Raw genomic sequence first — 55,286 nt, forward strand, 5'->3', positions numbered from 1 at the left:
GTGTTGTCGGAGTCCGCCATACCCGATTCCACGGTTTTCAGGTTGCGTTGCATCATCAGATAAGCCTGCTCTGTCTGCTGCTGGATGCTGTTGATCACATCCGTTATCTCGGCACTGGAGGTGGCGGTGCGATTGGCCAGGGTGCGCACCTCGTCGGCCACCACGGCAAAACCGCGCCCCATCTCGCCCGCCCGGGCGGCTTCGATGGCGGCATTGAGTGCCAGCAGGTTGGTCTGCTCCGAGATATTGCTGATGGTGGAGATGATCTGGCCAATCTGCCCTGCCTGCTCCTTGAGGGCGTTGATGGCGGTGGCACATTCACCCACCTCCATGACCACCCGCTGCATGCCGGCGGTGGCGGAGGAGACATACTGGCTGCTTTGCGTGGTGAGCTGGCGTACCTCGTTGGCGTTGTGTGCCGCCAGGTTGCAGTTGTCCGAGATGGTGGTGGCCACCTGCACCATCTGCTCGCTGTCGTGGTGCAGCGCCTGGGCATGCGCAGCGGTCTGGCGGCTGCTCTGGCTGATTGCCTGGACCCGGTTGACCGAGGTGTGCACGTGCTGGTTGATGTGCTGGTTGTTGTCCATGGTGGCGCTGATCATCTTCTGCAGCTTCTCGATGAAGCGATCCACGCTGCCGGCCAGGGAACCAATCTCATCGTCGCGTGAGAGGTTGATGCGGGCATTGAGATCTCCTTCCCCGGCGGCGATGTCCTGCATGCGCTTGTCGACCTGGAGTAGCGGGCGAACAATGGTGCGAACCAGCCAGAAGCCGCAGCAGGTGACGATCAGCAGGCTGAGCAGCAAGCCCCCCAGGATGAGTCCCCTGGTGTAGTCGATGATGGCGTTGAGCTGGTGAACCTGATCCTCGACGGTGGCGTCCCCCTGGGCCTCGACCTCGACCAGCGCCAGCCTGAGCTGGTCGGCACTGTGTTCGTAACGGGCCAGCTGGTTCTGATAAGCGCTCAGGGCTGTGGTCCATTCACGGATCAGGCGGGCATTGTCGGCTTGCAGGGCGCGATACTGGGTGGAGAGCATTTGGCCTGCAAACTCCCCGTCACCGGGCACATCGAACTGGCCGGTTGCCAGCATGCCGTCAACCGCGTCCTGATAGAAGCGGGTGGCTTGTGCCAGCTCGTCCTGGATGGCAGGAGTAGGGCCTTCGCTCTGCATCTTCTCCAGCGCATAGAGCTGGCGCAAGAATCCGATGTTGGCCTCCATGCCGCCATCGGCCGCCTGCCAGCGGGTCGCGAGGCCGCCGTTCCAGCTGATGGCCTGATCCGGTGAGCGGGTGAGGCTCTCGACGGCCTCGTCACCGATCACCTCCAGCCTGGTGGAGAGGCGTGACATGCGTTCCGAACTGGCACGCAGCGCCTCATCGGCGCTCGTGAAGGTGCGATAGAGGGTCAGCAGCTGTGCCTGCTCTTGCTGATAGGTCTGCTCATGCTGCTTCAGCGTGGTGATGGCTGCCGCATCGATGAGCCCGCCTTGCTCCACCCGGCGCAAAGCGTCGCTGGCCGCCTCTTTTGCCCGTTGCAGCTCCGGTGCGTCGAGGGGGATCCCCGAGAGCATTTTCTGGATATAGAGCGACTGGTTGCCGAGTTCGATGGAGCCCTCCATGGCACCATCTGCCGTCTGCCAGGCGGCACCCAGGACGTAGGAGAGCAGATCAGCCAGCCGCTGGCTGCCATACCAGCCGATCCCCCCCATGCCCAGGGTACAGCCGAGCAGAATGGTGAGTCCGAGGTTGGATGTGGTGACGATTTTCATGATTCAAGCCTTCCCTGGTGCCGAACAAGACCATTTCAGTGTTCAATCAATGACGAAGATGTGCCATCCCCGATGGAAAATAAAGTGACAGACTGTGTTCTGAACGAGGGAAATGGCCGGGTATGAAGAGCTGATCATCCCATGATCTGCATGGACCTATGCTGGATACTTATCCAGTTATTCTTTATGCTATGACCCAATTTGCGAGAGTCTGCGTGGCGAGGAAAAGAACATGATCGGTCGCTTGAGAGGCGTCATCATCGAGAAGCAACCCCCCGAGGTGTTGCTGGAAGTCGGAGGGGTGGGATATGAGGTTCATATGCCCATGAGCTGCTTCTATGATCTGCCCGAACTCGGGAAGGAGGCCGTCATTCACACCCACTTCGTGGTGCGTGAAGATGCCCAGCTGCTCTACGGCTTCAACCACAAGCAGGAGCGGGCGCTGTTTCGCGAGCTGATCAAGACCAACGGGGTCGGCCCCAAGCTGGCACTGGCCATTCTCTCCGGCATGACGGCCACCCAGTTTGTGATGAGCGTCGAGCGCGAGGAGATAAGCTCCCTGGTCAAGTTGCCCGGCGTGGGCAAGAAGACCGCCGAGCGCCTGGTGGTGGAGATGAAAGACCGCCTCAAGGGCTGGGTCAGCCACGATCTCTTCTCCCCGGCCGAAATCACCCTGCCCGCGAAAGAGAGCCCGCTGCGTGCCCCAGATGCGAGCGAGGAGGCGGCCAGTGCACTGGTGGCCCTCGGCTACAAGCCGCAGCAGGCCAGCCAGATCGTCAGCAAGGTGGCTGCCGACGGCATGTCGGTAGAGGAGATCATTCGTGAATCCCTGCGCAGCCTGGTGTGAGGTAGACAATGATTGAAGCGGATCGCCTCATCTCGGCCGGTGCCGCCCGTGAGGACGAGATCATCGATCGGGCCATCCGGCCCAGAAAGCTGGCTGATTACACCGGACAGGATCATGTCTGCGATCAGATGGAGATCTTCATCGAGGCCGCCCGCCAGCGCGGGGAGGCCCTCGATCATCTGCTGATCTTCGGGCCTCCCGGCCTTGGCAAGACCACGCTGGCCAACATCGTCGCCAACGAGATGGGGGTCAACATCAAGACCACCTCGGGCCCCGTGCTGGAGAAGGCCGGCGATCTGGCGGCACTGCTCACCAACCTCGAACCGAACGATGTGCTCTTCATCGACGAGATCCACCGTCTCAGCCCGGTGGTGGAGGAGGTGCTCTACCCGGCCATGGAGGATTATCAGCTCGACATCATGATAGGGGAGGGGCCGGCGGCCCGCTCCATCAAGCTCGATCTCCCTCCCTTCACCCTGATCGGTGCCACCACCCGGGCCGGCTCCCTCACCAGCCCCCTGCGGGATCGGTTTGGCATCGTGCAGCGCCTCGAGTTTTACAACGTCAAGGACCTGACCGACATCGTCTCTCGCAGCGCCCGCTGCCTCGGGCTCGACATGACGGAAGACGGCGCTCTCGAGGTAGCCCGTCGCTCCCGGGGGACACCGCGGATTGCTAACCGTTTGTTAAGGCGGGTACGAGATTTTGCCCAGGTGAAGTCTGACGGGCGAATTGACGGACCCATTGCGGCCCGAGCCATGGACATGCTGGACGTGGACAACGAAGGTTTCGACTTCATGGATCGCAAGCTATTGTTGGCCGTCATCGACAAGTTTATGGGGGGGCCAGTCGGGCTCGACAACCTGGCCGCCGCCATCGGTGAGGAGAAGGACACCATAGAAGACGTGCTGGAACCTTATCTGATCCAGCAAGGCTATCTGCAACGTACACCCAGAGGGCGGATCGCAACTCAGAGAGCCTACGCACACTTTGGCCTGGAACGACCGGCAGATCAGTAGACGTTGCGATATGAACCAAAAAGCCGCCCTTGAGGCGGCTTTTTGTTTTGCGGGCAAAAAAAAGCCCACGGCACAGGCGGTGGGCAAAGACAATTCAGGATGGATGTTCACAGACAGTGAGCGCGTCTGCAGACCGGTCGGGAAAAAACAGAGGAGCCGTCGCGAGGCTTCAGAGTCGGTTCATTTGATAGAGTTGAACGAAAGAAAGCTTGTAGTAACGGATGGTCTTGGCAACAAACTTTTTCATCATTAATCCCAACAAACAGGTTCGAAATGTTCATCGAATACGTACCGGGAACCCGGAATGACCGGCCTGTATTCAGAGGTATGCCCTCACTGCGAGGCGCATTGTAGGAGCTCTTTCCGGGTGGGGCAAACAAGAAAATCTATGGGCTTTTAATTAGATAAACTAATGACTTTGGTGGGGGTGTCAATCCGCATAAACATGTGTTTTTACTGGGTTTAAATTGATTTTTGGATGAGCCTGGCCATTTATTGAAATAATCGAGACGCGAAGGCTTTATTCCCGGGGTTGTGTATTTGTTTAACAGAATTGAAACTATTTTAGTGAGTCATAAAATTGATTTAAATCAATTATTTACGACTTGGTGTTTTTTGTGATGAAGCTCCCATAATTAATGGGAAAAGCCCTATAAGTTACCTTGAAAAAACATGTATTGAGGGTGGTTTTACATTGATTTCAATCAAATAAAGGTGATATAAAACAGCGATCATTATAGGCGGGAATAGAACCCTGGTTATTGTTTATTAGATGTTAAACATTAGCTTTTTTTGTTCCTGTATATTGCCTTGTTGTTAATGTGGTGGCAGTCGAATCCGGTCAGTCCGCGAGGGGTGACCGACCGTTCGGGGACTTCCAATGGAAGCTTTGTCCTTAAAACTTAAAATAGCCGTGCCAATAATCGGTGAGGAAACATCATGATTGCTGAGCATGTGGTAGACCTATCGCGGTTCCAATTTGCTGCGACGGCCCTTTATCACTTCCTGTTTGTACCCTTGACGCTGGGGATGGCCTTCATCCTGGCGATCATGGAGTCTGTCTATGTGATGACCAACAACACAGTGTACCGGGACATGACCAAGTTCTGGGGCAAGTTGTTCGGTATCAACTTTGCCCTCGGGGTTACCACCGGGCTCACCATGGAGTTTCAGTTCGGTACCAACTGGGCTTACTACTCCCACTATGTCGGCGACATCTTCGGGGCCCCGCTGGCCATCGAAGGCTTGATGGCCTTCTTCCTGGAGTCCACCTTCGTCGGTATGTTCTTCTTCGGTTGGGATCGTCTCAGCAAGCGCCAGCACCTGGCGGCTACCTGGCTGATGGCGCTCGGGACCAACCTCTCCGCACTCTGGATCCTGGTCGCCAACGGCTGGATGCAGAACCCGGTGGGTGCCGAGTTCAACTTCGAATCCATGCGCATGGAGATGGTGAGCTTCGCCGACCTGGTGTTCAACCCGGTTGCCCAGGTCAAGTTCGTCCACACCGTGGCGGCAGGCTATACCACGGGCGCCATGTTCGTGCTCGGGATCTCCTCCTATTACCTGCTGAAGAATCGTGATGTAGCGTTCGCTCGTCGCTCCTTCGCCATCGCGGCCGCGTTCGGCATGGCCTCCATCCTCTCCGTGCTGGTGCTGGGTGACGAGTCCGGCTACGAGACCGGGGAAGTGCAGAAGGTGAAACTGGCGGCCATCGAGGCCGAGTGGAACACGGAGCCGGCTCCGGCATCCTTCACCCTGTTCGGGATCCCGAACCAGGAGGAGATGCGCACCGACTACGCCATCAAGATACCCTATGCCCTCGGCATCATCGCCACCCGTTCCCTGGACGGTCAGGTGACTGGTCTCAAGGATCTCAAGAGCGAGCATGAGCTGCGCGTGCGCAACGGCATGACCGCCTACGACCTGCTGACCAAGCTGCAATCCGGTGACAAGTCCGACGATACCCGCGCCCGCTTCGACGAAGTGAAGCAGGATCTGGGCTACGGTCTGCTGCTCAAGCGTTACACCCCCAACGTGACCGACGCCACCGACGAGCAGATCAAGGCCGCCGTGGATGACTCCATCCCGCAGGTACTGCCGCTGTTCTTCGCCTTCCGCATCATGGTCGCCTGCGGCATCCTGATGCTGGTGCTGATCGGTCTGGCCTTCTATGACAGCACCCGCCACAAGATCGGCGAGCGCAAGTGGCTGCTCAAGGCGCTGTTGTACGGCATCCCGCTGCCCTGGATCGCCATCGAGGCTGGCTGGTTTGTCGCTGAATATGGTCGTCAACCCTGGACCATCGCCGAGATGCTGCCGACTTATGTCTCTGCATCCAACATTCCTGCGTCCGAGATCTGGTTCTCTCTGATCGGGATCTTCCTGTTCTACACCGTACTGCTGATCATCGAGATGTACCTGATGTTCAAGTATGCGCGCCTGGGCCCAAGCAGCCTGAAGACGGGCAAGTACCACTTCGAACAGAGCAAGGCATAAGGAGAGTGACCCATGTTTGATTACGAACTGTTGCGTCTGGTCTGGTGGGTGCTGGTCGGCGTGCTGCTGATCGGGTTTGCCATCACCGACGGTTTCGATATGGGGGTGGGCGCCCTGCTCCCCTTCGTCGGCAAGAAGGATGTGGAGCGTCGCGTGATGCTCAACACCATGGGGCCGCATTGGGAAGGCAACCAGGTCTGGCTGGTGACCGCCGGTGGTGCCCTGTTTGCCGCCTGGCCCATGGTCTATGCGGCGGCCTTCTCCGGCTTCTACATCGCCATGATCCTGACCCTGATGGCGCTGTTCTTCCGTCCGGTCGGCTTCAAGTACCGCTCCTTGCAGGAAGATGCCAAGTGGCGCTCCAACTGGGACTGGGCTCTGTTTGCCGGTAGCGCCATTCCCCCTGTCATCTTCGGGGTGGCGTTCGGCAACCTGCTGCAGGGTGTACCGTTCAGCTTCAACCAGTTCCTGATGATGACCTATCACGGCAACTTCTTCGGTCTGCTCAATCCGTTCGGCCTGCTGGCCGGTCTGGTGAGCCTCTTCATGATCATCACCCAGGGTGCAACCTGGCTGATGATGAAGACCGAAGGTGAAGTGCTGGCGCGCTCTCGCACCGCCGCCATGATCTTCTCCCTGCTGACCCTGGTGCTGTTCGCCCTGGCCGGTGTCTGGGTGAGCGGCATGGATGGTTATGTGATTGTGGGCTCCGTCGCCACCGACGCCGTCACCAACCCCCTTCACAAGGAAGTGGTGGTGCAGGCCGGTGCCTGGATGCAGAACTACAACCTCTATCCCTGGATGATTGCCGCACCCGTGCTGGGTCTGGTGATGTGTCTGCTGACCGCCGTGGCGGCCAAGCTGGACAAGGGGTGGGTGGCGTTCCTGTTCTCCTCCCTGGCCATCGCCGGCATCATCCTGACCGCAGGCTTCTCCATGTTCCCGTTCGTGATGCCCTCGAGCCTCGAGCCGTCCCAGAGCCTGACCATGTGGGATTCCACCGCCTCCTTCAACACCCTCAAGGTGATGACGGTAGTCGCAGTCGTCTTCGTGCCGACCGTGCTGGCTTACACCATCTGGACCTACATCAAGATGTTCGGCCGGGTGAGTAACAAGCACATCGAAGACAACCAACAATCGCTCTACTAAGAAGGTGCCCTGATATGTGGTATTTCACCTGGATCCTGGGGCTGCTGCTGGCCTGTGCGTTTGGGATTATCAATGCGCTCTGGCTGGAGCACACCGAGAACCTGGATCGTCAGATTGATGAAGACAAGTGACAGGCTCGCCCGGCTGGCCGCTCCTCTGGAGCGCCAGCCATGGCAAGGTCTGATGCTGCTGGCGGCGGCCCTGCTGGCTGTCGCCATCTTGCAGGCGCCCAACCTGGTCGCGGCCAACACCAGTGAGCACGGCCTCTGGCTTGCACCCTGGCTGATGTGGGCGGTCTGTTGCGGTGTCATGCATGGACTGGGGTTTCACCCGCGCAGCCTGGTGGGTCGCGTGCTGTTCTTCCCCTGGCTAGCACTGCCCAGCCTGCTTTGCGGGCTCTGGCTGACCAGCAGCTACTACCTGCCATAAATGATGAAGGAGGTCGGCATCAGCCCACCTCCTTCTTCTTTTTTGAGGGGCGTGCCGTCGCCCGGTCAGAGCGACAGAACCTCGCTTGTCACGCCGCTCGCAGCCACTGCTCTTGTCCGCTTTTCTTGCGATGCTGACAGCCCTGTGGTCTTCGGCCTGTCGGCGCCGCAGCACGCCATAAAAAACAGGGGGAGACGGGATTTCCCTGTCTCCCCCTGCTTCTTTCCTATTCAGCGCTGCGCTATGATAGCCCCCCATCTGACTGTCGAATGGATCACAGATTTTTATGGGGGAAGTCTCTGAGTTTCCGGTGCGTGTCTACTACGAAGACACGGATGCCGGAGGCATCGTCTACAACGCCAATTATCTCAAGTTTATGGAACGGGCCCGCACCGAATTCCTGCGCGCAGGCGGCATCGAACAGGATGTCCTGCTGCAGGCGGGGATCGCGTTTGTGGTGAGTCGCACCGAAATCGACTTCCGCGCGGCGGCCCGCTTCAATGAACTGCTGACCGTAATGACGCAAGTAACTGAAGTGAAACGCGCTTCCATGCGTTTTTCACAGCAGATCCTGGCGGCTGATGGACGGCTGATCACTCAGGCCATGGTACAGATCGCCTGTGTCAGTCATCCGCAAATGAAACCTGTTGCAATACCTGAAAAAATCAAGGGAGTGCTGTTAAGTGCACGCTGAAATTTCGTTTATTGGCCTGTTCTGGCAAGCCAGTCTGTTGGTGAAACTGGTCATGATGACCCTGATGGGCATGTCGGTCGTCTCCTGGGCGCTGATCATCCAGCGCTCCAAGGCCATCAAGGCGGCCAACCTCGCCTCGGAGCAGTTTGAAGACAGATTCTGGTCCGGGGTCGACCTCAATCGTCTCTACCAGGAGTCCTCCTCCCGTCGTGACGACATCGAAGGCATGGAAGACATCTTCTACTCCGGCTTCAAGGAGTATGCCCGCCTGCTCAAGGCCGGTGCCCGTGGTCAGGATGCGGTGATGGACGGTACCTATCGCGCCATGCGAGTCTCCCTGTCCCGAGCAGTGGACGATCTCGAGTCCAACCTGCCGGTCTTGGCGACCATCGGCTCCATCAGCCCCTATATCGGTCTGTTCGGTACCGTCTGGGGGATCATGAACGCCTTTATCGCTCTGGGTCAGGTTCAGCAGGCGACCCTGCAGATGGTGGCACCGGGTATCGCGGAGGCGCTGATCGCCACCGCCATGGGTCTGTTTGCCGCCATCCCGGCCGTTATCTTCTACAACCGCTTCACCAACAAGGTCGAACGGCTGGAAAATGCCTACGCCAACTTCATGGACGAGTTCACCACCATTCTGAACCGCCAAATCGCACAGCAGGGTGAGAAGTAATGCAAACCTATCAGCGGCTCAAACGCAAGAAGGTCGCCGAGATCAACGTGGTGCCCTATATCGACGTCATGCTGGTGCTGCTCATCATCTTCATGGCGGTCACGCCCGTGATCACGCAGGGGGTCAAGGTCGACCTGCCCCAGGCGGAGTCCGAGCAGTTGCCGGAAGACTCCAAGCCGCCTTTCATCGTCAGCGTCAATACCGAGGGTGAGTACGTCATCAAGGCCGGCGAGGCGGATGACGAACCCGTACCGAGCGGCACCCCAGAGGCGATGCAGCAGTACATCACCGAGAAGGCCATGGGCTATCTGGCCATCAACCAGAACGCGCCCGTGGTGGTCGCCGGCGACAAGTCCGTGCGCTACGAGGAGGTGATCCTGCTGATGGTGGCCCTCAAGAAAGCCGGTGTGCCTCAGGTTGGTCTGATGACGGATCCGGTGAACTGACGGAGATGGATGTGAAGCGTGGTATTTCCGGTTATCTCGTCGCGTCGCTGCTGCTGCATCTGATCATCGGCATCATCCTGCTGGTCGGTGTCGACTTCAGCAAACCCAAGCGCCCCGAGTCCAAGGGACAGATCGTCAATGCGGTCATGATGGACAGCGAAATGCTGGAGCAGCAGATGCAGCAGGTCCAGCAGCAGAAGCAGGCCCAGCCCAAGGCTGCACAGCAGCAGAAGGACAAGGAAGACGCTGAGCGCGTCAAACGCGAGCTGGCACAGGAGCAGGAGCGTCTGCGTATCGCTGAGACCAAGCGCAAGCAGGCCGAAGAGGCGACCCGCAAGGCCGAAGCCGACAAGCAGAAGAAAGAGGCAGAACAGAAGCAGGCGGAAGAGAAGGCCCAGAAAGCCGAGGAAGCCCGCAAGCTGGAAGAGCAGAAGACCAAGAAGGCCGAAGCCGAACGCAAGGCGGCGGAAGAGGCCAAGGCGCTGGCGCTCAAGAAGAAAAAAGAAGAGCTGGAGAAGAAGCAGGCTGAAGAGAAGGCCAAGGCGGAAGAGGCCAAGGCCAAGAAAGCGGAAGCCGAGAAGAAGGCCAAGGCCGAAGCCGAGAAAAAGGCGAAGGCGGAAGCCGAGAAGAAAGCCAAGGCCGAGGCCGAGAAGAAGGCGAAGGAAGAGGCTGACAAGAAGGCAAAAGCTGACGCAGAGAAGAAGGCGAAGGCCGAGGCCGAGGCCGACAGAAAGGCCAAGATTGAGGCGGAGCGCAAGCGCAAGGCGGCCGAAGAGGCCAAGTTGCAAAAAGAGATGGAAGCCATGATGGAGCAGCAGCTGGCCGCCGAGGCCAATGCGCGCAGTCAGGCAGCATCGGCAGCCGCCAAGGGCGAGGTCGACAAGTATGCCGCCCTCATCAAGGCCACGGTCGAGCGCTACATGATTTTGGATCCCACCATGCGGGGCAAAACATGTACTATCGGTGTCAAGTTGGCCAGTAGCGGCTTCGTCATCTCGGTGGACAACGGTCAGGGTGATCCGGCGGTCTGCCGCTCCGGCAAGGCGGCGGTGCTGAAGGCCAACCAGTTGCCGGTGCCGAAGGATCCGGCGGCATTCGAGATGTTGAAGGAGTTTAACCTCAAGTTAGAACCGAGCATCTAAGCGTGATAGAACGGGGTCAATGACCGTGGTTGGCAGCATCTGCTGATAAAGGGATTTCACCTCTCATTTTTTTGGAACAGAGTATTTAAGCCATGATAAGAAAAGTGTTTTTTGCTTTGGTTGGCTGCCTTCTGCTAGGCCAGAGCGCTCAGGCGGCCTTGGACATCGTCATCACCGGCGGTATCGACAGTGCGCGCCCCATCGCCATCGCCCCCTTCAAGTGGGAGGGCAATGGCCAGTTGCCGCAGGATATCGCGGAAGTGGTCTCCAACGACCTGATGCGCAGCGGCAAGTTCAAGCCGCTGGCCCGTGGCCAGATGCCGCAGACGCCGAGCACCAGCGGCGAGATCAACTTCGCGCCCTGGGCTTCCCAGGGGGTCGAAGCCGTGGTGGTCGGCTCCATCGCCGCCGTGGGTGATGGCACCTACAAGATCAACTTCGAGCTGGTCGACGTCCTGAAAGGCCAACTGGCCAAGACTCAGGGCGGTGAAGCGAACGGTTACATCCTGGACAGCCGCATGGCGACCATCCCGGGTGCCCAGATGCGCCAGTTTGCCCACCGCATCTCCGACATCGTCTACGAGCGTCTGACCGGTGAGCGTGGTGCCTTCCTGACTCGTCTGGCCTATGTCTCCGTGCAGCAGGGCACCCAGTTCCCGTATCAGCTGCGGATCTCCGACTACGACGGCTACAACGAGAAGACTCTGCTGCGCTCCCGTGAACCCCTGATGTCCCCGGCCTGGTCGCCGGATGGCAGCAAGCTGGCTTACGTGAGCTTCGAGAACCAGAAGTCCGAGATCTATGTGCAGGACATCTACACCCAGCAGCGCAGTCTGATCACCAGCTTCCGTGGCATCAACGGTGCGCCGGAGTGGTCTCCAGATGGTCGTCGTTTGGCTATTGTTCTGTCCAAAGATGGGCAGCCTGACATCTATGTCGTTGATGTTGCTAGCAAGCAACTCACTCGAGTCACAAATAACCGCACCATCGACACCGAACCCTCCTGGATGCCGGACGGTCAAACTTTGCTGTTCACCTCTGAACGTGGTGGCAAACCCCAGATTTATAGCGTAAATTTGGCGACTGGCATGACTCGCCGGATGACCTGGGAAGGGGATTCCAACCAGGGGGCATCCATCACACCGGACGGCAAGTCCATGGTGATGGTGACCCGGGTTCAGGGACAATATCGCATCGCTCGCCAGGATATGGAAAATGGAGCCATGCTGGTACTGACCCAGAGTGCTCTGGATGAATCGCCAAGTGTGGCTCCCAATGGCAGCATGATCATTTATGCCACCATCTATCAGGGTCGTAAGAGTCTTGCATTGGTGTCGACCGACGGTCGCTTCAAGGCAGTGCTTCCGACCAGTAGCGGTGAAATTCGTGCACCAGCTTGGTCGCCCTTCTTGAATTGATAAAAATCGATTGTTTTTTGTTTTGTTATAAAGGTTTAAGGAAATAGCATGCAACTCAATAAACTGCTCAAGGGTCTGGCCATCGCACTGCCACTGTTCACCCTGGCTGCCTGTAGCTCCTCTTCCGACTCCGACGCCGCTGGCGCCGAGTCCGGCATGACTGACGGCATGGGCGGTGTACAAACCGGCGGCGCCAACGGCATGTTGTCCCCGGAAGAGCAGATGCGTCAGAAGTTCGAAGCGCTGCAACGCGACAACGTGATCTACTTCCCGTACGATGGTTACGACATTCAGGGTCAGTACGCCGACCTGCTGGATGCCCACGCCAGCTACCTGCGTGAACGTCCGAGCGTCAAGGTACTGATCGAAGGCCACGCCGACGAGCGCGGTACGCCGGAATACAACATCGCGCTGGGTGAGCGTCGTGCCAAGGCTGTTGCCAAGTATCTGCAAACCCTGGGTGTGCAGGCCGAGCAGCTCTCCATCGTCAGCTATGGCGAAGAGAAGCCGCTGGATCTGTCCCACACCGAGGAAGCCTTTGCCAAGAACCGCCGTGCGGTCCTGGTTTACTAAGGTTTGAGTCGAACGACGTTCGTTTATATGCAAGCGGCCATTTCGATGGCCGTTTTATTTGCACTAAACGTCAAGGTTTGATCCGAATGAAATCTGTATCAGCGAGCGACTATGCGCTGGCCGTTTTATTTGCACTAAACGCTAAGGTTTGATCCGAATGAAATCTGTGTACAAGCAAGCTGGTGTTGCGCTGGCCGTGTTGGTTGCTTTGAATGCGCAAGCAGCGGCACCCGTGAGCGATCTGAGCGGGGATTCTGGCAGCAGCGGCGTAGTGCTGAGCGGCAACAATGGTGCCATCGTACCGACCGGCAGCCTGGAAGACCGGGTTGCTCTGCTGGAGCGTACCCTCAACGCCCGTCTGCGTCTGCAGGCCGAACTGCAGCAACAGGTCGACTCCCTGCAAGGGGAGGTCTCCGAGCTGCGTGGTCAGCTGGAACAGCAGACCTACCAGATGGAGCAGTCCCAGGAGCGCCAGCGCCAACTCTACCAAGAGCTCGACAAGGTGGCCAACAGCCAGCCTGCCGCCGCGCCCGCAACACCTGCTGCAGGTGCTGCAACGCCTCCTGCCGCGGCTGCCAACTACTCCACCAACCAGGATGAGAACCAGGCCTACGACGCGGCCGTGAACATGGTGCTCAAGGAGAAGAACTACGACAAGGCCATTCCTGCCTTCGAAGGGTTCATCAAGCAGTTCCCGAACTCCAGCTATGTTCCCAATGCCCACTACTGGCTTGGCCAGCTGATGTTCAACAAGGGCGACAGGGCGGGGGCCGCGAGCCAGTTCTCCACGGTGGCGAACAAATACAGCAAGTCACCCAAGCGGGCCGATGCCCTGCTGAAACTCGGCATGCTCGCCCAGCTTGACGGCAAAAAAGCAGAGGCCAAGGCCTTCTATGAGCAGGTGATCAAGGGTTACCCCAACACCTCGCCGGCCCAGCTGGCCAAACAGAGTCTGGCCAAGCTGTGACATTGCTGCATGTCACTGTTTTCGTAACACTCTTGTAAATACCGCCGTGCTTTGTATGCGCAGTGAACAATCAGATTTAATTTAAGATTTTTCTATTGCGCCAGGATGATAAATCCGTAATATAGGCCGCCGTCAGAGCCGGAGCAGTAATGCAGTCGGCGCTGGTCGTGGTGAGGGTCGTTAGCTCAGTCGGTAGAGCAGTTGACTTTTAATCAATTGGTCGCTGGTTCGAATCCAGCACGACCCACCATTTCTTCACAGCAGGTGAAGACAATATTCCCAGGTCGTTTAGCTCAGCTGGGAGAGCACCTCCCTTACAAGGAGGGGGTCACTGGTTCGAGCCCAGTAACGACCACCATGTTGTAACACTGGCCGCCACATGCGGTTGGTAAAAAGTTCAGGATGTGGGTCGTTAGCTCAGTCGGTAGAGCAGTTGACTCTTAATCAATTGGTCGTAGGTTCGAACCCTACACGACCCACCACTCTGAACATAGAATCCCAGGTCGTTTAGCTCAGCTGGGAGAGCACCTCCCTTACAAGGAGGGGGTCACTGGTTCGAGCCCAGTAACGACCACCATGTTGTAACACTGGCCGCCACATGCGGTTGGTGAAAGGTTCAGGATGTGGGTCGTTAGCTCAGTCGGTAGAGCAGTTGACTCTTAATCAATTGGTCGTAGGTTCGAACCCTACACGACCCACCACTCTGAACACAGAATCCCAGGTCGTTTAGCTCAGCTGGGAGAGCACCTCCCTTACAAGGAGGGGGTCACTGGTTCGAGCCCAGTAACGACCACCATGCTTTAAAAATGATTTAGATGGGTCGTTAGCTCAGTCGGTAGAGCAGTTGACTTTTAATCAATTGGTCGCTGGTTCGAATCCAGCACGACCCACCATCATTTCAGTCATATCCCAGGTCGTTTAGCTCAGCTGGGAGAGCACCTCCCTTACAAGGAGGGGGTCACTGGTTCGAGCCCAGTAACGACCACCATGCTTTAAAAAATGATTTCGATGGGTCGTTAGCTCAGTCGGTAGAGCAGTTGACTTTTAATCAATTGGTCGCTGGTTCGAATCCAGCACGACCCACCATCATTTCAGTCATATCCCAGGTCGTTTAGCTCAGCTGGGAGAGCACCTCCCTTACAAGGAGGGGGTCACTGGTTCGAGCCCAGTAACGACCACCATGCTTTAAAAAATGATTTCGATGGGTCGTTAGCTCAGTCGGTAGAGCAGTTGACTTTTAATCAATTGGTCGCTGGTTCGAATCCAGCACGACCCACCATCATTTCAGTCATATCCCAGGTCGTTTAGCTCAGCTGGGAGAGCACCTCCCTTACAAGGAGGGGGTCACTGGTTCGAGCCCAGTAACGACCACCATGCTTTAAAAATGATTTCGATGGGTCGTTAGCTCAGTCGGTAGAGCAGTTGACTTTTAATCAATTGGTCGCTGGTTCGAATCCAGCACGACCCACCATCATTTAAGTCTTGTCCCAGGTCGTTTAGCTCAGCTGGGAGAGCACCTCCCTTACAAGGAGGGGGTCACTGGTTCGAGCCCAGTAACGACCACCATATTGAAAAGCCCGCAGCGATGCGGGCTTTTTCGTTTCCGTCTCTCATCAGGTTCGCAGTCGATCCAGCTCGCTTGCCAGGGTGGTGGCCGCCTGTTCCAGTGCCTCGCTCAGGCGCTGGCTGGCATTGGCCTCTTGTCCCAGGGTGGTGGCGGCGTCGCCGATGCGCATCAGGTTCTGGTTGATGGTGTCGCTCACGGCACTCTGCTGCTCGGCGGCGGTCGCCACCTGGCTGATGTGATCATGGATCTGCTGGATCTGGGTGACCACCTGATTGAGTGCCTCGAAGGCCTGCTCCGTGCCTTCAACCGTGCTCACCGAGCGGGCGATCCCCGTGCTCATCAACTGCTGGCTGCTGGTGACCTCGGTTTGCAGGCTGCCGATGAGCTGGCCTATCTCGTCGGTGGATGAGCGGGTCTTGTTGGCCAGCGCCCTCACCTCGTCCGCCACGACGGCAAAACCCCTGCCCATGTCGCCGGCCCGCGCCGCCTCGATGGCTGCGTTGAGGGCCAGCAGGTTGGTCTGTTCGGCAATGGCCCGGATCACATCGAGAATATGGCTGATATTGGTGCTGCGCTGGGCGACCTGGGCGACCGCCTTGTCGGCCTGATGCATGTCCTCGACCAGGGTATGGATCTCGTTGCGGGCCCTGCTCAAGGTCTGCTGGGCCGTGCTGACATGGTGGGTCGCCGCTTCAGACTCCTGCGCCGCCTGTTCCGCATAGCCCGCCACACTGACTGCCGTGGTGCTCATCTCGTGCATGGCGCTGACCACGCTCTCCAGCTCCAGGCTCTGCTCATCCAGGCTGCTGCGCATGGCATCGGCCGTCTGCTTCATGCCCCTGGCCTGCTGATGCACCTGTTGCCCAATCTGCTTGCTGCCCTGCACCATGGCCCTCAGCTTGCCGAGGAAGGCATTGAGATGCCTGCCCAGCTCGATGAGCTCCTGGTGGGTGTCGATACGCATCTGCTGGGTCAGGTCGCCTTCATTGCTGGCGAGGTGGGAGACGTGGCGGCTGATGAGGGAGAGGGGCGCCGTGATGGTCTGGATGAACCAGACAAGCAAGCCCAGGGCCACCAGGGTGATGACAACGATGGCAACCAGCTGCTGCTGCTGGGTAGCCTGCAACAGGCTGCCGAGCTGCTGGCTGATGGTGTTGGCCTGGCTGAGGGCGAGGGCCTTGGGCACCTTGATCATCAGCCACCACTGGTTGTCGGCGGCATCGATCCGTATGGGCTGCTGCAGGATGAAATCGCTGTCGGTATCGGCGGGGTGTCCATTCGGGGCAACCAGTCCGGCCTCTGTCAGGGGGCGCCCCAGTTTGTCCGAATGGCGGTTGCTGCCGACGATGAAGCCCGTCTTGCTGGCCAGGGTGACCTCGGCCATGTTGTCATAGAGGCTCTTGCCAAGGTGCTCGGCCAGTTGCTGGAAGATGGGCAGGTTCATGTCGACCCCGGTGATCCCGGCAAACTTGCCATCCTTGAGGACGGGCACCGTCAGGCTGGTCATCAGCATCTTCTGGCCAGGGCTTATCTCGTAGAGGTAGGGTTCCATCAGGCAGGGGCGACGTGTCTCGCGACCGCAGAGATACCACTCGCTGTTGCGAATGCCGAATTCATTGCGCGAGGTGTCGAACTTGGCGTCACTGGTGGCGGCATCTATGGTCTGCTGCGCGATGTTTCCGTTCTATTCCCGGGTGAAGTAGACCTCGAGACTGCCCTTGCCGGCAACCGAATGGCTGGCGCCCGTCTGCCAGTCGGCGTCCTGTCCGTCGTAACCGTTGGGTTCGAACTGGGCGTAGATGGAACTGATCCCGTTTGCCTGGCGCAGGCGGCTGCCAAGCAGGAGCTCTACTTGCGGGCGACTCAGCCGCTGGTCCGGCTGGGCCATGCTTCCTTCAAGCTGCGCCGCCATGCCGAGCGGTATCTGATAGGCCTGCTGCAACTGGTCTTCGATCTGCACGGCATACCGCTCTGCCTGGAATTGCAGGGAACGGGAAACCTCCTGCTCCAGGGCGCCACGGGTCTGCGCCATGATGTCATCGCGCAGGCCGTTCAGCGAGGAGGACTGTATCCATGTCATGGCGACGCCACTGGCGAGAAAAAGTCCCAGCGTGAGCAACAACAACTTGGTCTTGAGCGAACGTTGTTTCATTCGACAACTCCTTTTGGCAAGAATGACAACGATATGGTCGGAGCGGGTCCTGACAGTTGTACTGTACTGGATTTGTTGATGGGTTTGTGCACGGCTTCTGGTTATAATTTTGGCCTTCCCGAGCGTTGATGGAACAGTCGCAATGAGCAATGCACTGAGCAGTATTCCGCCGGTAGTCGAGATGGACTACCCCTTCCCGGCCAAACCACAGCCCCTGACTCCCGAGCAGAAGGCGACCCTGATCGCCGAGATCAAGGTACTGCTGCAGGCGCGCCAGGCCGTGCTGGTTGCCCATTACTACACGGATCCCGAGATCCAGGCCCTGGCAGAAGCCACCGGTGGCTTCGTGGGTGACTCCCTGGAGATGGCCCGCTTCGGTCGCGACCATGCAGCCCAGACCCTGATCGTGGCCGGTGTGCGCTTCATGGGAGAGACCTCCAAGATCCTGAGCCCCCACAAGCGGGTGCTGATGCCGACGCTGGAGGCCGAGTGCTCCCTTGATCTGGGTTGTCCCATCGACCAGTTCTCCGCCTTCTGCGATGCCCACCCCGATCACATCGTGGTGGTCTATGCCAATACCTCGGCAGCGGTGAAAGCACGGGCCGACTGGGTGGTCACCTCCAGTATTGCGCTGGAGATCGTCGAACATCTGGACAGTCAGGGTCACAAGATCATCTGGGGCCCGGACAGACACCTCGGCGCCTACATCGAGAAGAAGACAGGGGCCGAGATGCTGCGCTGGCAGGGTCACTGCATCGTGCACGACGAGTTCAAGGCCAAGGCGCTGCGCGAGCTCAAGGCCCAGAACCCGGATGCCGCCGTGCTGGTGCACCCGGAGTCCCCGGCCTCCGTCATCGAGCTGGCGGATGCGGTGGGGTCCACCAGCCAGCTCATCAAGGCCGCCAAAGAGCTGCCCCAGCAGAAACTGATCGTGGCGACCGATCGCGGCATCTTCTACAAGATGCAGCAGGCCTGCCCGGAGAAGGAGATGGTGGAGGCGCCCACCGGCGGTGATGGTGCCACCTGCCGCAGCTGCGCCCACTGCCCCTGGATGGCGATGAACGGCCTGGTGGCCATCAAGGAAGCCCTGACCGACGGTGCCGAGCGTCACGAGATCCATGTGGATGAGGCACTGCGTCTCAAAGCGCTTGTCCCGCTCGATCGCATGCTGGATTTCGCCGCCGAGCTCAAGCTCAAGACCCAGGGCAACGCCTGATCGTCGCTGATGGCAAGATGCAAAGAGGGCTCCCGCGGGAGCCCTCTTTAATTTATCCGTCAGCCGTATCGTCAGATGATGACGGTGGAGAAGCTGTGCTCCTCGTCGGGCACGACGGTGATCCCGTCCTCGGCGGTGATGGCCGCCTCGACACAGAGCATGGTGCGATAACCGTCGTCACTCATGTCGGCCATGGCGCTGGCCCCTTCCTGCCAGGGGGTCCAGACCACCACGCTGTCGTGGTTGCCGCTGACCACCCGGGTGGTGCGCTCACCATCCTGCACGCTGACCATGGGATCGGGCTGGCGGTAGATGCGATCCATGGCTGCGGTGACGGTCAGCGCTCCCTGTTGCAGTTCGTTTCGGCCGGTCAGCTTGTCCAGATAGGGTTCGCCGAGGCCGGTCACGGTTACCGCTTCCGGCGCACTGATCTGCAGGTAGGTGTGCAGGGCGGCATTGTAGGTGAGCGCTGACTTGCCGGTGTTGCGGGTGGTCAGCACCAGGGAAAGCTCCTTGCCGACCAGTACGTCCAGCTCCAGCTCGAAGGCATGGGGCCAGAGCGTCCTGCTGGCATCGTTGTCACGCAGGGAGAGGTGGACGAGTGTGCCATCCCCGTGATCGGAGACCCCATCCAGCGTCCACAGGCAGTTGCGTGCGAAGCCATGAGCCGACTTGCCGCTGCCAACGCGAGCGGGGGAGGGGCCGAACCAGGGCCAGCAGAGGGGAATGCCGCCGCGAATGGGCTTGCTGCCATCCAGTATCGCCTTGTCGCTGAGCCAGAGAGAGGCCGGTTCACCATGGCGTTGGTAACGCAGCACATGGGCGCCAAACAGGCTTATCTCGGCCCTGGCGTGCTCATTGTCTATGGTCAGCAGGGGCAGGCCATCCTGGCTCAGGGTGCAGTGGGCAGTCAGCGTACGTGTCGGTGTCATAAAGGCTCCAGTGCTCGGGGACATTCAGAAAGGGTCCGTGATTCAGAATACAAAAAGGCGGCCATTGGCCGCCTTTTTTCAAGCTACGCGATTGCGCATCCCAAATTACTTGGAGATGTGAGCGATCAGGTCCAGAACCTTGCTGGAGTAGCCCATTTCGTTGTCGTACCAGGAGACGACTTTCACGAAGGTCTTGTTCAGCTGGATACCAGCCTTGGCATCGAACACGGAAGTCTGACGCTCACCCAGGAAGTCGGTGGAAACCACTTCGTCTTCGGTGTAGCCCAGCACGCCCTTCATGGCGCCTTCGGAGGCAGCCTTCATGGCCTGGCAGATTTCAGCGTAGGACGCTTCTTTCTTCAGGTTGACGGTCAGGTCAACAACGGACACGTCCGGAGTCGGCACGCGGAAGGCCATGCCGGTCAGCTTGCCGTTCAGTTCCGGGATGACCACGCCAACAGCCTTGGCAGCACCGGTAGAGGACGGGATGATGTTCTGAGCCGCACCGCGGCCACCGCGCCAGTCTTTGGCAGACGGACCATCAACGGTCTTCTGGGTAGCAGTGGTAGCGTGAACGGTGGTCATCAGGCCGGATTCGATACCGAAGGTATCGTTCAGAACCTTGGCGATGGGGGCCAGGCAGTTGGTGGTGCAGGAAGCGTTGGAAACGATGTCCTGGCCAGCGTAGGAATCCTGGTTGACGCCCATGACGAACATCGGGGTAGCGTCTTTGGACGGACCGGTCAGTACGACTTTCTTGGCACCGGCAGCGATGTGCTTGCGAGCGGTTTCGTCGGTCAGGAACAGACCGGTTGCTTCGGCAACAACGTCAACACCGATTTCGCCCCATTTCAGGTTGGCCGGGTCACGTTCAGCGGTAACACGTACGGTTTTGCCGTTGACGATCAGGTTGCCGTCTTTGACTTCAACAGTGCCCTTGAAGCGACCGTGAGTGGAGTCGTACTTCAGCATGTAAGCCATGTAGTCAACGTCGATCAGGTCGTTGATACCAACCACTTCGATGTCAGCACGCTCAGCGGCCAGACGGAAAACGAAACGACCGATACGGCCAAAACCGTTAATACCTACTTTGATAGTCATAATTGGTTACCTAACTGTTCAGTAGTCAAAGAAAATTCCGTTTGTAAATTTACTAGAACTCCCTCGCGAGTCAACCAACAATCTGCGCGAAATTGCGCTATATCATGAAAAACTGTGAAATTTATTTTCGGTTTATGTAACTGGCTACCAACTTTTGTTGAATGCATCATCAGCAAAGTCGGTGGCAGAGAACAACAATAGTGCCTGCCCGGTCACACATCCAGCCGGGGAGATATGTAAAAATGTGCGCGGTTTAGCATGGCCAAAGAGCCACTGTTCAAGTACCAACCATAAAAATTAATCACAAAATAGCGTAGACAGAATCCACAGCGGGAATTCTCAAACTATGACCACCCTGATTGAACAGCTGGCTGCCGTCAAAGGCATTGCCAGTGAGTATGTTGATGCCTGGGGCCAGCCGGCCTTGGTATCGGAAGAGAGCAAGGCCGCCATGCTGGGCGCCATGGGCTACCGCGTCGATGACGAGGCCGCCCTGTCCGAACAGCTTGAGCAGGAGCACCGCCAGCACTGGCTGCGCGCGCTGGATCCCGTGATGGTGGTACGCAGCGGCGACGCCGTTACTCTTGAGGTTCGCCTCCCCATCGAATTCGTCAACGATGCCCTCACCTGGCAGCTCCAGCAGGAGCAGGGTGCAGTGCTGTCCGGTCAACTCACCCCCATCGAGGGTGAGCTGGTCGGGGTGGCCGAGTTCGAGGAGATGGAGTGCCAGGCCTATCGCGTCACCCTGGATGTGCAGCCTGCGCTGGGTTATCACCAGCTCATCCTGCTTGAAGAGGGCAATGACGAGCCGCTGGCCACCATGCGTCTCATCGTCGCCCCCAAATCCTGCTACAAGCAGGCGCCCATCGCCAATGGTCGCAAGGTGTGGGGCCCGAGCGTCCAGCTCTACTGCCTGCGCAGCCGCCACAACTGGGGCATCGGCGATTTCAGCGATCTCGGCCAGCTGGTTGAGAATGCCGCCGCCTGGGGAGCCCACTTCGTCGGTCTTAACCCCATTCATGCCCTCTATCCGGCCAACCCGGAGAGTGCCAGCCCTTACAGCCCCTCTTCCCGTCGCTGGCTCAACGTCGCCTATATCGATGTGGAAGCGGTGCCCGAATTCCTGGGCAACGATCGCCTGAAAGCGGAAGTGGCGAGCCCGGCCTTCCAGCAGCACCTCACCTCCCTGCGGGTCAAGGACAATGTGGATTACACCGGCGTCATCCAGACCAAGATCGGGATGCTGCGTCAGGTGTTCGACCAGGCCAGCTTCAGTGCCGAGCGTCAGGCTGCGTTCGATGCCTTTGTGGCTGCCGGCGGTGACAGCCTGCAACAGCAGGCAGCGTTTGACGCCCTGCAGGCCCACTTCTATGCCAAGGGCGAGAATGCCTGGGGCTGGCCGGTCTGGCCCGAGGCGCTGCGCGATTACCACAACCCCGAAGTGGCGGCCTGGATGGCCGAGCACCAGCAGGATGTGGCCTTCTACCTCTATCTGCAGTTCCTGGCTGACGAGCAGCTGGCCCGGGCCGATGCCCGCGCCAAGGCCGCCGGCATGGTGATGGGGATCTACCGGGATCTGGCGGTCGGCGTCTCCGAAGGCTCCACCGAGATCTGGGCAAACCGGGACCTCTACTGCCCGAAAGCCTCGGTCGGTGCACCGCCCGACATTCTCGGCCCCCTCGGCCAGAACTGGGGCCTGCCCCCCATGAACCCGAACCAGCTGTTCGAGGCCGCCTACCAGCCCATGGTGGATCTGTTCCGTGCCAACATGCGCTCCTGCGGCGCCCTGCGCATCGACCACGTGATGGCCTTGCTGCGTCTGTGGTGGGTGCCGCCCGGAGAGTCCGCCGCCAAGGGGGCCTACATCTATTATCCGGTGAACGATCTGCTGGGGATCCTGGCCCTCGAGTCTCATCGCAACCAGTGCCTGCTGATCGGCGAGGATCTGGGGACCGTGCCAGAGGGGATCGACGTGACCCTGAAAGAGAACGGCGTCCACTCCTACAAGGTGTTCTTCTTCGAGCGTTCCAAGGACGATGGTGGCTTCATCTCCCCGGCGCACTACGCCGAGCAGGCGATGTCCGCCCTGACCACCCACGACATGCCGACCCTCAAAGGCTTCTGGCACTGCGACGATCTGGCGCTGGGACGCGAACTGGGCCTGTACCCGGATGAAGACGTACTCAAGACCCTGTATGCTGATCGCCACCAGGCCAAGCAGCGTATCCTTGACAGCCTGCATGCTCATGGGGTCATCTCTGGCAATATCAGTCAAGACGTGAACTGGGTCGGCATGAATACCGAGCTCAACCACGGTCTGCAACTGCACATGTCCCGCGGCAGCTGTGCCCTGTTCAGCACCCAGCTCGAAGACTGGCTGGAGATGGACAAGCCGGTCAACGTGCCGGGTACCAGCTACGAGTACCCCAACTGGCGTCGCAAGCTCTCCCGGGATCTGGAGGATATCTTCGCCGACGAGGCGCTCAAGAATCTGGCGGGCAAGATGAGCCGGGCCCGTGACGAGGCCAGCCGTTGAGCCTTGAACGCCAACATGTGACTCACTTTCATCCGCTTCGGCTTCGGCCGAAGCGGATGTTCAGCCATCAAAGGAAATGTCGATGCCCGTTGAACGTTTGGTTGCCGCCCGCTGTGCCGATCCCTTCTCCCATCTAGGCCTGCTGGCCAATCCGGATGGGCCAGGCCTGAAACTCACCGCCTGGTTGCCCGATGCACTCGAGGTCCGGGTCAGGGATCTCAAGTCAGGCAAGATAGTTGCCACCCTGACCGCCGCTGACGAAGCGGGCCTCTTTGAAACTGTTTTCACCCGCCGCAAGAATCTCTTCCCCTACCAGCTCATCGCGACCTACGCCGACGCCAGTGCCGACATCATCGACCCCTATCAGTTCCAGGCCGCCGCCTGGGAGGGGCTGGCGGAACTCACCTGGCAACCGGAAAACCTCTACCACACCCTCGGCGCCCAGTTGCGCACCGTGACGCACCTCGGCCAGCAGGTGGAAGGAGTGCGCTTTGCCGTCTACGCGCCGAGCGCAACCGCCGTGAGCCTCATCGGCGATTTCAACTTCTGGGATGGCCGCCGTCACCCCATGCAGCGCAGCCAGTGCGGCCACTGGGTGCTGTTCGTGCCGGGGCTCAAGTCCGGGGATCGCTACAAGTTCGAACTGAAAGACCCGGCGGGCAATCGCCTGCCCCACAAGAGCGACCCGGTGGGCTTCTACAGCGAGCAGTACCCCTCGTTCGCCTCCGTGGTCTATGACCACGGCCAGTACCAGTGGCAGGACGCCGCCTGGCGCGAGAGTCAGCTCAATGACAAGCGCGAGCAGCCCCTCTCCATCTACGAGCTGCACGTGGGCTCCTGGAAGCGTCACTCCAACGGCGACAGCCTGAGCTGGCGCGAGCTGGCGGTGGAACTGGTGGAGTACATCAAGGAGATGGAGTACACCCACATCGAGCTGCTGCCGGTCTCCGAGCACCCCTTCAGCGGCTCCTGGGGCTACCAGCCGGTGGGCATGTTCTCTCCCACCAGCCGCTACGGCACGGCCGACGATTTCAAATACTTCGTGGATCAGTGCCACCAGGCGGGGATCGGCGTGATTCTGGATTGGGTGCCCGCCCACTTCCCGTCCGATGCCCACGGCCTGGCCCGCTTCGACGGCACGCCGCTCTACGAGTACGAAGATCCGCGCCGTGGCTGGCACCCGGACTGGAACTCCTACATCTATGACTTCGGTCGCGACACCGTGCGCCAGTTCCTGGTGGCCAGCGCCCTGTTCTGGCTCGACAAGTTCCACATCGACGGCCTGCGGGTGGATGCGGTCGCCTCCATGCTCTATCTGGATTACTCCCGCAACGCCGGTGAGTGGGTGCCCAACGTCGATGGCGGCAACCACAACTACGAGGCGATCAGCCTCTTGAAGTGGACCAACGAGGAGGTGTACGGCAAGTACCCCCACGCCATGACCATCGCCGAGGAGTCCACCGCCTTTGCCGGGGTCTCCCGTCCCACCTTCCTTGGCGGCCTGGGGTTTGGCTTCAAGTGGAATATGGGCTGGATGCACGACACCCTCAGCTACATGCAGAAAGAGCCCATTCACCGTCGCTACCACCACAACGACATGACCTTCTCCATGGTGTACCACTATGACGAGAACTTCATTCTGTCCCTCTCCCACGACGAGGTGGTCCACGGCAAGCACTCCCTGCTCTACAAGATGCCCGGGGACGAGTGGCAGCAGGCCGCCAACCTGCGCGCCTACATGGGCTTCATGTATGCCCACCCCGGCAAGAAGCTCAACTTCATGGGCACCGAGATCGCCCAGAGCAACGAGTGGAATCATGATGCCCAGCTGCCCTGGCACCTGTTGCAGTACCCCAGGCACGGCGGCCAGCAGCGGCTGATCCGGGATCTCAACCACCTCTATCGTCATGAACCTGCCTTGTATCAGGCGGATTATGAACAGGCCGGTTTCCGCTGGCTGGATCACCAGGACGCGGACAACAGCATCTTCGCCTGGCTGCGGGCCGACAAGCTGGGGGCCCATCCGCTGGTGGTGGCCTGCAACTTCACCCCGGTGCCGCGCATTGGTTACCGTCTCGGGGTGCCGGCTGCCGGTCGCTATCGGGTGGTGCTCAACACCGACAGCGAGCATTACTGGGGCAGCAACTATGATGTGGGTCTGGTCTTCGTCGCCGAGGCGACCCCCTGGCAGGGGATGGCACACAGCCTGGTGCTGGACTTGCCGCCGCTCGCGACCTTGTTCATCAAACAGGAGTCCTGATGTTTGAAATGGAAAACGGGGTAGATCACCCGCTTGGTGCCCGTCTGGACGAGACGGGCTGCCACTTCTGTGTCTGGGCTCCCCAATCGGACAAGGTGGAGCTCTGCCTGTTCGACGACGAGGAGCAGGAGCTGGCGCGTCTCCCCTTGCCCGGTCGGCGCGGCCAGTACTGGTTCGGCCACGTGCGCGGGGTCAAGGCTGGTCAGCGCTATGGCTACCGGGTGCATGGCTCTCCCCAGGAGGGGTTGCTGTTCGACCCGGACAAGCTGCTGATAGACCCCTATGCCAGGGCGCTCAGCCGTGCCACCCACTGGGACGACGCCCTCTACGAGGGGGACAGCGCGGCCATGGTGGGCAAGTCGGTGGTGGTGGACGATGCCTTCGACTGGCAGGGGGTCGGCAAGCCCGGCATCCCGCCGGAGCGGGTCGTGCTCTACGAGACCCACGTCAAGGGGTTCACCCGCCAGCACCCCGGCATCCCCAAGGCGTTGCAGGGCACCTATCTGGGCATCAGCCACCCGCTGATGATCGAGCATCTGCAGGGGCTGGGGGTGACCTCGGTCCAGCTGATGCCGGTGGCGGCCTTCATGTCCGAGCCCAGGCTCGAGCAGCTGGGGCTGACCAACTACTGGGGCTACAACCCCATCGCCTTCTTCGCGCCCGAACCGCGCTACGGGGCGAAGGATGCGGTGACCGAGTTCAAGACCATGGTGCGCGAGCTGCACCGGGCGGGGCTCGAGGTGATCCTGGACGTGGTCTACAACCACACCGCGGAGTCGGGTTTCGACGGCCCCATGCTCTCCCTCAAGGGGTTTGACAACGCGGGCTACTACGCCTTCGAGTCGGGGGCCCACGGTCCGGATTACCATCGCCACGCCAACGTCACCGGCTGCGGCAACAGTGTCAATCTGGATCACCCCAACACCCTGCGGCTGGTGCTCGATGCCCTGCGCTACTGGGTCACCGAGATGCAGGTGGACGGTTTTCGCTTCGATCTGGCGGTCACCCTGGCGCGGGAGGCGGGGGAGTTCGATCCCATGAGCGCCTTCTTCAAGGCCATGATGGCGGATCCCGTGCTGGCGCGGGTCAGGCTCATCGCCGAACCCTGGGACATCGGCCCCTTCGGCTATCGTCTCGGCCAGTTTCCGAGCCAGTGGCTGGAGATCAACGATCGTTACCGCGATACGGTGCGCGCCTTCTGGCGCGGGGATGCGGGCAAGATGGGGGATTTTGCCACCCGTCTGGTGGGCTCGCGGGATCTCTTCCCGAAGAACTGGCGCTCCCCCCACACCAGCGTCAACTACCTCTGCTATCACGACGGCTTCACCCTCGAGGACCTGGTCTCCTACAACCAGCGCCACAACCAGGCCAACGGCGAGGACAACCGGGACGGCCACGGCAACAACCTCTCCAGCAACCACGGGGTGGAGGGGCCGACCCTGGACCCGCGCATCAACAACCTGCGCCAGCAGCAGAAGCGCAACCTGATCGCCACCCTGCTGCTGTCACAGGGGACGCCCCACTTCCTCGCCGGGGACGAGATGGGCCGCAGCCAGCTCGGCAACAACAACGCCTACTGTCAGGACAACCAGATAAGCTGGGTGAACTGGCAACTGCGCCCGGAGGACGAGCGGCTGCTCGCTTTCACCCGCCAGATGATGGCGCTGCGGGCGGAGTCCGGGGTCTTCTCCAACCTGCAACTGAGCGACGACGGCTGGAACGGCAAGGCGACCAGCTGTCACCAGGTGAACTGGTATCACCCGGACGGCCATCAGCTCACCGATCAGGACTGGCACGCCCCCATGGGGCAGGCGTTTGCCATGGACATCGGCATGATTGGCTGCTCCGGGGAGCGCTGGTACGTGCTGTTCAACGCCAGCGACTATGACATCCAGTTCCGCCTGCCGCCGCCGGGGGAGGGCATGGAGTGGATCCAGACCATCGACACCGCCACCAACGACGGCCTGCCCTTCCTGCCGGACGACATCAAGCGGCAGGTGGCGGTGGGGCGTGCCCACTCCCTCAAGCTGCTGGAGCGGGTCGCCCTGCTGGCGGCGGTGCTGGCGAGCGAAGGGGTGGTGGCAGCGGATGTTGTCGCCGTGTTGCCAACGGGATCACAGTTCCCGCTGGCGGGGTAGAGCCAGGCGCCCTGACTGGGTATGCTGGGCACCGTTATCAGTGGTGAGGAGCCGGAATGAGCAGTAACAACCCTGAACAGTGGCGCGACAAGCTGAGTGCAGAGCAGTTCCACGTCTGCTGGGAGAAAGGGACCGAGCGTCCCTACAGCGGTGCCCTGCTGCACAACCGCAAGAGCGGCGATTACCACTGCGTCTGCTGCAAGCAGGTGCTGTTCCACTCAGGAGCCAAGTTCGACGCGGGCTGCGGCTGGCCCTCGTTCGACCGGGCCATCGAGGGGACGGTGACCTACACCGAGGACAACAGCCACGGCATGAAGCGGGTGGAGATCACCTGCAGCCAGTGCGGCTCCCACCTCGGCCACGTCTTCCCCGACGGGCCGACCGAGACCGGCCAGCGCTACTGCGTCAACAGCCTGAGCCTGGATTTCGAGCCCGACGCCTGATCCCCGACACGACCAGCGGCGCCTCCCTTCGGAGGCGCCGCTTTTTTATCTCCCCCTGTCAGGTGCCGGGCTATGCCAGCGGCAGGTAGATGTCGGTGACCAGCTCATGGGTGGGCACCTCGTGTACAAAGTTGTGGTAGTGGAAGAAGAGTGGAAAATCCCGCAGCTCTTCGCCGCTGGCGGGCAGCCAGTCGCGGTAGAGCGCCCGGGCACAGTCGGCCAGGAGGTCGTGGGAGCCGTGGTGGCGTACCACGGCGCAGCGCCCGGCCGGGATGAGGGCATTCTTCACGCCCCACTCATTGTCCTCGGCGACGGGGGCCTCGACGCTGCCGCAGAGGGTAAAGCGAAACGCCGCACCCTCCGTCGTGGCGGGGTCGTCCGGCGCCAGGCCATAGGTCCGGCTGGTGGCGACCGGGGAGCCGCCCGTGGCCTTGCGCCACTGGATGAAGCGCGCCGCGGTGTCGTTGATGCGCTCGGGCAGGCCCTGATGGGTCAGGGCGGCGACGGCGGTCTGCGGGAACTGGATGATGTCGACTCGCATGGGGTCAATCCTCTTTGTGGGGGGCCGTGGCAGGCAGCGATGCCAGCTGGCCCAGTCCGGGTGCTGCCTGAACTGGCTGGGCGTCAGGCCGAACGTCTGCTTGAAGGCGCGACTGAAAGATTCGCCATGCTGGAAGCCGGCATCGAGGGCGATATCAGTCACCTTGTCCAGAGGAGCGAATGCCAACCGGTAAGAGGCCCGCTTTAGCCGCAGCAGCTGGATGTAACGCCCCAGCGGCACGCCGCAGTAAGCGGCAAATTGCCGATGAAAGTGAAAGGGCGAAAAGTGCGCCACGGCGCTGAGCCGCTCCAGCGACAGGTCGTCGTCGAGATGGCGCTCGATGTGCTCTGTCACCGTTTGAAAGCGTCGGCGGTAGGACTCTGTCTGGTTGTGATCCATGGTCTCTCCTCTGTGCCGCCCACTATCGGCCAACGGGCCCGAGCTGTCCTGACGGATCTTGCTCTCTTTGCCTCCCCTCGGGGATAAGAGCCATGACCGCCAGCCCGGCGGGCGCTGCCTGACTTGTCGCGGGTTCGTCAGGCCAGCAGCAGGGCTGCCCCCGTCAGCAGGGCGGCGAGGGGCAGAACGGGGAGCCGTGGCACCCGCAGCAGGTAGAAGCCGACGGCGGCCAGCGCCAGATCGGTGGGGGAGAGCACGGCGCTCTGCCACACCGGCTGATAGAGGGCCGCCAGCAGCAGCCCCACCACGGCGGCGTTGATGCCGGCCACGGCCCCCGCCAGACGGGGGCGGGCCAGCCAGTGCTGCCAGCAGGGGCCCAGCGCCCAGAGCAGCAAGAAACCCGGCAGGAAGAGCGCCAGGGTCGCCAGCAGCGCCCCGATGAGGGGAGTGGCGGGCAGCAGCACGGCTCCCAGGTAGGTGGCCAGGGTGAACATGGGGCCGGGTACCAGCTGGGCCAGGCCGTAGCCGGTCAGGAACTGCTGCTCGCTCAGGTGGTGACCCAGGCTCTCCTGCAACAGGGGCAGCACCACGTGACCACCGCCAAACACCAGGCTGCCTGCCCGGTAAAAGTCGGCCAGCAACTGGCTGACGGGGCCGCTCACCACCAGGGGCAGGCCGACGAACAGCAGGGCGAACAGCAGCAGGGTCGGCCAGTGAGGCTGGCGATCCGGAGTGGACGCGAGGCCCTGACTCCCCGGGCGGGGCTCGCACAAGGCACAGAGCAGGGCCGCGCCGAGCAGCATGGCGACCTGGGTCAGAAGACCGGGGGCGCACCAGAGGGCGGCGGCGGTGGCCACCATGAGCCCCTGTTGCAGCGCCGTCTTGCAGAACTGGCGGCTCATGGTGAGCACGGCATCCGCCACCACGACGAGCGCCAGCAGCTTGAGGCCGTGCAGGGCGGCGTCCAGCCAGAGGTTGCCCGCAAGCTGACCCAGACCGACGGCGGCCGCCAGCAACAGCAGGAAGGAGGGGAGGGTAAAGCCGACGAAGGCGGCCAGGGCGCCGCCGATGCCGGCACGGTGGCGGCCGATGGCAAAGCCGAGCTGGCTGGAGGCCGGACCCGGCAGCAGTTGGCACAGGGCCAGCAACTGGGCGAACTCCCCCTGGTTCAGCCAGCCCAGCCGCTGGACAAAGGTGCGCTGAAAATAGCCGATATGGGCGGCCGGCCCGCCAACACTGATGCACCCCAGCCACAAGAACTGCATGAACACCTGTCCCATCTTCCCCTCCTCGTCATCATCCTGGCCCGGATAATATGACAAAAAAGTGACGGTTTGGTGACGGTACGCCCTCCCGCGCTGCCTGCCATCAACAGGGGCTGGCGGGGTGGCGGGTCGCCTCCGCCAACAGACGAGAGGTGCCGGGGTGACGCGCGGCAGCCTGCCGGTGAGGGTCAGGGGGCAGGTTGTGCCTGGGGCAGGTAGCATTGTCCCGCCAGCCAGCAGGCGATGGACTGGCGACTGGCATCGAAGTGAGGCTCGGGCAGAGTGTGCGGGTCGCACCAGATCCAGCCCTCGCATTTTTCCGGCTCCAGCAGTTGCGGCTCCCCGTTCACCTCTGCCAGCAGGGTGACCGAGATGTAGTGCAGGCCGCTCTCGCGCCAGGTCTCCAGGTTGTTGGTGACGGCGATGACGCGAGGCTGGCGGATGACGAAGCCGGTCTCCTCCGCCACCTCCCGGATGGCTGCCGACTCGAAGGTCTCCCCCAATTCCAGATGACCGCCGGCGATGGACCAGTAGGGGGCATGGCTGCCCTTGCGCTTGCCAAGCAGTACCTGGCCCTGGCCATTGGTGAGAATGACGCCGACACCGACGCGGGGATAGGGGGTAGACATAGGGGAGGCTCCTTGCTGAGACGGCGGGGTGCGCCAGGGAAAACGGGCCCACCTTAGGGGGGATGGGCCCGTTGTGCAAGCCGCCTGTTCAAGGGCGATCGGATGCCGATTCTCCATCGCTTAAATGGATGGGTCTGGCGACATTCTATCTGTTAAACAGATGGAAAACGCCCCCGGATCAGGGCAGTCTGACCAGCATCTTGCCGGTATTGCGGCCCTGGAACAGTCCGATAAAGGCTTGCGGCATGCTGGCCAGCCCCTCGCTGACGGTCTCCTCGGCCTGGAGGGTGCCCGCCTCAAAGGCCGGCATGGCCTCGGCCAGGAACGCCCCGTAGTGCTGCCAGTGATCGGAGACCAGCAACCCCTGCATGAGGATGCGCTTGCGGATCACCTGGGAGAGGTTGCGCGGGCCGCTGGCCTGGCCGTTGCTGTTGTACTGCTCGATGAGGCCGCACAGCACGATGCGCCCGTGCACCACCAGGTGGTTGAGGGCGGCATCCAGCATGGCGCCCCCCACGTTCTCGAAGTAGACGTGGATGCCTTCGGGGGCGAGGCGGGCCAGCTCGGCGTCGAGATCCGGGGTCTCCCGGTAGTTGATCACCGCATCGGCTCCCAGGGTCTTGAGGTAGGCGACCTTGTCGGCCGAGCCGGTGGAGCCGATGACCCTGGCTCCCGCCTGCTTGGCGAGCTGGACCGCCATGGTGCCGACCGCCCCGGAGGCTGCCGAGACCAGCAGGGTTTCACCGGCCTTCAGGTGTGCCACCTTGTGCAGGCCCGCCCAGGCGGTCATGCCCGGCATGCCGAGGGCGCCGAGGAAGCGCTGGGGCGGCAGGGTGGTGTCGGGCAGGCGGGTGAGCTGGGCAGCGTTTGCCACGAAGGCATCCCGCCAGCCCAGCATGCTGCTCACCTTGTCCCCCACCTTGAAATCGGGATGGCGCGATACCTGTACCGTGCCGATGGCGCCGCCGTCGAGGGGACCGTTGAGGGGGAAGGGAGGAACGTAGCTTTTTGCCTCGCTCATGCGGCCGCGCATGTAGGGGTCCACCGACAGCCACTGGTTGGCGACCTGCACCTCTCCCTCCTGCAGGGCGGGCAGGGGCACGTCCCGGAGGGCGAAGTCCTCCAGGGTGGGGAGACCGGTGGGGCGACGCAGCAGTTGGATTTGATGGCTGATGGCATTCATGGGCATTCTCCGGCAGTGGGGCCGCGCGTCGGGCGGCGGCCTGGTATTTTTGTTTGTGTGCAAACTAAAATCAGGGTAGTCCTGAACGCGGGGGCTGGCAACTGTTTTGTGTGCAAACTATTCAGCCCCGAAGTTGATGGGGTATACTGCCCCCCTTGTCGTCAGCGAGGTCCTCCATGAGCGAATTGAAAAAGCAGGTCTGTTTTGCCCTCTACAGCGCCTCCAATGCGGTGATGCGTGCCTATCGGCCGCTCCTGGACAAGCTGGATCTCACCTATACCCAGTACCTGGTGATGCTTTCGCTCTGGGCTCGGGACGAGGTCAGCCTCAAGGAGATAGGGCAGGAGACCGGACTGGATGCGGGCACCCTGACCCCCATCGTCAAGCGGCTGGAGAGCAAGGGGTGGCTGACCCGCACCGTCTCCCACGAGGATGAGCGGCAAAAGTGCATCAGCCTGACCGAGGCGGGACGCCAGTTGCAGCAGGAGGTCAGGGAGTGCTGTCTGGCGGACAGCTTGCGCAATCAGGTGGATCTGGCCGATGCTGAGTTGGCCCAGCTCAAGCAGCTTTGCGATCGCGTGGCGGCGCAGCTGGGGCGCTGATCCCTTTTCCCGTCAGGAGTGACCCGATGAAACCCATGCAATCCCTGCTCCCTCTGTTCGCCATCCTGCTGTGCGCCTGCGCCGATACCTCCTATCCCCGTTCCGAGTTGCAGATCGACGATGCCGATGCCTGGCAGGCCATCTGCAAGGACGGGGCCCGGGTGCGGGCGGTCACCGACGAGGGGATCTGTGCGGATCACCGCGGGGTGGCCATGTGGACAAATAAACCAAGGGCTGCACGGATGGCAGAAGAAGCGGCCAAGTAGTGTGACCTGTACGACATAAAATGACATGACCGGCCATGGGGCCGGTTTTTTTCGCGATCTTGCCAGCACTTTGGCACCTTGTTCATGGTGCACTCATTTTTCTCTTCCCATACTGGCCCTCAAGGTAGCAAACCAACAGGAGAGAGAGATGCAATCATCCATCGTCGGGCTCTCCATTCTGTGGGGGCTGGCCAGCTTTGGTGTACAGGGGGATTTCATCGAGAGCCGTGATACTGCCTCCCCCTCCTGGCAGGCCGAGTCCAGAGTGGAGATGGAAGGGTACTTGATGGAGTCGTTGGGCGCCGATCGCTGGGTGTTCGACAACGGCAGCGAGAGCCTGGAAATCTCTCTGCCCAAAGGGCAGTGGGTGTCGACCGGTGAGCGGCTGCGGCTGCGCGGCGAACCCCTGCAGGAGCAGAGCGGCTGGTTGCTGCAGGTGCAGGACGTCAGCCAGGTCGAGGCATGACGAGGCGTTCGCCACCTGGCGGCGCGATGGCGCCCGGGGGCTGTGCTGACCGCGAATGCCCTTGATAGCAGAGACAAGAAGAGGAGGCCTTGGCCTCCTCTTGCTTTTGGTGCTCCCCGGATGCGGGGTGGGTTGTCAGCCCAGGTGGTTGAGGGGCAGGGCGGTCTTGTGCTTGATGCGGCGCAGCACGAAGCTCGAACGCACCCCGGTCACGCCGGAGATGTGGGTCAGCTTGTCCAGCAGGAAGTGCTGGTAGTGCTCCATATCCCGCACCACCACCTTGAGCTGGTAATCCGCATCGTTGCCGGTGATGAGGTCGCACTCCAGCACCTCGGGCAGATCCTTGACGGCGCGATCGAAGTTCTCGAACCGCTCCGGAGTGTGTCTGTCCATGGAGATGTGAATGTAGGCGGTGAGGGTCAGCCCCAGCTGGCGGGCATTGAGCAGGGTGACATGGGTATCGATGAGACCGGCATCCTCCAGCGCCTTGACCCGGCGCGAGCAGGGGGAGGGAGAGAGCCCGACCAGCTCGGCCAGCTCCAGGTTGCTGATGCGGCCATTTTCCTGCATCAGCTCCAGAATATGCCTGTCTATACGATCAAGTTTCAGCATTCTCCGTACCTCTTCGCAATTACTAATCCACTTTTCCTAGATTAAGGGTGAACTATTGCAAAAACAACTGAAAATACCTGCTACTTCACAACCACTCACCGCATCGCGGGGAGTACCATGGTTACATCTTCCGGTGGCAAGACAGGCGCCCGACCAGGCACCTGTGGTGAAGGACCTTACCGGGTCAAGAGCCCCATCAGCCGTTCGACCTTATCGGGAAACAACGGGCTGGAACGAGAGCACCCCCTCCCCGAAGGCAACAAAGCAGGCATCCCGGCGCCTGCTTTGTTGTTTTTGCGTTCCGCCCGCTCAGGGGCGGGGCGGCCGGATGCGATAGAGACAGCGGCTGTCCCCCTCCAGCAGATACTGCTCCCGCTCCACCTCGGCCGGCGCCAGCAACCGGCGAAACAGCGCCAGCTCGCTGCGGCAAAAGCCCCGACAGGCCCTGGCCGCACTGCAGATGGGGCAGTGACTCTCCCACCACAGCCAGCTGCCGTCCTCCTCCTGCGACATGTCCGCCATATACCCCTCCTGGGTGCGCAGCGCCTTGAGCGTCATCAGCCTGTCTGCCAGCGCCGGCTGGGTCAGCCTGGATTCATAGCGAGCCTGCATCTGCTGCTCCCGCCGCGTGATGAGCTGCTCCATGCCCGCGTCGCCAAACACCTGCCGGATGTCGTCGATCAGCTGCAGGGTCAGATCGCCATGGGTGTCGGGGAAGCGCTGCCAGGCCTGGTCGGTGAGGTGCCACAGACGCACCGGGCGACCGCGGCCGCGGGCCTCGTCGCTAAACCCCACCCAGCCCTCGGACTCCAGGGCCATCAGGTGCTGGCGCGCCCCCATGGACGTCATCTGCAACTGGTCGCCGAGTTCGGCGGCGCTCTGGGGGCCGCGGGTTTTCAGCAGATAGAGGATCTTGTCGGTACTGGCGTTCATGGGGGCTCCGGTGGTGGGTATCGGTGCGGTGACCGCCTGGATGAGGTCATTATGGGGAGCAGGGAGATTTAGATCAACAATCTGCTTTACTTAATGGACGACCCCTCACAATATAAATAAACCGATAACTTTATTTAATGAGGCGAAGATGGAAGGGATCAAGGGACAGGTGACCCTCTGGGTATTGGTAATGACGGTGACGCTGGCGGTGGCGGGATTTAGCCTGCCTTCCCCCGTCCTGGCGCCGCTGCTGCTGGATCCGGCCCAGGGCATGCTGACGCCACAGGCGTCGGACTGGAGCCGCAAGGTGTGGCTTGGCGTCATCATGGGGCTCTATCCGTTGTTTCAACTGTTGGGGGCCCCCTTGCTTGGCCGCCTCTCCGATCGCCATGGGCGCAAGCCGGTGCTGACCCTCTGTCTGGTGGGGGTGCTGGCGGGGTATGTGCTGATGGCCCTCGGCATCGCCTGGCGTTCCCTGCCGCTCTTGCTGCTGAGCCGGGTGGTGGAGGGCTTTTTCAACGGCGACATCGCCATCGTGCAGGCGATGGCGGCGGACATGAGCACGGCCAGGACCAAGGCCCGCAACTTCGCCCGCATCAACATCGGCATGAACCTGGGCTGGGTGGTGGGTCCCATGATCGGAGGCTATGCGGCCGTGGTCTCGGGAGATTACAGTCTGGCAGCCTGGCTGGCGGTGGGGATGACGGTGATCAACCTGCTGCTGGTGCTCTGGCTGCTGCCCAATCGTCCCCCGGTGCCGGCGACCCGGGATGAAGCTCCCCTCTCGACCCGCCAACTGCTGCTGCAACCTCGTCTCCTGCCCTACTTTGCCCTGACCCTGGCAAGCTACGGGGCGGTGCAGCTCTACTTCACCTACTTCAATGTCTGGCTGGTGGAGCGGCTGGCATGGGATCCGGTGCAACTGGCCCAGGCCGCCGTGCTGGTGAGCGTGCCCATGATGCTGGGCTCCTGGATCGGTGAGCAGCTGGCACGGCACTGGCGCGGCAGCTCCCTTGGCATCGTCGGCCACCTGGTGATGGCGGCGGGCATGCTGATGTTCATCCTGCCGACCCAGTGGTGGGGGCTCGCGCTCACCTTCATCCCGGCCGGCATCGGCATGAGTCTGGGGGAGCTGGCCACCTCGGTGGCGGTCTCCAACCGCAGCCATGCCAGCCAGCAGGGGCAGGCGATGGGGCTCTACCGCGGTCTGGCGGTGGGCAGCGAGATCCTGGCGGTGGTGCTGGGCAGCCTGGTGCTGCTGGCGGGGACCGAGTGGCCCTTCTACCTGGCCGGCCTCTGCGGCGTGATCTGTGCCCTCGGTTTCTACGGATTACGCAGACGGGCGGACAGGCGAAACGCCGTGGCCGGGTGCGCCGAGGCGGGCTGACGAAGGGCGCGGGGATCACAGTTCGGCGACGGGATGGCGGGCCGGACTTGCATCGCGGCGCCGAGTCTGGGACGGTATGGCTCTTTGCTCCGCTTTTCCCGCCCCCCGGCGAGCGCGTCTCCCATCATGGGCCTTGCGATGCCCAGTCCGCATTCCCGGCGGTGAGATGTGTCGTCATGGAACTGGAAACGGGAGGGGATGGCGCCGCACCCGTCTCGACATTCCTGGAGGTGATATGAGTCGTTATCAGGCCATTGCATTGGACATGGACGGTACCCTGCTGAACCGGGATCACAAGATCTCGTCCGCTACCCGGGCGGCCCTTGCCCAGGCCCGGGCCCACGGCATCAAGGTGCTGCTGGTGACGGGTCGCCACTTCATGACGGCCCGTCCCTTCCACCATGAGCTGGCCCTCGACACCCCCATCATCTGCAGCAACGGCGCCTACCTCTATGATCCGGTGCAGGAGAGGATCCTCGCCGGGGATCCCCTGGCCGTGGCGCCCCTCACCGCCCTGCTGGAGGAGATGCAGGCCCAGCAGATGGGGGCGCTGTTCCACCTGGGGGGCGGCATCGGCTACCTGGGCTGCGAGGAGCACGTGGGCCGGATGCGGCGCTGGTCGGCAACCCAGCCGGATCACCTCAAGGTCTCCCTGCTGCCCGCCGAGGATATCGAGCTCTGGTTGCAGTCCCCCATCTGGAAGCTGGAGTTGTTCAACCAGGATCCCGGCCGGTTGCACCGTTTCGTCGGGGAGGTGGTGGAGAGACTGCCCTTCACCCGTGACTGGACGGCCCCCTATGCGGTGGAGCTGGTGCAGCCAGGTTGCAGCAAGGGCAACCGGCTGGCCCAGTGGGCGGCGAGCGAGGGGATCGCCATGGAGAACCTGGTGGCCTTTGGCGACAACAACAACGACATCAGCATGTTCGAGCAGGTGGGGCTGGCGGTGGCCATGGGCAATGCGGCGCCCCAGATCCAGGCTCATGCAGACCGGGTCACCGCGGATCACAACGAGGATGGCATCGCCCTGGCGTTGCAGCGCTGGGTCCTGCCCGCCTGAGGGGAAAAACAGTCTACGGCATAAACAGAAAGGGGCCATGTCGGCCCCTTTTTGTCAGCTCCCGAAGGAGAACTGGATCACCCGATCCGGGAAGCGCAGCCGGTTGTAGTCCCGGTATACCCCTTCGTAGTGACGGATGGCGCGCTCGCGCTGGGCACGGTAGTAGTCGCGCTGGCGGCTGTCGCTCTCGCCCCGGATCTGCTGATCCAGCTGGTGGATGCTCCGCTCGGTGCGTTCCAGCTCCTGCTGCAATTCGCCGAGGCGCTGCTCCAGCAGGTACTCCTTGCGGCCGCGCTCGAACTGGGTGAGGAAGCTGGTGTCGTTGGGGCAGACCCCCAGGTATTCGCTCCCCTCCCGTCCCTTGCTGTAGGCAAGCTCGGGGATGCAATAGAGCTCCAGCCCCTTGGCGTAGCCGCGCTGCCACTCCGCCTCATCCACCTTGAGGCCGTACTCCCCGCAGGTCTTCTGATAGTCGCGGGTGGCGCTCCGGGTCTTGCCCTGCTCCCCGTCCTGATAGCCCTGGTTGTACCAGCTCATGGCACGGCACTCCTCCTCCGAGAGGGAACTGCACCCGGCGAGCAGGAAGGGAAGGGTCAACAACAGGATCTTGGGGGACATGAGGGGGCTCCGACAGCAAAGGGGGTGGGGCATTCTAGAAGAGGAGGCCCGTCCGGGACAAGCACCGGGCGAGGGGGCCGTATCATGATGTTTTTATCAGTATTTTCAAGCCGTTGTAGACGGTCTTCCGGCAGCCTTTTCTTGCCGGGGGAGGCAGGGTAAACTGCGCCTACTTTTAACTGGCATGTAACATAAAAACAATGAAAGTCCTGACCGTCGATTATCGCTCCCCCGATGCGGCCGAGCGCTTCACCGAATCCCTGCGCACCACCGGCTTCGGGGTGCTGACTCACCACCCCATCCCGAAGGAGCTGGTGCAGTCCATCTATGACAACTGGTATCGCTTCTTCATGAGCGAACAGAAGCAGGATTTCCTGTTCAATCGCGAGACCCAGGACGGCTATTTCCCGCCCTCGGTGTCCGAGGTGGCCAAGGGCCACAGCCAGAAGGACATCAAGGAGTACTTCCACATCTATCCCTGGGGCCAGATGCCGGCAGAGCTGAAAGAGCAGGCGATGGAGTACTACCGCCTGGCCAACGATCTGGCCGCCGAGCTGCTGGGCTGGGTGGAGCAACACACCCCGGGCGACATCGCCGCCCATTACAGCTGCCCGCTCTCCTCCATGATCGAAGAGAGCCACAAGACCTTGCTGCGGGTGCTGCACTACCCGCCCTTCGACGGCACTGAGGAGCCGGGTGCCATCCGCGCCGCCGCCCATGAAGACATCAACCTGCTGACCATTCTGCCCGCCTCCAACGAGCCGGGCCTGCAGGTGAAAGGTTCAGACGGGGAGTGGATGGATGTGCCCTGCGATTTCGGCACCCTCATCATCAACATCGGTGACATGCTGCAGGAGGCCTCCCGCGGCTACTACCCCTCCACCACCCACAGGGTCATCAACCCGACCGGGGGCAGTGCCGCCAAGTCCCGCATCTCCTTGCCGCTCTTCCTGCACCCCCGTCCGGACGTGGTGCTCTCGGAGCGTCACACCGCCCACAGCTATCTGATGGAGCGGTTGCGGGAGCTGGGGGTGATCTAATCCCGCCAGACCTGGGCAGACAACAAACCGGAGCATCCCCGCTCCGGTTTTTATTTTGTGGCACGATTGGTTGGTTATCCGAATTTTATTGGTCAATGATGCTAAAAACTGAGTTTTATATCGGATATACGCCGAGTGATTGCGCGCCCGCGGGCGTACTCTGAGCGCCATTTCGGGCCTCGCTGGCAGGCCCTTCGTGTGGAGTTCTTATGAAGCAGTCCCAATGGTCATCCCGGCTCGGTTACATCCTGGCCGCCGCAGGTTCCGCGGTCGGTCTCGGCGCCATCTGGAAGTTCCCCTATGTCACCGCCGCCAACGGTGGCGGCGCCTTCCTGCTGGTCTTTCTGCTGTTCAGCTTCACCCTGGGGGTGGCGGTGCTGATGGGGGAGACCCTGATCGGCAGCCTGACCCGGCGCGGGGTGGTGGGCGCCTTTGGCGAACTGATGGGCAGGCGCTGGCGCTGGGTCGGTGCCATGGGCTTGCTGTGCAGCCTGCTCATCTTCTGTTTCTACAGCGTGGTGGGCGGCTGGACCCTGGGGTACACGGGCATGGCCCTGGCGGGGGAGCTGCAACAGGGGGACGGCGCGGCACTGACCGCCCGTTTCAACGACTACGTCGGTGATCCGCTCTGGCCGGTGCTGACCCACCTGCTGTTTGCCGGCTTGACCTGGTGGTTCGTGCGGGGCGGCGTGCAACAAGGGGTGGAGCGCACCCTGCGCTGGATGATGCCGGCCCTCTTCATCATGATCCTGCTGCTGGTGGCCTTCGGCCTCACCCTGCCGGGCGCCATGGCCGGGGTGCGCCACTTCCTGATGCCCGATTTCAGCAAGCTCGGCATGTCGGGTGTGCTGGACGCCATGGGGCTGGCCTTTTTCTCCCTCTCCATCGGCCTTGGCATCCACACCACCTATGGCGCCTACCTGCCTTCCAGTGAAGGGGTCGGTCGCTCCAGCCTCTGGGTAGTGCTGCTGGCGAGCGTCATCGCCGTGCTGGCGGGCCTGATGATCTTCCCGGTACTGGCGGCGACCGGTATTGACCCGGCCTCGGGCCCGGGCCTCACCTTCATGACCATGCCGGCGGTGTTCCAGCAACTGCCCTTCGGCCAGGGGCTGGCGGTGGTGTTCTTCTCTCTGCTGGTGGTGGCGGCGCTCTCCTCCTCCATCTCCCTGCTGGAGCACTTGCAGTGCTTCCTGTGCGAGAGCCTGGGCTGGTCCCGCCGCGCGGCGTGCAACCTGGTTATTGCCCTGGTGATGGCGGGTGGCATCCCGGTGAGCCTGTCGTTCGGTCCCTGGGCCACCCTGACCCTGTTTGGCAAGAACATCTTCGAGTTGCTGGACTTCATCACCTCCAACCTGATGATGCCCCTGTTCGGGCTGGCCCTGACGCTGCTGCTGGGCTGGCGGCTCGGTCGCCAGGCGCTGCCCGAAGGGCTGGCTCCCCACTGGCGGGCCCTGCTGATGGGCTGCTGGCGCTGGCTGGCTCCCCTGCTCATTGGCAGCATTCTGGTGCGCGGCCTGGTGTAGGGAGGGTTGGTCATCTGTGCCACTCCCCGGCCGGGCTGGCCGGGGAGTGGGGTGGCAGGATTGACTCTTTATAAAAATCTGTCAATTAAAAATAAACAGAGTAAAAATCTGTAATTTCGATATTCTGTTTTGATTAAATCTGTTTTCGGTTCTGTTTTAGACTATTTCCTGTCAACTTCTCTTGCCATGGTTTAGGCTGTGGCTCCTTTTTACCGTGCAGGCGTCGCCCTCCCATGTCACCCCTTATCGCTCTCTGTGGCCGATTTAGCCCCTTCCTGGAGAGGTGACCTTGCAGGTGTCGTTTGTCTGACTGTTCATTGCAAAGGTCGCCCTCAGGCGGCCTTTTTTGTTGCGGCGCACACCGCGTCTAGCCATGGAGTATCGAACTGATGTTGTCTTGCCCGGAGGTTGTATGAGCCAGGTTCAGTGGTCTTCCCGTATTGGTCATGTGCTGGCGGCCGCCGGCTCGGCGATCGGCCTTGGCGCCATCTGGAAGTTTCCCTATGTGACAGCCACCAACGGGGGCGGTGCCTTCCTGCTGGTGTTCCTGCTCTTCAGCTTCACCCTGGGGGTCGCGGTGCTGGTGGGGGAGACCCTGCTCGGCAGCCGCAGCCAGCGCGGCGTGCTCGGCGCCTTCCACAAGCTGGTGGGGCCGAACTGGCGCTGGATGGGCTACATGGGGATCCTGTGTGGCTTCTTCATCTACAGCTTCTACAGCGTGGTGGGGGGCTGGACCGTGGGCTATGCGGCCCTGGCCGTGGGCGGCGAGCTCAACCTGAGTGAGGCGAGCACCCTCACCGCACTCTTTACCGGTTATGTGAGCGATCCCCTCTGGCCAGCCCTCACCCATCTCGTCTTCGCCGGGCTCACCTGGTGGTTCGTGCAGGGAGGGCTGCAACAGGGGGTGGAGCGGGCGCTGCGCTGGATGATGCCGGCCCTGTTCGTGATGATGCTGCTCCTGGTGGTGACCGGGCTCTCCATGCCGGGGGCCATGGCCGGGGTACGCCAGTTCCTGATGCCCGACTTCTCCCACCTGACGGGGCAGGGGGTGCTCGACGCCCTGGGGCTGGCGTTCTTCTCCCTCTCCATTGGCCTCGGGGTACACACCACCTATGGCGCCTACCTGCCGAGCAGTGACGGGGCGCTGCGCTCCGGGGTCTGGGTAGTCACCCTGGCGAGCTGCATCTCGGTGCTGGCGGGGCTGATGATCTTCCCGGTGCTGGCCTCCACCGGCATCGATCCTGCCGCCGGCCCCGGCCTCACCTTCATGACCATGCCGGCGGTGTTCAACCACCTGCCGTTCGGTCAGGGGCTGGCGGTGATCTTCTTCCTGCTGCTGCTGGTGGCGGCGCTCTCCTCCTCCATCTCCATGCTGGAGCACCTGGTGCGCTTCACCACCGAGGAGTGGGGCTGGTCGCGCCGCAATGCCTGCCGGGTGCTGACCCTGCTCATCATGGCCTGCGGCATTCCGGTCAGTCTGTCGTTCGGCCCCTGGGCGGACTACACCCTGTTTGGCAAAACCCTGTTCGATCTGCTGGATTACCTCACCTCCAACCTGATGATGCCCCTGTTCGGTCTGGTGCTGACCCTGCTGCTTGGCTGGAAGCTGGGGGACAGTATTGTGCCTGCGGATCTCTCGCCGCTGATGCGTGGCGCGCTGCTCTGGTGCTGGCGGCTGATCGCCCCCCTGCTGATCGCGGGGATCCTGGTGCGGGGCTTGTTGTAACGCACCAGCCAGGGCGGCATGCACCGCCCTGGATGGCTATAGGCCCTGGTGGGGACCGAGGGGCGGCAGTTTGGGGGCCAGGTGGGATCTCACCTGTTGCAGTGTCTCCCGATAGGCGTTCCCATGGTGCTCCAGGAAGGCGGCACTGTGGTTGAGACGCTGCTCCAGCCTGTCCACCAGGCGGGCCACCGCCGGGGCCGCCATGCCGGCGGGCCAGCACTGGGTCAGCAATACCAGCAGTTGCCAGGCATCCCCCGCCTGGGCCGGGAATCGTTCCTGCAGGGTCAGAGCACTCTGCACGGCGAGCTGGAGCTGACCCGTGGTCATGGCCCGTTGCCGCTCCTCGCGCAGCTGGGTCAGCTGCTGCTCCCGCTGCGCCAGTTGCCGCGCCAGATCGTCGACCACCTGCAAAATGAGCCCCTGCAGCAGCGGGGTCTGTGCCACCGGCCCCTGATACTGGCCGAGCTGGGCCAGATAACGCTGGGCATGGTGGGGAAGCCCGCAGAACTGGCTGACGGCCACCCCGAGCAACTGGTTGAGGTGATTGTCCCGCGCCGCCTCCGGCGGGTGCTTGGCCAGCAGCATCAAGGCGTCATCGAATCGATAATCCAGACCCAGCATCAGGGCGCGCAGCAGCCTCTCCTCGTGGGCTCGCAGGGTCACGGCCTGCTGGCCGAGCTCCTCCAGAGCCTGCTGCAGCCCATGAACTCTGGCCTCTCCCGGTGGATGCCAGAGCACCGCCAGGGTCGCATCCAGCAGGCAGCGTTCGACGGAGTGGCGAAACGTCTGTTTGGGGAAGTAGCGCAGGATGAAATCGGTGGCCTGCGCCAGCACCTGACCTTCATCCCTTCGCAGCAAGGCCAGCAAAATGGCCACCTGGCGCCACTGCGGCTGCCAGGGGCAGCGTTGCAGCAAGCCTGACAAGGTTTCCCAGGCAGGATCCCACTGCGCCTCGTGCAGTTGGCAGGCGAGAACCAGCGCCTGATGGATGACGGGGGGCAGTCGCTCCTGGTTGCGGGCCAGATCCTTGTGGGCACTCTCCACCCGGTTCAGCCCGAGCAGGGCCTGGTTCAGCCCCTGGCGTGGCCACCAGGCATCGTACTCCGTGGTGCAGATGGCGTAGTGCTGGGCGGCCTGCACCCGTTCCCCGGCTTGCAGCAGCATGTAGCCCTTTACCCTGTCCATCTGTGCTTCCAGCCCCTTGTGGCTGGCGTGCCGGTAAAGCAGATCCTCGCACTGGGCGCAGGCGCTGCGCCACTCCCTGAGCACCATGGGGGTGGCCAGGGGGCGGGTCACCGTGGTCAGTGCCAGCAGCGCTTGCAGGCTGTGTGCCAGCTGCTCCGTGGTGAAGGGCACGGCCAGACGCAGGGCGAAATAGAGGTCGGAGGGGGGGAACTGGCCGGTGTCCTCGTCCTGCTCCAGCAGCAGGAGCACGCAGCCGGGCGCGAGCAGGCCCAGGTGGTGTGCTTCATGCAGCAGCCTGACGCCCTCGTGGGCCTGGTGGTGATACTGGCGGCAAAGAATGGCATCGAAGGCGTGCTGGCGCAGCAGGGCGGGCAGGCTTGCAATCTCTTTGCAGTGGAACAGCTCGGTGGGGGGCAGCCCCAGATCACTCAGTCCCTGGGTGAGGGTCGAGCCCATCATGGCATCGTCTTCGATGAGGAGGATCTGCATCTTTGACGCTCCTTCGCCGGTCGGGGGTGGCGAGGTTGGATTCAAAGTTAGCCTCCACTCTCCCGCGAGAGCCAGAGGGGGTCAATACCCCACCTGGGTCAGGGATGGCTCAGTGCAGCCTTGGGCGGGGCAAAGATAGCATCACTGAAGGCCGGGCCCCCTGGCCGAGAAGGGGCAGTCCCGCTGGGGGACACGCAGCTCCCCGGCTCCCGCCTTTCCCTGCCAGGCGAGCTCGAGCTGACCCAGGCGCCCGAGGCGGCGCAGCTCGAACTCGTAGCGCAGGCAGGGGTTGTCGGTGGGCAGCTGCGTCATTCCTGCGGGCAGCCGGTAGTCGTAGCGCAGCAGAGGGCCATCTTGCAGTCGGCTCTGCACGGGCACCAGCCCCTCCGCCGTCGGTGCGGGGGCCTTGAGATAGCGGCGCAGCGCCACCGGGGCGTCGATGGCTTTTTGATAGTGAAGGCCGTTCATGGCTGCCAACTCCTCCTCCAGCCGCGTCAGCTCCCCCTCCAGTCCGCTCAGGGCGGCGCCAAGCTGTTGATGGGCCGGGGAGGCGCAGCCTCCCAGCAGCAGGGTCGCGATCAGCAGGGCGGGACGGACGGCAGACATGAAGGCTCCTCGGGTGCCAGGGTCAATGACTATAGCAGGGGATTGGTGGGCGGCGTGCCCCTCAGCAGCCCGGCGAGGCGCTCCAGCCCTTCGGCGACGCGGGCGTCGGTGGCGGGCTGGCTCAGGCTGAGGCGTACTCCCTGCGGGGCGGCAAACTGGCCGGCGGCGAAGTGTTCTCCGCTGGCGACCCCCACGTCAAGGGCGTTGGCGGCCTCCGCAAACTCCTGGCTGCGCCAGGGCTCGGGCAGCGGCAGCCAGGCGTGCATGGACCCCGGCTGCCAGCGCGCTCCCGGCAGCAGGTGGCGCAGGAGCTCACCCCGGCGCGCCAGGATTTTTCGCTGGTGTTCGATGAGCGGCATGATCTGGCGCTGGCTCACCAGCTTGCAGGCCAGCTCGATGAGCAGCGGACTCACCATCCAGCTCGACAGCCGCATCGCCTGGGCGAAGCCGTTGCGAAGGGCGGGAGGGGACAACACGAAGCCGACCCGCAGGCCGCCGCAGGCGATCTTGGCGAGACTGCCGAGGTAGATGACCCGCTCCGGTGCCAGGTTGACCAGGGGAGGGAGCGCACTTTCGGGCAGCAGGCCGTTGACGTCATCCTCGACGATCAGCAGATCGTGGCGACGGGCGATGGCGACGATGGCGTCGCGTCGCGCCAGGCTCATGGTGGCCGTGGTGGGGTTTTGCAGGGTGGGGGTGAGGTAGAGCAGCTTGGCCCGGCGGGTACGGCACGCGGCATCCAGCGCCTCTGGCAGCAGTCCCTCCTCATCCATCGCCAGTCCCACCACCTGATTCTTGAGCTGGCGTGCATTACCCAGCATGCCGGGGTAGCTCAGTCCCTCGCAAAACAGGGTCTCTCCCACGCAGCCGGTGGCCAGCAGGGCCAGCATGATGCCGTGCTGGGCACCATGGCTGAACAGCAGGCGATCTTCGCTCGCCGTGATGCCCTGCTCGGCGAGCCAGTCGACGAACAGCTGGCGCTGTGCGGGGCGTCCCGCCTCCTTGTCATAACCGAGCAGGCCGTTGAGATCCCCCTGCGCCAGCTCGGTGAGCAGGGGCCTGATGATGGCGCCCCTGTCCAGCTGGACCGGGAGGTTCTGCCACAACTCGATGCGCTGGCTGTCTTCATTGCGGATCACCCATTCGTTGGCGGGATCCGCCGCTCCCCTGACCCAGGTGCCGTGCCCGACCCGGGCCGCCAGCAGGCCCCGTCGCTCCGCCTCGGTGTAGGCGCGGGTGACGGTGCCCACGGTGACCCCCAGCTTGTCTGCCAGGGCCCTGTGGGTCGGCAGCCGGGTCTCGGGTGAGAGGGTGCCGGTGGCGATGGCCTGCTCGATGGCCTTGACCAGTTTGAGGTAGAGGGGCCCCTCGAAAGGGGTGAGGTCGGGCGTCCAGATTGTCATGGTGACAATAAATCCATTGATCCAAGATTGTCCGCAATATAGCGTGATTATCAGTCTTTACACAACCAGCAAGCACACATTGTATCGGTACAATGTGGCGAGAAAGGAGTCTCCCCATGACCATCGAATGGTATGCCACCCTGTTTGGCTTCGCCCTGCTCACCTGCGGCACGCCAGGGCCGAACAACCTGATGTTGACGGCGTCCGGTGCCAACTTCGGCGTGCGTCGCACCCTGCCCCATCTCATCGGGGTGGCGGTGGGCCAGCCTGTGCTGCAACTGGTGCTGGCGCTCGGCTTCTATCCGCTGTTCGAGCGCTGGCCCCTGCTCAAGCTGAGCCTGCAGGTGCTGGGCAGCCTTTACCTGCTGTGGCTGGCGTGGCGCATCGCGGTGGCAGGCGCCCCCGGAGATCCCGCCAGCCGTGCCCGCCCCTTGACCCTGCTTGAAGGGCTGGGCTTCCAGTTCCTCAATCCCAAGGCGTGGATGATGGGGATCTCGGCCATCAGTCTGTTCAGCCTGCCGGGGAGCGACTACTGGCCGAGCATGTGGGGCATCATGAGTGTCTTCCCCATGGCGGGGTTCCCGGTCTGCTTCGCCTGGGTGATGTTTGGCCATCAGCTCAGCCGCTGGATCAACTCGGACAAGGGGTGGCGTCGTCTCAACGGCAGCCTGGGTGCCTTGACCGCCCTGTGCGTGGTGATGCTCTGGTATTAACAGCACCTTGATTATTCATGCAAAGAAAATGCATTGCTGACCTTGTCGTCAGGGCGTCGGCTCTGCATATTAGGAGGCTTGCCGTATCTGAACGAGGTTGAGATGGATCTGAACTGGTTGCTCCCCCTGGCGGGCTTTGCCCTTATCACCTGTGGCACGCCGGGCCCCAACAACATGCTGCTCACCAGTGCCGGGGCGGCCCAGGGGTTTCGCCGCTCCGTGCCTCTGCTGGTGGGGGTGGTGGGGGGCATCAACCTGATGATCCTGGCCACGGCCCTGGGGCTTGGGGTGGTGTTCGAGCGTCTGCCCCTGCTGCACGACGGCCTCAAGCTGGTGGGGTCGGCCTACCTGCTCTGGCTGGCCTGGAAGGTGGCCAACGCCAGTGGCCCGGCGGAGGGGAACCGGCCGCTCATCCCGGCCCATCAGGGGGCCATGCTGCAACTGCTCAATCCCAAAGCCTGGATGATGGCGCTCTCCGCCATCAGCGGCTTCACCCTGGCGGGGGAGGCTTACTGGCCGTCCGCGGGCTGGGTGCTCGGCATTTTCTTCGTGACCGGCCTCTATACCGGTGCCTTCTGGGTGCTGTTCGGTGCCCAGGTGCGCCGCCTCATCCGCACCGCCACCGGCTGGCGTCGTTTCAATCTGGGCATGGGGCTCGCCACGGCGGCCTGCGTGCTGATGATCTGGGTTTAGGCCTCGGCCTGAGCCTTTACCGGCTGTCTTGTTGGCCCTTCGGGGCCTTTTTTATTGCCGGGGCGGTGCGATCAAACGCGCCCCCTGAGGGATTGCAGCATTGGTTTGCACCATCGGGTGACATAAGGAGATTCCATGAAATGTATCGGTCTGCTGGGTGGCATGAGCTGGGAGTCCACCGTCAGCTATTACCAGGCCCTCAACCGGGGGGTACGCGAGCGGCTCGGCGGTCTGCACTCGGCGCGAGTGCTGCTGAGCAGCGTGGATTTTGCCGGGATAGAGCGGTTGCAGCACGCCGGTGACTGGCCCGCCACCGCCCGTCTGCTGGCGGCCGAGGCCAGGGCCATCCAGGCCGGTGGCGCCGATTTTCTGCTGATCGGGACCAACACCATGCACAAGGTGGCGCCGGAGATCGAGGCCGCCATCGACATTCCCCTGCTCCACATCGCCGATGCCACGGCCCATCGCCTCCAGGCCGACGGGGTGACCCGGGTGGGCTTGCTCGGCACCCGCTTCACCATGGAGCAGGATTTCTACAAGGGGCGGCTCCAGGAGCGCTTCGGGCTGGAGGTGCTGGTGCCTGATGACGCTGCACGGGAGCGGGTGCACCGCATCATCTATGACGAGCTCTGCCTCGGCGATATTCGCGAGTCGTCTCAGGCCGAGTATCTGGCCATCATCGCCGATCTGGCACAGGCCGGTGCCCAGGCGGTGATCCTGGGTTGCACCGAAATCGCCCTGCTGGTGGGGGCGTGCCAGGCCGCCGTGCCTCTCTATGACACCACCGCCATCCACGCCGAAGCCGCGGTGACGCTGGCCCTTGCCTGATGTGGTGCAGGCGGGGTGAGGGGGCGCCCCTCTCGGCGCCCCGCCTGTTTTTTCCTCCTTTCATAACTGTGAGTCAGCCTTCATTTCAGCAGGGCTGAAGCCGTTTTTATTGTCAATCGGCTCACATTTCCTCCGTTTGTCTCTTGAGTCCGGGGCGTCAGACGCCTAGTTTTCGATCACTGAAACGATTCAGCTTTCACAAAAACAAGAGACACGAGGATAAATCCATGTTGAAGAAACTCTCCATTGCCGTGCTGCTCGCCCTGGGCGCCACCGCGGGTCACGCCGCCGAATTTCTGCTGACCGACTCCCAGCAAGGGCTGGATGTGGGGGACTGGAAGATCACCAGCGAGAAGCTCGGCATCAAAAGCCCGGTTCCCTTCACCATCGAGAAGAAACGCCTGCACGGCGGCCGCCAGGAAGGGGTGGATCTGCTCATCGTCGACAACGGCGTCATGAAGATCACCCTGGTGCCGACCCGCGGCATGGGGATCAAGGAGGTCAAGGCGGCGGATCTGCGCCTAGGCTGGGATTCACCGGTCAAGGAGGTGGTCAACCCCGCCTTCATCGATCTCGAGAGCCGTGGGGGCCTCGGCTGGCTCGACGGCTTCAACGAGATGCTGGTGCGCTGCGGCTACGAGTGGACGGGTCATCCCGGAGTGGATGACGACGGTCGCCTCAAGAGCCTCCATGGCCGGGTGCAGAACATTCCCGCCTCCGTGGTCAGCGTGACCGTGGACGACGAGCCGCCCTATGCCATCCACGTGCTGGGCCGGGTGGACGAGCGCACCTTCAAGATGAGCGAACTGGTCACCTGGACCCAGCTGAGCGTGGTGCCCGGTCAGGCGGAGTTTGCCCTGCAGGACAAGCTGACCAACCACGCTGACTACGAGAACGAGTACCAGATCATCTATCATGGCAACTTCGGGGCCCCCATTCTGGAGGAGGGAGCCAGGGTGAGCACGCCGGTGAAGCAGATCTCCCCGTTCAATGACTACGCCAAGGCCGGACTCAAGGGTTGGCAAACCTATCTGGGGCCCACCAAGGGCTTCGACGAGATGGTGTTCAACCTGGTGCCCTACAGCGACGCCGACGGCAATACCCTGGCAGTGCTGAACAACCGGGCCGGCAACGCCGGAGTGGCGGTGGGCTACAACACCCGACAGCTGCCGGTGCTGACCCTGTGGAAGAACACCGACACCCGGGCCCAGGGCTATGTGACCGGCATCGAACCCGGTACCAGCTATGCCTACAGCACCAAGTACCAGCGCCCGCTCGGGCTGGTCCCCAAGATCCAGCCGGGGGAGACCAAGACCTTCGATCTGACCTATCGCCTGCTGCAAAATGCCGACGAGGTGAAGCAGGCCCTGGCCCGGGTGGAGAAGATCCAGGGCGGTCGGGCCACCGAGCTGCGCGAGCAACCCCTGGTCAAGCTGCCATAAGGGAGAGACGCCCAGCAAAAAGCCGCTCCATGAGCGGCTTTTTCATATCAGGCCCGTCGATCAGACGTGGCTGTACATGGCTTCTATCTCGCGCTGGTACTTGGCCTCGATGATCTTGCGGCGCAGCTTCATGGTGGGGGTGATCTCCCCGAGCTCCATGGAGAAGGCGCTCGGCAGCAGGGTGAACTTCTTCACCTGCTCGAACTTGGCCAGCTCCTTTTGCAGATCCTGAATGCGGGCCTCGAAGAACTCCATCACCCGGGAGTGGCGCAGCAGCTCGGTCTTGCACTGGTACTGCAGGTTGATGGAGCGGGCGTACTCCTCCAGGGACTCGAAGCAGGGCACGATGAGCGCCGACACGAAGTGGCGGGCATCGGCGACGATGGCAATCTGCTCGATGAAGCGATCCTTGCCGAGGGTCCCCTCGACCAGTTGCGGCGCCACGTACTTGCCGTTGGAGGTCTTCATCAGCTCCTTCAAGCGCTCGGTGAAGTAGATGTTGCCCTCGTCATCCAGCTCGCCCGCATCGCCGGTGCGCAGGAAGCCATCCTCGGTCATCACCTCGGCGGTGGCCTCCGGCTTGTTGTAGTAGCCACGCATCACGGTGGGGGCGCGCACCAGCAGTTCGTTGTTCTCGCCGAGTTTCACCTCGATGCCGTTTAGCGCCGTGCCGATGGAGCCCAGCCTGAACTGGGTGTCTTCATAGCAGCAGACGGTGGCGGTGGTCTCGGTCATGCCGTAGCCGTACTTGAGGTTGAGCCCCATGGCCTGGAAGAAGAGATTCACCTCGTCCGCGAGACGGGCGCCCGCCACCGGCAGGAAGCGGGTGCGACCGCCGAAACGGGCGCGCAGCTTGCGAAACACCAGGCGCTCGGCAAGCCAGAGCTGGCCATAGAGCAGGGGAGAGGCGGACTTGCCCGCCTGACGGGTGGCGACCATCTGTTTGCCCACCCGGGTGGCCCAGCCGAACAGAGCGCGGCGCAGGCGCGGCGCCTGGGCCACCCTGGCCTGGATCATGGCGTAGGCCTTCTCGTAGAGGCGGGGCACGGCGCACATCACGGTGGGCTTCACCTCGCCGATGACATCCATCACCTTCTGCGGGTCGCGAATGTAGACGTTCTCGGCGCCGCAATAGAGCACGTAGTAGCTCCAGGCACGCTCGAACACATGGCTCAACGGCAGCATGCAGAGGGAGACATCCTGCTCGCTGAGGTCGAGGCGAGCGTCATGCATCTCGAAGCAGGCGGCCATGTTGGCGAAATCGAGCATGACCCCCTTGGGTTCGCCCGTGGTGCCCGAGGTGTAGATGAGGGTCAGCAGGTCGTCCATGCGGTAGTGGCGCTCGCGCTCGCGCAGCACCAGCTCGCTGGGTTGGTGGTTGCCGGAGACGAGGAAGGTCTGGAAGTGGCTGGCCGAGGCGCAGCCGCGCAGATCGACGGTGCCGTCCAGGGCGACGATGTGGCTTATCTCGCCGCTGTCGATGAGGTGCAGCGCCTGATCGAACTGGGGCTGCTCCCCCACGAACAGCATCCTGATGCCGGCATCCTTGACGATGTAGCGCAGCTGATCGAGGGTGCTGGTGGGGTAGATGGGCACGCTGACGCCACGGGCGGCCAGGATGCCGAGGTCGGCCTGGGTCCACTCGGGCATGTTGCGGGCATAGATGCCGACCATCTCGCCGGGCTGGTGGCCCGCCCGGATCAGTCCCTGGGCGCAATAATCCATGGCCTGACCCAGGGTTCGCCAGCCGATGGCGCGCCACTGGCCATCCTGCTGGACGCGCAGGGCGGCCTTGTTGCCAAGGCGGGCAATACGCTCACGCATCACTCTAACCAGATGAAACTGCGACATCTCACGCATCCTCAAGTAACAGTTGTGCGCCCGCAGGGGCACCAAAATCGGGGCTGGAGTTTAAACTCTAACATTACAGCTTACAAGTGTGCGCTATTTGTCCTGGATCACAAAGTCGTCAACCAGATGAGAGTGAGGCATGATAGGGGGCAGGGATCGGATTCGTTCAGGGAGTTGCACCATGAATATCGGGATCAAGAGCCTGTTCACCGGCGTGTTGCTGCTGTTGGCGGGGGCTGGCGCCCTCTGGTATCTGCTGGGGGGCGCGGGGGAGCAGGAGAATCCCTGGCTGAGCGGCGCCGAGGGCTATGAGCAGGCGCAGCGGCTGGCGCTGAGGGAAGGATACCCCTTGCTCTACGTGATCGAGCGCGCCAAGTGCCGACGCTGCAAGGCGCTGAATACCAGGCTGTGGCGTGCCCCCGAGATGCAATCCGCCCTGGCGGGGCTGGTGAAGGTGCGACTCAACCCGGATGCGGGGGATGGTAGCGAGCACATTCTGCGCCGCTTCCCCCAGGTTGCGACGGCCCCTGGCATCTATGTCCAGCGACCGGGTGAGCCGCTTCGCCCCATCAAGATCGCGGTGGATATCGAACAGATCTGGATGCCCGGCGTCACCTATGGTCGCGGCTTCTTCATGCCCCTCTCTGGAGCCGCATTCGAGGCCGTGCTGAGGGTGACCCTGAGCCTGGAAGACCCCTCCATCGACAACGCGCCCCTGCCCTGAGGGGGGAAGCGAAGAGGGGGAGTCAGGGAGGTCAGAGGGGGTGTCCGCTGACGGCGGCCTGCTGCGGGTTGTCAGCCGAAGTCGAACAGACGGGACATCAGCACGGCATCCTCCCTCTCCTGCCCGGTGCCGTAGTAGTCGGCGCGGCGGCAATACTCGGCAAACCCCTCGCTCTCGTAGAGGTTGATGGCGGTGCGGTTGCCGGCCCTGACCTCCAGGAACCAGGCCTCGGCCTTGCTGGCCTTGCTGCGGGCCAGGTACTCCCTGAGCAGCGCCCGCCCCAGCCCCTTGCCCTGAAAGTCGGGGTGTACGCAGATGTTCATCAGGGAGCTGTCTCCCGCCACCAGATCCGAGATGTAGAAACCGGCCGGTCGTCCGTCCACCAGCATCAGGCCGTTGAGATAGCGCGGCCCGAAGCAGGAGAGCAGGTTGGCCTGGCTCCAGGGCTCCTGGTGGGCGGCCTGCTCGATGGGGTAGATGGCTTCGAAGTCCGATTCGAGCAGGGGGCGAAAGTGGGGCAAGAGGTCAGACATGGTCACTCCGGACGGGATTCAGGCTTGCGATGGACACCATGGCCGTGCCATGGTCGTGAGCATCAAGGGGTGTGGCGCTGCCGGCACTGCTGCCAGAGGGCGCGCTTGTGTGCCCCATCGGGCTTGAGCGGGCAGACAAGGGCATCGGGCCAGCGAGGGTCCGGCGCCGTCAGCCAGAGCAGGGGCGAAGTGGCCCCCGCGGGTAGGGAAGGCATCTCGGACAACAGGGAGACCTCGTCCGTGCCAAGGCCGAGCCAGCGGCAGATGTCCCCGAGCAGGGAGGGCGCGGGCAGCGTCTCTGCCAGCAGCCAGAGCTTGCCGGTCGGCAGAGGGGCAGTCTCCTGCGGGGCCAGCACCTCGTCGGCGGGCGTGTTTCCCGGCTGTGCGGCGCCGTCGGGGCTGGTGCCTCCCGCCAGGAGTCGGCCTCTCTGTTGCCAGAGGGGGATGCCCATGCGGGCCAGGATGCGCTGGCGCAGCGGGTCCAGCAGGGGATCTTGCATGGCGAAGGCTCACTCTTGATCTGCGTTGGGGTAAATAATGATGCGCAGAGTACACTCTCGCGGGATTTGCTGCACCCCGGACGTGCGCTTTTCGCCCTGTGGCGATGGCAAACGAGCGCCCCCCGGGGGCAGAGATGACAGACAATGAGAGTGGGGCGGGGCCAGAGGCCGGACCCCGTCACCACGGATGACCTATCAGCTTCGGAACTGTGCCTATGCCGCCTTTAGCCCAGAATACTGTTCGTGCCACCCCCATTCATGAGCGCCTGCCACGGCTCCTTTCCGCCCTTGGTGAGGGACTGTATGAGCGCCAGGATGCCCTGCGGCTCGGCCTGCTGGCGGCCCTGAGTGGCGAGAGCGTCTTTCTGCTGGGCCCCCCGGGCATCGCCAAGAGCCTGATCGCGCGGCGCCTCAAGCTGGCGTTTCAGGATGCCCGCCATTTCGAATACCTGATGACCCGTTTCAGTACGCCGGAGGAGGTGTTCGGCCCCCTCTCCATCCAGGCGCTCAAGGAGGATGGCAAGTACCTGCGGTTGACCAGCGGCTACCTGCCGGAGGCCGAGGTGGTCTTCCTCGACGAGATCTGGAAGGCGGGCCCCGCCATCCTCAACACCCTGCTCACCGCCATCAACGAGCGGCAGTTTCGCAACGGCGACAGCCAGCACCCCATTCCCATGCGGCTGCTGGTCACCGCCTCGAACGAGCTGCCGGCCCCGGACAGCGGGCTGGAGGCGCTCTACGACCGCATGCTGGTGCGGGTCTGGATGGACAGGGTGCAGGAGAAATCCAACTTCCAGGCCATGCTGGCGAGCGATGGCCAATCCCATCAGAACCTGACCCCGGCGGTGCAGATTCGGGGGGAAGAGTACGACGCCTGGCAGGATGCCATCGAGCAGGTACGCCTGCCGGACGCCTGTTTCGAACTCATCTACCAGCTGCGCCAGCAGCTCGACAGCCAGCTCGGGCACGGCTGCTATGTCTCGGATCGGCGCTGGAAGAAGGCGGTGCGGCTCATCAAGGCGAGCGCCTTCTTCAATGGCCGCGACGAGGTGGCGCCCCTGGATCTGCTGCTGTTCAAGGATTGCCTCTGGCACGACGAGGCTTCCCGCACCGCGCTGCTGGAGATGATCGGCGAGTTTTCCCGCCTCTACGGCTACCAGCAACTGGCGCTGACCCGGGAGCTGCTCTCCCTGCGCGAGCAGTTCAAGCAGTTGCAGGGGGCGGTCGCCTTGCGCATCGGCTGCAAGGCGGTCAAGCGCAAGCAGTGGTTCGGCCGTCGCGCCCGCGGCACCGAACTGCCGCTGGCCAACGCCAGGCCGTTCGGCAAGCTGGTGCACTTCCAGCTGCTCACTCCGGCGCCCCTGGATGGCAGCGATCCCGAGCGCCTCACCGGCACCCTCACCTTCGATCGCACCCTGCTCTCTCACTGGCACCCCACCGGGGAGGCGCTGGTGGGCTGGCCTCTCGGCAACCCCAAGGAGGGGCACTACGAGCTGGTGCTGGACGAGCAGTTGCGGCTGCACGTGCTGGATATCCAGCGCCAGCCCGTGCCCCTGATGCTGGTGGAGCGCACCCCCATCCCCGAGGTGGTGATGGCCCCCTGGCTGTCGGCCCTGGACGACCTGACGGGCCAGGTGAACCGGGTGCTGCAAAACCTCAAGGGCCAGCGCAACCTGTTCGACCGTCACCAGCCCCATCTGTTCGTGGGGGACCACTGGCTGCGTCAGGTGGAGGACAGCTTCTTCGTGCTGAGCCGGGACCTGGAGCGGCTGGGGGCCGAGCTGCAGCAGTGGCGGGATCGTCTGCCTCTTCTCGATGCACAGGGGTGACGTCGCGTCTGACGTGGGGTTGGTGAAATAAACAGGATGAATAACATGTTTAGTCAGCATGGTACTCCATCACATCTCAACGCCCGGGGTGGCCCATGCTAGAGATCGGCATGATGGACCTGGGGCTGCTCATGGGGGAGGGGGAGCTGGCGGGGGAGATGGCGCTGCTGCTTGCCTCCACCCCCAAGATCTCCGAGTTCCTCAAGCGCTCGCCCCTGCAGGGGAAGCTGCTCAGAAAGCGCATCCAGACCTGGAGCGAACAGCTTGGGGAGG

Annotated in this window: 50 protein-coding genes, 14 tRNA genes and 1 pseudogene (2 of these 65 cut by a window edge); 48 read left to right on the forward strand and 17 right to left on the reverse strand. The window is 62.3% G+C overall.

Annotation, left to right across the window (positions count from 1 at the left end):
• Positions 1 to 1,769, reverse strand: the 5' portion of a protein-coding gene (locus tag I6L48_RS07355) for a methyl-accepting chemotaxis protein (RefSeq protein WP_113069646.1). 241 nt of this gene lie to the left of the window's left edge; the window shows 1,769 of its 2,010 coding nt (coding positions 1-1,769); its start codon is at positions 1,767 to 1,769; the stop codon falls past the left edge of the window.
• Between the two features lie 232 nt (positions 1,770 to 2,001).
• Here I6L48_RS07355 and ruvA point away from each other — a divergent pair, with 232 nt between their 5' ends.
• The 28 genes from ruvA (at position 2,002) to I6L48_RS07495 (ending at position 15,191) form a co-directional block, all read left to right on the forward strand.
• Positions 2,002 to 2,616, forward strand: a complete 615-nt coding sequence (ruvA, locus tag I6L48_RS07360; RefSeq protein WP_010672867.1) for a Holliday junction branch migration protein RuvA — start codon at positions 2,002 to 2,004, stop codon at positions 2,614 to 2,616.
• An 8-nt stretch (positions 2,617 to 2,624) separates the two neighbouring features.
• Positions 2,625 to 3,635 carry a Holliday junction branch migration DNA helicase RuvB gene (ruvB, locus tag I6L48_RS07365; RefSeq protein WP_041211014.1) on the forward strand — a complete coding sequence of 337 codons (1,011 nt, stop codon included), beginning with the start codon at positions 2,625 to 2,627 and terminating at the stop codon, positions 3,633 to 3,635.
• A 10-nt stretch (positions 3,636 to 3,645) separates the two neighbouring features.
• On the forward strand, positions 3,646 to 3,888 hold the full coding sequence (locus tag I6L48_RS07370) for a hypothetical protein (RefSeq protein ID WP_029313687.1): 243 nt from the start codon (positions 3,646 to 3,648) through the stop codon (positions 3,886 to 3,888).
• 686 nt (positions 3,889 to 4,574) lie between these two features.
• Entirely contained in the window at positions 4,575 to 6,131 is a 1,557-nt protein-coding gene (locus tag I6L48_RS07375) for a cytochrome ubiquinol oxidase subunit I (RefSeq protein WP_010672869.1), read from the forward strand.
• 12 nt (positions 6,132 to 6,143) lie between these two features.
• Positions 6,144 to 7,280: a cytochrome d ubiquinol oxidase subunit II gene (gene cydB / locus I6L48_RS07380; RefSeq protein ID WP_010672870.1), complete on the forward strand. Its 1,137-nt coding sequence runs from the start codon at positions 6,144 to 6,146 to the stop codon at positions 7,278 to 7,280.
• Between the two features lie 14 nt (positions 7,281 to 7,294).
• Positions 7,295 to 7,411, forward strand: a complete 117-nt coding sequence (gene cydX / locus I6L48_RS07385; RefSeq protein ID WP_005331536.1) for a cytochrome bd-I oxidase subunit CydX — start codon at positions 7,295 to 7,297, stop codon at positions 7,409 to 7,411.
• Positions 7,398 to 7,709 carry a cyd operon YbgE family protein gene (locus tag I6L48_RS07390; RefSeq protein ID WP_039039483.1) on the forward strand — a complete coding sequence of 104 codons (312 nt, stop codon included), beginning with the start codon at positions 7,398 to 7,400 and terminating at the stop codon, positions 7,707 to 7,709. Before cydX ends, I6L48_RS07390 begins: the two co-directional genes overlap by 14 nt.
• 286 nt (positions 7,710 to 7,995) lie before the next feature.
• Complete coding sequence (ybgC, locus tag I6L48_RS07395) at positions 7,996 to 8,403, forward strand: tol-pal system-associated acyl-CoA thioesterase (RefSeq protein WP_010672872.1); 408 nt, start codon at positions 7,996 to 7,998, stop codon at positions 8,401 to 8,403.
• The gene (tolQ, locus tag I6L48_RS07400) at positions 8,393 to 9,079 is read left to right on the forward strand and encodes a protein TolQ (protein ID WP_010672873.1); all 687 of its coding nucleotides are present in this window, start codon (positions 8,393 to 8,395) and stop codon (positions 9,077 to 9,079) included. Before ybgC ends, tolQ begins: the two co-directional genes overlap by 11 nt.
• Positions 9,079 to 9,525: a protein TolR gene (tolR, locus tag I6L48_RS07405; RefSeq protein ID WP_010672874.1), complete on the forward strand. Its 447-nt coding sequence runs from the start codon at positions 9,079 to 9,081 to the stop codon at positions 9,523 to 9,525. Before tolQ ends, tolR begins: the two co-directional genes overlap by 1 nt.
• Before the next feature lie 5 nt (positions 9,526 to 9,530).
• The gene (gene tolA / locus I6L48_RS07410) at positions 9,531 to 10,667 is read left to right on the forward strand and encodes a cell envelope integrity protein TolA (RefSeq protein ID WP_113069647.1); all 1,137 of its coding nucleotides are present in this window, start codon (positions 9,531 to 9,533) and stop codon (positions 10,665 to 10,667) included.
• A gap of 92 nt (positions 10,668 to 10,759) precedes the next feature.
• Complete coding sequence (gene tolB / locus I6L48_RS07415; protein ID WP_010672876.1) at positions 10,760 to 12,085, forward strand: Tol-Pal system beta propeller repeat protein TolB; 1,326 nt, start codon at positions 10,760 to 10,762, stop codon at positions 12,083 to 12,085.
• Positions 12,086 to 12,133: 48 nt separating this feature from the next.
• Positions 12,134 to 12,658 carry a peptidoglycan-associated lipoprotein Pal gene (gene pal / locus I6L48_RS07420; RefSeq protein ID WP_010672877.1) on the forward strand — a complete coding sequence of 175 codons (525 nt, stop codon included), beginning with the start codon at positions 12,134 to 12,136 and terminating at the stop codon, positions 12,656 to 12,658.
• A 157-nt stretch (positions 12,659 to 12,815) separates the two neighbouring features.
• Positions 12,816 to 13,625, forward strand: coding sequence for a tol-pal system protein YbgF (gene ybgF, locus I6L48_RS07425; RefSeq protein WP_041211017.1), 810 nt, complete (start codon positions 12,816 to 12,818; stop codon positions 13,623 to 13,625).
• Between the two features lie 174 nt (positions 13,626 to 13,799).
• Positions 13,800 to 13,875 (forward strand) — tRNA-Lys (locus I6L48_RS07430).
• A 32-nt stretch (positions 13,876 to 13,907) separates the two neighbouring features.
• Positions 13,908 to 13,983, forward strand: a tRNA-Val gene (locus I6L48_RS07435).
• A 48-nt stretch (positions 13,984 to 14,031) separates the two neighbouring features.
• Positions 14,032 to 14,107: transfer RNA gene (locus I6L48_RS07440), tRNA-Lys, on the forward strand.
• Positions 14,108 to 14,126: 19 nt separating this feature from the next.
• Positions 14,127 to 14,202: transfer RNA gene (locus tag I6L48_RS07445), tRNA-Val, on the forward strand.
• A 48-nt stretch (positions 14,203 to 14,250) separates the two neighbouring features.
• Positions 14,251 to 14,326, forward strand: a tRNA-Lys gene (locus I6L48_RS07450).
• A gap of 19 nt (positions 14,327 to 14,345) precedes the next feature.
• Positions 14,346 to 14,421: transfer RNA gene (locus tag I6L48_RS07455), tRNA-Val, on the forward strand.
• Between the two features lie 21 nt (positions 14,422 to 14,442).
• A tRNA-Lys gene (locus I6L48_RS07460) sits at positions 14,443 to 14,518 on the forward strand.
• 19 nt (positions 14,519 to 14,537) lie between these two features.
• Positions 14,538 to 14,613, forward strand: a tRNA-Val gene (locus tag I6L48_RS07465).
• 22 nt (positions 14,614 to 14,635) lie between these two features.
• A tRNA-Lys gene (locus I6L48_RS07470) sits at positions 14,636 to 14,711 on the forward strand.
• Positions 14,712 to 14,730: 19 nt separating this feature from the next.
• A tRNA-Val gene (locus tag I6L48_RS07475) sits at positions 14,731 to 14,806 on the forward strand.
• Between the two features lie 22 nt (positions 14,807 to 14,828).
• Positions 14,829 to 14,904, forward strand: a tRNA-Lys gene (locus I6L48_RS07480).
• 19 nt (positions 14,905 to 14,923) lie between these two features.
• Positions 14,924 to 14,999: transfer RNA gene (locus I6L48_RS07485), tRNA-Val, on the forward strand.
• Between the two features lie 21 nt (positions 15,000 to 15,020).
• A tRNA-Lys gene (locus I6L48_RS07490) sits at positions 15,021 to 15,096 on the forward strand.
• A gap of 19 nt (positions 15,097 to 15,115) precedes the next feature.
• Positions 15,116 to 15,191 (forward strand) — tRNA-Val (locus tag I6L48_RS07495).
• A gap of 47 nt (positions 15,192 to 15,238) precedes the next feature.
• On the opposite strand, the pseudogene I6L48_RS07500 reads toward I6L48_RS07495, so the two are convergent.
• Positions 15,239 to 17,344, reverse strand: a pseudogene (locus I6L48_RS07500) (methyl-accepting chemotaxis protein).
• A gap of 142 nt (positions 17,345 to 17,486) precedes the next feature.
• Here I6L48_RS07500 and nadA point away from each other — a divergent pair.
• The gene (gene nadA, locus I6L48_RS07505) at positions 17,487 to 18,560 is read left to right on the forward strand and encodes a quinolinate synthase NadA (protein ID WP_010672880.1); all 1,074 of its coding nucleotides are present in this window, start codon (positions 17,487 to 17,489) and stop codon (positions 18,558 to 18,560) included.
• A gap of 71 nt (positions 18,561 to 18,631) precedes the next feature.
• On the opposite strand, the gene I6L48_RS07510 is transcribed toward nadA, so the two are convergent.
• Together I6L48_RS07510 and gap are read right to left on the reverse strand one after the other, a co-directional pair.
• Positions 18,632 to 19,492 carry a D-hexose-6-phosphate mutarotase gene (locus tag I6L48_RS07510; protein WP_216987905.1) on the reverse strand — a complete coding sequence of 287 codons (861 nt, stop codon included), beginning with the start codon at positions 19,490 to 19,492 and terminating at the stop codon, positions 18,632 to 18,634.
• Between the two features lie 105 nt (positions 19,493 to 19,597).
• Positions 19,598 to 20,593 carry a type I glyceraldehyde-3-phosphate dehydrogenase gene (gap, locus tag I6L48_RS07515; RefSeq protein ID WP_010672882.1) on the reverse strand — a complete coding sequence of 332 codons (996 nt, stop codon included), beginning with the start codon at positions 20,591 to 20,593 and terminating at the stop codon, positions 19,598 to 19,600.
• Between the two features lie 346 nt (positions 20,594 to 20,939).
• On the opposite strand from gap, the gene malQ reads away from it, so the two are divergent.
• The 4 genes from malQ to msrB all read left to right on the forward strand — a co-directional run bounded on the left by malQ (position 20,940) and on the right by msrB (position 27,970).
• On the forward strand, positions 20,940 to 23,129 hold the full coding sequence (gene malQ, locus I6L48_RS07520) for a 4-alpha-glucanotransferase (RefSeq protein ID WP_113069649.1): 2,190 nt from the start codon (positions 20,940 to 20,942) through the stop codon (positions 23,127 to 23,129).
• An 82-nt stretch (positions 23,130 to 23,211) separates the two neighbouring features.
• Positions 23,212 to 25,389, forward strand: coding sequence for a 1,4-alpha-glucan branching protein GlgB (gene glgB / locus I6L48_RS07525; RefSeq protein ID WP_113069650.1), 2,178 nt, complete (start codon positions 23,212 to 23,214; stop codon positions 25,387 to 25,389).
• Positions 25,389 to 27,527, forward strand: coding sequence for a glycogen debranching protein GlgX (gene glgX, locus I6L48_RS07530; protein WP_216987906.1), 2,139 nt, complete (start codon positions 25,389 to 25,391; stop codon positions 27,525 to 27,527). The genes glgB and glgX overlap by 1 nt, the downstream gene beginning before the upstream one ends.
• A gap of 56 nt (positions 27,528 to 27,583) precedes the next feature.
• On the forward strand, positions 27,584 to 27,970 hold the full coding sequence (msrB, locus tag I6L48_RS07535) for a peptide-methionine (R)-S-oxide reductase MsrB (RefSeq protein WP_010672886.1): 387 nt from the start codon (positions 27,584 to 27,586) through the stop codon (positions 27,968 to 27,970).
• A gap of 70 nt (positions 27,971 to 28,040) precedes the next feature.
• Here the strand turns inward: msrB and I6L48_RS07540 are convergent, their stop codons facing one another.
• The 4 genes from I6L48_RS07540 to I6L48_RS07555 form a co-directional block, all read right to left on the reverse strand.
• Positions 28,041 to 28,910: a GyrI-like domain-containing protein gene (locus I6L48_RS07540; protein ID WP_103244249.1), complete on the reverse strand. Its 870-nt coding sequence runs from the start codon at positions 28,908 to 28,910 to the stop codon at positions 28,041 to 28,043.
• A 137-nt stretch (positions 28,911 to 29,047) separates the two neighbouring features.
• Entirely contained in the window at positions 29,048 to 30,190 is a 1,143-nt protein-coding gene (gene chrA / locus I6L48_RS07545; RefSeq protein ID WP_113069652.1) for a chromate efflux transporter, read from the reverse strand.
• Positions 30,191 to 30,363: 173 nt separating this feature from the next.
• Positions 30,364 to 30,804 (reverse strand): NUDIX hydrolase, encoded by a 441-nt coding sequence (locus I6L48_RS07550; protein WP_042015777.1) that lies wholly within the window; start codon positions 30,802 to 30,804, stop codon positions 30,364 to 30,366.
• Between the two features lie 178 nt (positions 30,805 to 30,982).
• Positions 30,983 to 31,987, reverse strand: coding sequence for an NADP-dependent oxidoreductase (locus I6L48_RS07555; protein WP_113069653.1), 1,005 nt, complete (start codon positions 31,985 to 31,987; stop codon positions 30,983 to 30,985).
• A gap of 176 nt (positions 31,988 to 32,163) precedes the next feature.
• Between I6L48_RS07555 and I6L48_RS07560 the strand changes: the two genes are divergently transcribed.
• The 3 genes from I6L48_RS07560 to I6L48_RS07570 all read left to right on the forward strand — a co-directional run bounded on the left by I6L48_RS07560 (position 32,164) and on the right by I6L48_RS07570 (position 33,321).
• A complete protein-coding gene (locus tag I6L48_RS07560) occupies positions 32,164 to 32,589 on the forward strand; it encodes a MarR family winged helix-turn-helix transcriptional regulator (protein ID WP_029313694.1) in 426 nt (141 codons plus the stop codon).
• Between the two features lie 35 nt (positions 32,590 to 32,624).
• Positions 32,625 to 32,855 carry a hypothetical protein gene (locus I6L48_RS07565; RefSeq protein WP_113070611.1) on the forward strand — a complete coding sequence of 77 codons (231 nt, stop codon included), beginning with the start codon at positions 32,625 to 32,627 and terminating at the stop codon, positions 32,853 to 32,855.
• 148 nt (positions 32,856 to 33,003) lie between these two features.
• Positions 33,004 to 33,321 (forward strand): hypothetical protein, encoded by a 318-nt coding sequence (locus tag I6L48_RS07570; RefSeq protein ID WP_041211026.1) that lies wholly within the window; start codon positions 33,004 to 33,006, stop codon positions 33,319 to 33,321.
• A gap of 135 nt (positions 33,322 to 33,456) precedes the next feature.
• Here I6L48_RS07570 and I6L48_RS07575 read toward each other — a convergent pair whose 3' ends face one another.
• The gene (locus I6L48_RS07575) at positions 33,457 to 33,933 is read right to left on the reverse strand and encodes an Lrp/AsnC family transcriptional regulator (protein WP_010672894.1); all 477 of its coding nucleotides are present in this window, start codon (positions 33,931 to 33,933) and stop codon (positions 33,457 to 33,459) included.
• Between the two features lie 309 nt (positions 33,934 to 34,242).
• On the reverse strand, positions 34,243 to 34,866 hold the full coding sequence (locus I6L48_RS07580) for a metalloregulator ArsR/SmtB family transcription factor (protein WP_041214535.1): 624 nt from the start codon (positions 34,864 to 34,866) through the stop codon (positions 34,243 to 34,245).
• Positions 34,867 to 35,014: 148 nt separating this feature from the next.
• On the opposite strand from I6L48_RS07580, the gene I6L48_RS07585 reads away from it, so the two are divergent.
• A complete protein-coding gene (locus I6L48_RS07585) occupies positions 35,015 to 36,253 on the forward strand; it encodes an MFS transporter (protein ID WP_039039394.1) in 1,239 nt (412 codons plus the stop codon).
• A 235-nt stretch (positions 36,254 to 36,488) separates the two neighbouring features.
• The gene (locus I6L48_RS07590; RefSeq protein ID WP_216987907.1) at positions 36,489 to 37,310 is read left to right on the forward strand and encodes a Cof-type HAD-IIB family hydrolase; all 822 of its coding nucleotides are present in this window, start codon (positions 36,489 to 36,491) and stop codon (positions 37,308 to 37,310) included.
• A 54-nt stretch (positions 37,311 to 37,364) separates the two neighbouring features.
• On the opposite strand, the gene I6L48_RS07595 is transcribed toward I6L48_RS07590, so the two are convergent.
• Entirely contained in the window at positions 37,365 to 37,928 is a 564-nt protein-coding gene (locus tag I6L48_RS07595) for a DUF2799 domain-containing protein (RefSeq protein ID WP_010672898.1), read from the reverse strand.
• 200 nt (positions 37,929 to 38,128) lie between these two features.
• On the opposite strand from I6L48_RS07595, the gene I6L48_RS07600 reads away from it, so the two are divergent.
• The 3 genes from I6L48_RS07600 (at position 38,129) to I6L48_RS07610 (ending at position 42,217) form a co-directional block, all read left to right on the forward strand.
• Positions 38,129 to 38,968 (forward strand): isopenicillin N synthase family oxygenase, encoded by an 840-nt coding sequence (locus tag I6L48_RS07600; protein ID WP_010672899.1) that lies wholly within the window; start codon positions 38,129 to 38,131, stop codon positions 38,966 to 38,968.
• A gap of 209 nt (positions 38,969 to 39,177) precedes the next feature.
• Entirely contained in the window at positions 39,178 to 40,491 is a 1,314-nt protein-coding gene (locus tag I6L48_RS07605; protein ID WP_216987908.1) for a sodium-dependent transporter, read from the forward strand.
• A gap of 412 nt (positions 40,492 to 40,903) precedes the next feature.
• Positions 40,904 to 42,217, forward strand: a complete 1,314-nt coding sequence (locus I6L48_RS07610; RefSeq protein WP_041214539.1) for a sodium-dependent transporter — start codon at positions 40,904 to 40,906, stop codon at positions 42,215 to 42,217.
• 36 nt (positions 42,218 to 42,253) lie between these two features.
• Here I6L48_RS07610 and I6L48_RS07615 read toward each other — a convergent pair whose 3' ends face one another.
• From I6L48_RS07615 to I6L48_RS07625, 3 genes are all read right to left on the reverse strand, one after another.
• Entirely contained in the window at positions 42,254 to 43,891 is a 1,638-nt protein-coding gene (locus I6L48_RS07615; protein ID WP_216987909.1) for a hypothetical protein, read from the reverse strand.
• Between the two features lie 141 nt (positions 43,892 to 44,032).
• Entirely contained in the window at positions 44,033 to 44,497 is a 465-nt protein-coding gene (locus I6L48_RS07620; RefSeq protein ID WP_202040217.1) for a hypothetical protein, read from the reverse strand.
• A gap of 29 nt (positions 44,498 to 44,526) precedes the next feature.
• Positions 44,527 to 45,900 (reverse strand): PLP-dependent aminotransferase family protein, encoded by a 1,374-nt coding sequence (locus I6L48_RS07625; protein WP_041211036.1) that lies wholly within the window; start codon positions 45,898 to 45,900, stop codon positions 44,527 to 44,529.
• 116 nt (positions 45,901 to 46,016) lie between these two features.
• Here I6L48_RS07625 and I6L48_RS07630 point away from each other — a divergent pair, with 116 nt between their 5' ends.
• The 4 genes from I6L48_RS07630 (at position 46,017) to I6L48_RS07645 (ending at position 49,576) form a co-directional block, all read left to right on the forward strand.
• A complete protein-coding gene (locus I6L48_RS07630) occupies positions 46,017 to 46,613 on the forward strand; it encodes a LysE family translocator (RefSeq protein ID WP_039039402.1) in 597 nt (198 codons plus the stop codon).
• A 102-nt stretch (positions 46,614 to 46,715) separates the two neighbouring features.
• Positions 46,716 to 47,306 carry a LysE family translocator gene (locus tag I6L48_RS07635; RefSeq protein ID WP_010672906.1) on the forward strand — a complete coding sequence of 197 codons (591 nt, stop codon included), beginning with the start codon at positions 46,716 to 46,718 and terminating at the stop codon, positions 47,304 to 47,306.
• Between the two features lie 135 nt (positions 47,307 to 47,441).
• The gene (locus I6L48_RS07640) at positions 47,442 to 48,134 is read left to right on the forward strand and encodes an aspartate/glutamate racemase family protein (RefSeq protein ID WP_041214542.1); all 693 of its coding nucleotides are present in this window, start codon (positions 47,442 to 47,444) and stop codon (positions 48,132 to 48,134) included.
• A 227-nt stretch (positions 48,135 to 48,361) separates the two neighbouring features.
• Entirely contained in the window at positions 48,362 to 49,576 is a 1,215-nt protein-coding gene (locus I6L48_RS07645) for an aldose 1-epimerase family protein (RefSeq protein ID WP_113069657.1), read from the forward strand.
• Positions 49,577 to 49,636: 60 nt separating this feature from the next.
• On the opposite strand, the gene I6L48_RS07650 is transcribed toward I6L48_RS07645, so the two are convergent.
• The gene (locus I6L48_RS07650) at positions 49,637 to 51,427 is read right to left on the reverse strand and encodes a long-chain fatty acid--CoA ligase (RefSeq protein WP_216987910.1); all 1,791 of its coding nucleotides are present in this window, start codon (positions 51,425 to 51,427) and stop codon (positions 49,637 to 49,639) included.
• A gap of 181 nt (positions 51,428 to 51,608) precedes the next feature.
• On the opposite strand from I6L48_RS07650, the gene I6L48_RS07655 reads away from it, so the two are divergent.
• Positions 51,609 to 52,151 (forward strand): hypothetical protein, encoded by a 543-nt coding sequence (locus I6L48_RS07655; RefSeq protein WP_010672910.1) that lies wholly within the window; start codon positions 51,609 to 51,611, stop codon positions 52,149 to 52,151.
• A 71-nt stretch (positions 52,152 to 52,222) separates the two neighbouring features.
• On the opposite strand, the gene rimI is transcribed toward I6L48_RS07655, so the two are convergent.
• Positions 52,223 to 52,672 (reverse strand): ribosomal protein S18-alanine N-acetyltransferase, encoded by a 450-nt coding sequence (gene rimI, locus I6L48_RS07660; RefSeq protein ID WP_103261185.1) that lies wholly within the window; start codon positions 52,670 to 52,672, stop codon positions 52,223 to 52,225.
• Between the two features lie 74 nt (positions 52,673 to 52,746).
• On the reverse strand, positions 52,747 to 53,184 hold the full coding sequence (locus tag I6L48_RS07665; protein ID WP_216987911.1) for a DNA polymerase III subunit psi: 438 nt from the start codon (positions 53,182 to 53,184) through the stop codon (positions 52,747 to 52,749).
• Between the two features lie 215 nt (positions 53,185 to 53,399).
• Between I6L48_RS07665 and I6L48_RS07670 the strand changes: the two genes are divergently transcribed.
• The gene (locus tag I6L48_RS07670; RefSeq protein WP_102983761.1) at positions 53,400 to 55,013 is read left to right on the forward strand and encodes an ATPase RavA domain-containing protein; all 1,614 of its coding nucleotides are present in this window, start codon (positions 53,400 to 53,402) and stop codon (positions 55,011 to 55,013) included.
• A 95-nt stretch (positions 55,014 to 55,108) separates the two neighbouring features.
• Positions 55,109 to 55,286: the 5' portion of an ATPase RavA stimulator ViaA gene (gene viaA / locus I6L48_RS07675; RefSeq protein ID WP_042883353.1), read on the forward strand. Its footprint extends 1,277 nt past the window's final position; 178 of the gene's 1,455 nt are visible here — the first part of the coding sequence; it begins with the start codon at positions 55,109 to 55,111; its stop codon lies beyond the right edge, outside the window.

Origin of the sequence: Aeromonas sp. FDAARGOS 1418, from assembly GCF_019048585.1 — a bacterium.
Taxonomy (GTDB): domain Bacteria; phylum Pseudomonadota; class Gammaproteobacteria; order Enterobacterales; family Aeromonadaceae; genus Aeromonas; species Aeromonas caviae.

Bases quoted from the DNA above. Each gene is read 5' to 3' on its own strand.
- ruvA (WP_010672867.1), top strand. From the start codon at position 2,002: ATGATCGGTCGCTTGAGAGGCGTCATCATCGAGAAGCAACCCCCCGAG.
- ruvB (WP_041211014.1), top strand. From the start codon at position 2,625: ATGATTGAAGCGGATCGCCTCATCTCGGCCGGTGCCGCCCGTGAGGAC.
- I6L48_RS07370 (WP_029313687.1), top strand. From the start codon at position 3,646: ATGAACCAAAAAGCCGCCCTTGAGGCGGCTTTTTGTTTTGCGGGCAAA.
- I6L48_RS07375 (WP_010672869.1), top strand. From the start codon at position 4,575: ATGATTGCTGAGCATGTGGTAGACCTATCGCGGTTCCAATTTGCTGCG.
- cydB (WP_010672870.1), top strand. From the start codon at position 6,144: ATGTTTGATTACGAACTGTTGCGTCTGGTCTGGTGGGTGCTGGTCGGC.
- cydX (WP_005331536.1), top strand. From the start codon at position 7,295: ATGTGGTATTTCACCTGGATCCTGGGGCTGCTGCTGGCCTGTGCGTTT.
- I6L48_RS07390 (WP_039039483.1), top strand. From the start codon at position 7,398: ATGAAGACAAGTGACAGGCTCGCCCGGCTGGCCGCTCCTCTGGAGCGC.
- ybgC (WP_010672872.1), top strand. From the start codon at position 7,996: ATGGGGGAAGTCTCTGAGTTTCCGGTGCGTGTCTACTACGAAGACACG.
- tolR (WP_010672874.1), top strand. From the start codon at position 9,079: ATGCAAACCTATCAGCGGCTCAAACGCAAGAAGGTCGCCGAGATCAAC.
- tolA (WP_113069647.1), top strand. From the start codon at position 9,531: ATGGATGTGAAGCGTGGTATTTCCGGTTATCTCGTCGCGTCGCTGCTG.
- tolB (WP_010672876.1), top strand. From the start codon at position 10,760: ATGATAAGAAAAGTGTTTTTTGCTTTGGTTGGCTGCCTTCTGCTAGGC.
- pal (WP_010672877.1), top strand. From the start codon at position 12,134: ATGCAACTCAATAAACTGCTCAAGGGTCTGGCCATCGCACTGCCACTG.
- ybgF (WP_041211017.1), top strand. From the start codon at position 12,816: ATGAAATCTGTGTACAAGCAAGCTGGTGTTGCGCTGGCCGTGTTGGTT.
- nadA (WP_010672880.1), top strand. From the start codon at position 17,487: ATGAGCAATGCACTGAGCAGTATTCCGCCGGTAGTCGAGATGGACTAC.
- I6L48_RS07510 (WP_216987905.1), bottom strand. From the start codon at position 19,492: ATGACACCGACACGTACGCTGACTGCCCACTGCACCCTGAGCCAGGAT.
- gap (WP_010672882.1), bottom strand. From the start codon at position 20,593: ATGACTATCAAAGTAGGTATTAACGGTTTTGGCCGTATCGGTCGTTTC.
- malQ (WP_113069649.1), top strand. From the start codon at position 20,940: ATGACCACCCTGATTGAACAGCTGGCTGCCGTCAAAGGCATTGCCAGT.
- glgB (WP_113069650.1), top strand. From the start codon at position 23,212: ATGCCCGTTGAACGTTTGGTTGCCGCCCGCTGTGCCGATCCCTTCTCC.
- glgX (WP_216987906.1), top strand. From the start codon at position 25,389: ATGTTTGAAATGGAAAACGGGGTAGATCACCCGCTTGGTGCCCGTCTG.
- msrB (WP_010672886.1), top strand. From the start codon at position 27,584: ATGAGCAGTAACAACCCTGAACAGTGGCGCGACAAGCTGAGTGCAGAG.
- I6L48_RS07540 (WP_103244249.1), bottom strand. From the start codon at position 28,910: ATGGATCACAACCAGACAGAGTCCTACCGCCGACGCTTTCAAACGGTG.
- chrA (WP_113069652.1), bottom strand. From the start codon at position 30,190: ATGGGACAGGTGTTCATGCAGTTCTTGTGGCTGGGGTGCATCAGTGTT.
- I6L48_RS07550 (WP_042015777.1), bottom strand. From the start codon at position 30,804: ATGTCTACCCCCTATCCCCGCGTCGGTGTCGGCGTCATTCTCACCAAT.
- I6L48_RS07555 (WP_113069653.1), bottom strand. From the start codon at position 31,987: ATGAATGCCATCAGCCATCAAATCCAACTGCTGCGTCGCCCCACCGGT.
- I6L48_RS07560 (WP_029313694.1), top strand. From the start codon at position 32,164: ATGAGCGAATTGAAAAAGCAGGTCTGTTTTGCCCTCTACAGCGCCTCC.
- I6L48_RS07565 (WP_113070611.1), top strand. From the start codon at position 32,625: ATGCAATCCCTGCTCCCTCTGTTCGCCATCCTGCTGTGCGCCTGCGCC.
- I6L48_RS07570 (WP_041211026.1), top strand. From the start codon at position 33,004: ATGCAATCATCCATCGTCGGGCTCTCCATTCTGTGGGGGCTGGCCAGC.
- I6L48_RS07575 (WP_010672894.1), bottom strand. From the start codon at position 33,933: ATGCTGAAACTTGATCGTATAGACAGGCATATTCTGGAGCTGATGCAG.
- I6L48_RS07580 (WP_041214535.1), bottom strand. From the start codon at position 34,866: ATGAACGCCAGTACCGACAAGATCCTCTATCTGCTGAAAACCCGCGGC.
- I6L48_RS07585 (WP_039039394.1), top strand. From the start codon at position 35,015: ATGGAAGGGATCAAGGGACAGGTGACCCTCTGGGTATTGGTAATGACG.
- I6L48_RS07590 (WP_216987907.1), top strand. From the start codon at position 36,489: ATGAGTCGTTATCAGGCCATTGCATTGGACATGGACGGTACCCTGCTG.
- I6L48_RS07595 (WP_010672898.1), bottom strand. From the start codon at position 37,928: ATGTCCCCCAAGATCCTGTTGTTGACCCTTCCCTTCCTGCTCGCCGGG.
- I6L48_RS07600 (WP_010672899.1), top strand. From the start codon at position 38,129: ATGAAAGTCCTGACCGTCGATTATCGCTCCCCCGATGCGGCCGAGCGC.
- I6L48_RS07605 (WP_216987908.1), top strand. From the start codon at position 39,178: ATGAAGCAGTCCCAATGGTCATCCCGGCTCGGTTACATCCTGGCCGCC.
- I6L48_RS07610 (WP_041214539.1), top strand. From the start codon at position 40,904: ATGAGCCAGGTTCAGTGGTCTTCCCGTATTGGTCATGTGCTGGCGGCC.
- I6L48_RS07615 (WP_216987909.1), bottom strand. From the start codon at position 43,891: ATGCAGATCCTCCTCATCGAAGACGATGCCATGATGGGCTCGACCCTC.
- I6L48_RS07620 (WP_202040217.1), bottom strand. From the start codon at position 44,497: ATGTCTGCCGTCCGTCCCGCCCTGCTGATCGCGACCCTGCTGCTGGGA.
- I6L48_RS07625 (WP_041211036.1), bottom strand. From the start codon at position 45,900: ATGACAATCTGGACGCCCGACCTCACCCCTTTCGAGGGGCCCCTCTAC.
- I6L48_RS07630 (WP_039039402.1), top strand. From the start codon at position 46,017: ATGACCATCGAATGGTATGCCACCCTGTTTGGCTTCGCCCTGCTCACC.
- I6L48_RS07635 (WP_010672906.1), top strand. From the start codon at position 46,716: ATGGATCTGAACTGGTTGCTCCCCCTGGCGGGCTTTGCCCTTATCACC.
- I6L48_RS07640 (WP_041214542.1), top strand. From the start codon at position 47,442: ATGAAATGTATCGGTCTGCTGGGTGGCATGAGCTGGGAGTCCACCGTC.
- I6L48_RS07645 (WP_113069657.1), top strand. From the start codon at position 48,362: ATGTTGAAGAAACTCTCCATTGCCGTGCTGCTCGCCCTGGGCGCCACC.
- I6L48_RS07650 (WP_216987910.1), bottom strand. From the start codon at position 51,427: ATGTCGCAGTTTCATCTGGTTAGAGTGATGCGTGAGCGTATTGCCCGC.
- I6L48_RS07655 (WP_010672910.1), top strand. From the start codon at position 51,609: ATGAATATCGGGATCAAGAGCCTGTTCACCGGCGTGTTGCTGCTGTTG.
- I6L48_RS07665 (WP_216987911.1), bottom strand. From the start codon at position 53,184: ATGCAAGATCCCCTGCTGGACCCGCTGCGCCAGCGCATCCTGGCCCGC.
- I6L48_RS07670 (WP_102983761.1), top strand. From the start codon at position 53,400: ATGCCGCCTTTAGCCCAGAATACTGTTCGTGCCACCCCCATTCATGAG.